At 68.8% G+C, this 57,671-nt stretch carries 42 protein-coding genes (1 of these 42 running past the window's edge); 17 read left to right on the top strand and 25 right to left on the bottom strand.

Annotated features, from left to right (window positions below):
- Positions 1-6,085 carry the 5' portion of a hypothetical protein gene (locus AC1RSK_RS05735; protein WP_492906349.1) on the bottom strand. The gene continues 3,065 nt to the left of window position 1, outside the view, so only the first 6,085 of its 9,150 coding nucleotides appear in the window; the start codon lies at positions 6,083-6,085; its stop codon lies off the left edge, out of view.
- 131 nt (positions 6,086-6,216) lie between these two features.
- The gene (ettA, locus tag AC1RSK_RS05730; RefSeq protein WP_492906347.1) at positions 6,217-7,884 is read right to left on the bottom strand and encodes an energy-dependent translational throttle protein EttA; all 1,668 of its coding nucleotides are present in this window, start codon (positions 7,882-7,884) and stop codon (positions 6,217-6,219) included.
- A gap of 184 nt (positions 7,885-8,068) precedes the next feature.
- Here ettA and AC1RSK_RS05725 point away from each other — a divergent pair, with 184 nt between their 5' ends.
- The 3 genes from AC1RSK_RS05725 (at position 8,069) to AC1RSK_RS05715 (ending at position 13,147) form a co-directional block, all read left to right on the top strand.
- Complete coding sequence (locus tag AC1RSK_RS05725) at positions 8,069-8,905, top strand: hypothetical protein (protein ID WP_492906345.1); 837 nt, start codon at positions 8,069-8,071, stop codon at positions 8,903-8,905.
- Between the two features lie 197 nt (positions 8,906-9,102).
- On the top strand, positions 9,103-11,406 hold the full coding sequence (locus AC1RSK_RS05720) for a TonB-dependent receptor (protein ID WP_492906343.1): 2,304 nt from the start codon (positions 9,103-9,105) through the stop codon (positions 11,404-11,406).
- Between the two features lie 262 nt (positions 11,407-11,668).
- Positions 11,669-13,147 carry an amidase gene (locus AC1RSK_RS05715; RefSeq protein WP_492906342.1) on the top strand — a complete coding sequence of 493 codons (1,479 nt, stop codon included), beginning with the start codon at positions 11,669-11,671 and terminating at the stop codon, positions 13,145-13,147.
- A 179-nt stretch (positions 13,148-13,326) separates the two neighbouring features.
- On the opposite strand, the gene AC1RSK_RS05710 is transcribed toward AC1RSK_RS05715, so the two are convergent.
- Both AC1RSK_RS05710 and AC1RSK_RS05705 read right to left on the bottom strand, forming a co-directional pair.
- Positions 13,327-15,006: a hypothetical protein gene (locus tag AC1RSK_RS05710; RefSeq protein WP_492906340.1), complete on the bottom strand. Its 1,680-nt coding sequence runs from the start codon at positions 15,004-15,006 to the stop codon at positions 13,327-13,329.
- Positions 15,006-16,418 (bottom strand): tetratricopeptide repeat protein, encoded by a 1,413-nt coding sequence (locus AC1RSK_RS05705; protein ID WP_492906338.1) that lies wholly within the window; start codon positions 16,416-16,418, stop codon positions 15,006-15,008. Before AC1RSK_RS05705 ends, AC1RSK_RS05710 begins: the two co-directional genes overlap by 1 nt.
- Positions 16,419-16,764: 346 nt before the next feature.
- Here AC1RSK_RS05705 and AC1RSK_RS05700 point away from each other — a divergent pair, with 346 nt between their 5' ends.
- The gene (locus AC1RSK_RS05700) at positions 16,765-18,603 is read left to right on the top strand and encodes a vWA domain-containing protein (protein ID WP_492906336.1); all 1,839 of its coding nucleotides are present in this window, start codon (positions 16,765-16,767) and stop codon (positions 18,601-18,603) included.
- On the opposite strand, the gene AC1RSK_RS05695 is transcribed toward AC1RSK_RS05700, so the two are convergent.
- Positions 18,593-19,378, bottom strand: a complete 786-nt coding sequence (locus AC1RSK_RS05695; RefSeq protein ID WP_492906335.1) for a helix-turn-helix transcriptional regulator — start codon at positions 19,376-19,378, stop codon at positions 18,593-18,595. The genes AC1RSK_RS05700 and AC1RSK_RS05695 overlap by 11 nt on opposite strands.
- Positions 19,379-19,521: 143 nt before the next feature.
- A complete protein-coding gene (locus tag AC1RSK_RS05690) occupies positions 19,522-21,954 on the bottom strand; it encodes a TonB-dependent receptor (protein WP_492906333.1) in 2,433 nt (810 codons plus the stop codon).
- 214 nt (positions 21,955-22,168) lie between these two features.
- Here AC1RSK_RS05690 and AC1RSK_RS05685 point away from each other — a divergent pair, with 214 nt between their 5' ends.
- Positions 22,169-23,965 carry a glycoside hydrolase family 15 protein gene (locus tag AC1RSK_RS05685; protein WP_492906331.1) on the top strand — a complete coding sequence of 599 codons (1,797 nt, stop codon included), beginning with the start codon at positions 22,169-22,171 and terminating at the stop codon, positions 23,963-23,965.
- Positions 23,966-24,039: 74 nt separating this feature from the next.
- Positions 24,040-24,438 (top strand): CBS domain-containing protein, encoded by a 399-nt coding sequence (locus tag AC1RSK_RS05680; RefSeq protein ID WP_492906329.1) that lies wholly within the window; start codon positions 24,040-24,042, stop codon positions 24,436-24,438.
- Between the two features lie 37 nt (positions 24,439-24,475).
- On the opposite strand, the gene AC1RSK_RS05675 is transcribed toward AC1RSK_RS05680, so the two are convergent.
- From AC1RSK_RS05675 to AC1RSK_RS05665, 3 genes are all read right to left on the bottom strand, one after another.
- Positions 24,476-25,195: a hypothetical protein gene (locus AC1RSK_RS05675; protein ID WP_492906327.1), complete on the bottom strand. Its 720-nt coding sequence runs from the start codon at positions 25,193-25,195 to the stop codon at positions 24,476-24,478.
- Positions 25,196-25,320: 125 nt separating this feature from the next.
- Complete coding sequence (locus AC1RSK_RS05670; protein WP_492906325.1) at positions 25,321-26,547, bottom strand: acyl-CoA dehydrogenase family protein; 1,227 nt, start codon at positions 26,545-26,547, stop codon at positions 25,321-25,323.
- An 18-nt stretch (positions 26,548-26,565) separates the two neighbouring features.
- Positions 26,566-27,681 (bottom strand): acyl-CoA dehydrogenase family protein, encoded by a 1,116-nt coding sequence (locus AC1RSK_RS05665; protein WP_492906324.1) that lies wholly within the window; start codon positions 27,679-27,681, stop codon positions 26,566-26,568.
- A gap of 136 nt (positions 27,682-27,817) precedes the next feature.
- Between AC1RSK_RS05665 and AC1RSK_RS05660 the strand changes: the two genes are divergently transcribed.
- A complete protein-coding gene (locus AC1RSK_RS05660; protein WP_492906322.1) occupies positions 27,818-28,387 on the top strand; it encodes a hypothetical protein in 570 nt (189 codons plus the stop codon).
- Here the strand turns inward: AC1RSK_RS05660 and AC1RSK_RS05655 are convergent.
- Positions 28,384-28,722, bottom strand: a complete 339-nt coding sequence (locus AC1RSK_RS05655) for a type II toxin-antitoxin system PemK/MazF family toxin (RefSeq protein ID WP_492906320.1) — start codon at positions 28,720-28,722, stop codon at positions 28,384-28,386. The two genes, AC1RSK_RS05660 and AC1RSK_RS05655, sit on opposite strands and share 4 nt — an antisense overlap.
- On the bottom strand, positions 28,709-28,936 hold the full coding sequence (locus AC1RSK_RS05650) for an AbrB/MazE/SpoVT family DNA-binding domain-containing protein (protein ID WP_492906318.1): 228 nt from the start codon (positions 28,934-28,936) through the stop codon (positions 28,709-28,711). The genes AC1RSK_RS05655 and AC1RSK_RS05650 overlap by 14 nt, the downstream gene beginning before the upstream one ends.
- Positions 28,937-29,046: 110 nt before the next feature.
- On the opposite strand from AC1RSK_RS05650, the gene pepN reads away from it, so the two are divergent.
- The 3 genes from pepN (at position 29,047) to alr (ending at position 35,385) form a co-directional block, all read left to right on the top strand.
- Positions 29,047-31,623, top strand: a complete 2,577-nt coding sequence (pepN, locus tag AC1RSK_RS05645; RefSeq protein ID WP_492906317.1) for an aminopeptidase N — start codon at positions 29,047-29,049, stop codon at positions 31,621-31,623.
- A 198-nt stretch (positions 31,624-31,821) separates the two neighbouring features.
- A complete protein-coding gene (locus AC1RSK_RS05640) occupies positions 31,822-34,242 on the top strand; it encodes a sensor histidine kinase (protein ID WP_492906315.1) in 2,421 nt (806 codons plus the stop codon).
- A 78-nt stretch (positions 34,243-34,320) separates the two neighbouring features.
- On the top strand, positions 34,321-35,385 hold the full coding sequence (gene alr, locus AC1RSK_RS05635) for an alanine racemase (protein ID WP_492906473.1): 1,065 nt from the start codon (positions 34,321-34,323) through the stop codon (positions 35,383-35,385).
- 253 nt (positions 35,386-35,638) lie between these two features.
- Here alr and AC1RSK_RS05630 read toward each other — a convergent pair whose 3' ends face one another.
- Positions 35,639-36,805 carry a Yip1 family protein gene (locus AC1RSK_RS05630; protein WP_492906314.1) on the bottom strand — a complete coding sequence of 389 codons (1,167 nt, stop codon included), beginning with the start codon at positions 36,803-36,805 and terminating at the stop codon, positions 35,639-35,641.
- A 249-nt stretch (positions 36,806-37,054) separates the two neighbouring features.
- On the bottom strand, positions 37,055-39,103 hold the full coding sequence (locus AC1RSK_RS05625; protein ID WP_492906312.1) for a hybrid sensor histidine kinase/response regulator: 2,049 nt from the start codon (positions 39,101-39,103) through the stop codon (positions 37,055-37,057).
- A gap of 212 nt (positions 39,104-39,315) precedes the next feature.
- On the opposite strand from AC1RSK_RS05625, the gene radA reads away from it, so the two are divergent.
- The 4 genes from radA to AC1RSK_RS05605 all read left to right on the top strand — a co-directional run bounded on the left by radA (position 39,316) and on the right by AC1RSK_RS05605 (position 44,421).
- Positions 39,316-40,683, top strand: coding sequence for a DNA repair protein RadA (gene radA / locus AC1RSK_RS05620; RefSeq protein WP_492906310.1), 1,368 nt, complete (start codon positions 39,316-39,318; stop codon positions 40,681-40,683).
- Entirely contained in the window at positions 40,668-41,267 is a 600-nt protein-coding gene (locus AC1RSK_RS05615; protein WP_492906308.1) for a CvpA family protein, read from the top strand. The genes radA and AC1RSK_RS05615 overlap by 16 nt, the downstream gene beginning before the upstream one ends.
- Positions 41,264-42,754 (top strand): amidophosphoribosyltransferase, encoded by a 1,491-nt coding sequence (purF, locus tag AC1RSK_RS05610; RefSeq protein WP_492906307.1) that lies wholly within the window; start codon positions 41,264-41,266, stop codon positions 42,752-42,754. Before AC1RSK_RS05615 ends, purF begins: the two co-directional genes overlap by 4 nt.
- 182 nt (positions 42,755-42,936) lie before the next feature.
- On the top strand, positions 42,937-44,421 hold the full coding sequence (locus AC1RSK_RS05605) for a sensor histidine kinase (RefSeq protein ID WP_492906305.1): 1,485 nt from the start codon (positions 42,937-42,939) through the stop codon (positions 44,419-44,421).
- On the opposite strand, the gene AC1RSK_RS05600 is transcribed toward AC1RSK_RS05605, so the two are convergent.
- The gene (locus AC1RSK_RS05600) at positions 44,418-44,819 is read right to left on the bottom strand and encodes a response regulator (protein ID WP_492906303.1); all 402 of its coding nucleotides are present in this window, start codon (positions 44,817-44,819) and stop codon (positions 44,418-44,420) included. The two genes, AC1RSK_RS05605 and AC1RSK_RS05600, sit on opposite strands and share 4 nt — an antisense overlap.
- A 130-nt stretch (positions 44,820-44,949) precedes the next feature.
- Here AC1RSK_RS05600 and AC1RSK_RS05595 point away from each other — a divergent pair, with 130 nt between their 5' ends.
- Positions 44,950-45,948 (top strand): bile acid:sodium symporter family protein, encoded by a 999-nt coding sequence (locus AC1RSK_RS05595; RefSeq protein WP_492906301.1) that lies wholly within the window; start codon positions 44,950-44,952, stop codon positions 45,946-45,948.
- On the top strand, positions 45,945-46,664 hold the full coding sequence (locus tag AC1RSK_RS05590) for an SDR family NAD(P)-dependent oxidoreductase (RefSeq protein ID WP_492906299.1): 720 nt from the start codon (positions 45,945-45,947) through the stop codon (positions 46,662-46,664). Before AC1RSK_RS05595 ends, AC1RSK_RS05590 begins: the two co-directional genes overlap by 4 nt.
- A 4-nt stretch (positions 46,665-46,668) precedes the next feature.
- On the opposite strand, the gene der is transcribed toward AC1RSK_RS05590, so the two are convergent.
- The 11 genes from der to AC1RSK_RS05535 all read right to left on the bottom strand — a co-directional run bounded on the left by der (position 46,669) and on the right by AC1RSK_RS05535 (position 57,178).
- Complete coding sequence (der, locus tag AC1RSK_RS05585; protein WP_492906298.1) at positions 46,669-48,216, bottom strand: ribosome biogenesis GTPase Der; 1,548 nt, start codon at positions 48,214-48,216, stop codon at positions 46,669-46,671.
- 124 nt (positions 48,217-48,340) lie between these two features.
- Positions 48,341-49,699: a PQQ-like beta-propeller repeat protein gene (locus AC1RSK_RS05580; protein WP_492906296.1), complete on the bottom strand. Its 1,359-nt coding sequence runs from the start codon at positions 49,697-49,699 to the stop codon at positions 48,341-48,343.
- A gap of 134 nt (positions 49,700-49,833) precedes the next feature.
- Positions 49,834-50,592: a tetratricopeptide repeat protein gene (locus tag AC1RSK_RS05575; RefSeq protein WP_492906294.1), complete on the bottom strand. Its 759-nt coding sequence runs from the start codon at positions 50,590-50,592 to the stop codon at positions 49,834-49,836.
- 73 nt (positions 50,593-50,665) lie between these two features.
- Complete coding sequence (gene tatC, locus AC1RSK_RS05570) at positions 50,666-51,541, bottom strand: twin-arginine translocase subunit TatC (RefSeq protein WP_492906471.1); 876 nt, start codon at positions 51,539-51,541, stop codon at positions 50,666-50,668.
- The gene (gene tatB / locus AC1RSK_RS05565; protein WP_492906292.1) at positions 51,541-52,056 is read right to left on the bottom strand and encodes a Sec-independent protein translocase protein TatB; all 516 of its coding nucleotides are present in this window, start codon (positions 52,054-52,056) and stop codon (positions 51,541-51,543) included. Before tatB ends, tatC begins: the two co-directional genes overlap by 1 nt.
- A gap of 51 nt (positions 52,057-52,107) precedes the next feature.
- Positions 52,108-52,329, bottom strand: a complete 222-nt coding sequence (gene tatA / locus AC1RSK_RS05560; protein ID WP_492906291.1) for a twin-arginine translocase TatA/TatE family subunit — start codon at positions 52,327-52,329, stop codon at positions 52,108-52,110.
- 130 nt (positions 52,330-52,459) lie between these two features.
- Positions 52,460-53,116 carry an SMC-Scp complex subunit ScpB gene (scpB, locus tag AC1RSK_RS05555; protein WP_492906289.1) on the bottom strand — a complete coding sequence of 219 codons (657 nt, stop codon included), beginning with the start codon at positions 53,114-53,116 and terminating at the stop codon, positions 52,460-52,462.
- 177 nt (positions 53,117-53,293) lie between these two features.
- A complete protein-coding gene (locus AC1RSK_RS05550; RefSeq protein ID WP_492906287.1) occupies positions 53,294-54,106 on the bottom strand; it encodes a segregation and condensation protein A in 813 nt (270 codons plus the stop codon).
- A complete protein-coding gene (nagZ, locus tag AC1RSK_RS05545; RefSeq protein ID WP_492906285.1) occupies positions 54,103-55,125 on the bottom strand; it encodes a beta-N-acetylhexosaminidase in 1,023 nt (340 codons plus the stop codon). Before nagZ ends, AC1RSK_RS05550 begins: the two co-directional genes overlap by 4 nt.
- A complete protein-coding gene (gene ftsN, locus AC1RSK_RS05540; RefSeq protein WP_492906283.1) occupies positions 55,122-55,892 on the bottom strand; it encodes a cell division protein FtsN in 771 nt (256 codons plus the stop codon). The genes nagZ and ftsN overlap by 4 nt, the downstream gene beginning before the upstream one ends.
- Before the next feature lie 104 nt (positions 55,893-55,996).
- On the bottom strand, positions 55,997-57,178 hold the full coding sequence (locus tag AC1RSK_RS05535; protein ID WP_492906281.1) for a deoxyguanosinetriphosphate triphosphohydrolase: 1,182 nt from the start codon (positions 57,176-57,178) through the stop codon (positions 55,997-55,999).
- A gap of 78 nt (positions 57,179-57,256) precedes the next feature.
- Between AC1RSK_RS05535 and erpA the strand changes: the two genes are divergently transcribed.
- Positions 57,257-57,601 carry an iron-sulfur cluster insertion protein ErpA gene (erpA, locus tag AC1RSK_RS05530; protein ID WP_492906279.1) on the top strand — a complete coding sequence of 115 codons (345 nt, stop codon included), beginning with the start codon at positions 57,257-57,259 and terminating at the stop codon, positions 57,599-57,601.
- Positions 57,602-57,671: the final 70 nt, after the last annotated feature.

The following is a 57,671-nucleotide window of genomic DNA, read 5'->3' as shown; positions in this document are numbered from 1 at the left end:
CCTCGTCTACGGCGCCGGCGTTGATCTGGTCGTTTCCGGCCCCGCCGCGCAGGGTGTTGATTCCCTGACCGACGCCGGACTCGTTGAGCGTGTCGTCGCCGTCTCCACCCTCAAGCAGGTCGTTGCCCAGGCCGCCCGTGATCGCGTCGTTGTCGGCGCCGCCGACCAGGGTGTCGTTGCCGGCCCCGCCAAACAGGGTGTCGGCGCCCGCCCCGCCTTCCAGCAGGTCGTTTCCGGGCCGATCGACATCCGGGTTGGCGCCGTTGACGACATCGCCGTACAGCGCGTCATCGCCGTCGCCGCCGCGCAGGACGTCGTCGCCGTCGTCACCGGTCAGGCTGTCGTTGCCGCCCCGGCCCTCGAGCGTATCGCCTCCGAGGCCGCCGAACATGACGTCGCTATGGAGGTGACCCCGAACGATGTCTGCCGAACGCGTGCCAACAAAGTAGAGGGACTCGACATTGACCGCCGAGCCCAGGCCGCCGATGGTCTGCACCTGACCGGCCGCCGCCGCCGCCAGGTCGAAGGTCACGCCGCCTTCCCAAAGTTCGCTGAACAGTCGGTACTCGTCCAGGCCGGCGCCGCCATCGACGGCGTCGTCCCAGCCGCCGGTGATCAGGTCGCCGCCGTCCAGGCCCTGGATAGTCTGGCGGTAACTGCTGCTGATCAGGGTGTTGGCGGCGTTGGTTCCGGTCAGGATGATCGGTGTCGCCGTGACGCCCGGCAGGCTGGTCAGGCCGATGAAGTCGGCGACCGACAGCTGCGAGGCCTGGACGCCGCGCAACCGCACATAGACGGTGCTGGACAGATGGACGATGGCGTCGGCGCCGGACTGGCTGAGCGCCATCACGGACGCATAGTCAATCTTCAGACGATCGGCGCCGATGGTGAAGTCGGTCACCACGTCAAGCTCGTCGCCGACCCAGAAGACGTCGCTGCCCGCGCCGCCCGTCATCAGGTCGCCCCCGGCCCCGCCGATCAGCAGATCGTCGCCGTCACCGCCACTCAAGGTGTCGTGCCCGTGAAAGCCATCGAGCCTGTCGTCGCCGCCAGCGCCGCTCAGAACGTCGTCGCCCTGGATACCGGAGAGCAGGTTGTTGGACCCGTCGCCGCTCAGGGTGTCGTGGCTGACCGTGCCGACGACTTCGGGCTGATAGGACGGCGGGATGCCGATAAAACTGGCATTGGTGACGGTGGCGGCCGTAACTCCGGCAAGCCGCAGCGAGACCCCGCCGTTGAGCAGGACCAACGTGTCCGCGCCATCCTGGACGATGTTCTGGTAGATGCCGCTGAAGGCCGAGACGTCGATGCGGTCCGTGCCGACGGTGAAGTCGGTCAGGGTATCGGCGCCGCCGCCCACAGTGGCGATGAACCGGTCTGCGCCGGCCCCGCCGGTGAGAATATCGGCGCCGGCCGCGCCAATCAGGGCGTCGTCGCCATCGCCGCCGATCAGCAGGTCGTCCGCCTCGCCCCCGATCAGGACGTCATGGCCGCCCAGGCCCTGCAGCTCGTCGCGACCCGCGGTCCCGAGGAGGATGTCCCGGTTGGCCGTGCCGGTCTGCACTACATAGGTCGGAGGCGGCGGCGGCGGCGGGGGCGGGGGTGGCGGCGGGGGTGGCGGCGGGGCAGGCGGCAGGGCGACGGCCAGGGGCGGGGTCTGTATCGCGCCCAGGAAGTTGGTGACCTTCAGAGTTCCGGCCGCGAGGTTCTGCAGGACCAGGCCGGAACCCTCGCCGAAATCGACGAAGGTGTCGGCGCCCTGCTGAGTGATCGCCTTCACCGTGCCGAAGAAGCGTACATCGATGATGTCTTCCTCGACGTTGAAATCGGTCACCGTATCGATGCCGTCGCCCGGGCGGACGACGAAGTAGTCACGGTCCGCGCCACCGGTCAGCAGGTCAGCGCCTGCCTCGCCCGCGAAGATGTCAATGCCGGCTCCGCCGTTCAGTTGGTCGTCGCCGGTATAGCCCGCCAGGAAGTCGTTGCCGCCGTTGCCGAAAAGCTTGTCGGCCCCCTCCAGCCCGCCGAGAATTTCGTTCGCCGCCGTCCCTTGGAGGGTATTGGCGTTGGAGTTGCCCTCGATCGTGCTGGTGTAGTTGAACGACGGCATCTGGCCGTTCTGGAGGATGATCGCCGCGCGGACGTCCGTCTGGCTGGCGTTCTTCACGAACACGAAGCTGTCGGAGGTCTGGATGCGGACGCCCGAGCCGTATTGGTTGGCATTGGCCTGGCTCAGGCCGTCGAAAAAGAGCCGATCGCCCTCTGCCAGGCTGAAGTCGTTGATGACGTCGTCGCCGCTGCCGGCGCGGAACACGAAGGTGTCGGCTCCCGCCCCGCCGTAAAGGTCGTCCATGCCGCCGCCACCGTCGACGACATCGTTGCCCGCGCCGCCCTCAAGGACGTCGTCGCCGGCTCCGGCGCGCAGCACATCGTTGCCGTCCAGACCCTGCAGCCGCTGGCCGCCGTTGTGGCCGTCGATCAGGTCGCCCGAGGCCGTTCCGATGACCGGCGGCCCAGAGGGGTCGGCCGGAACGATGATCAGCGAGGCGATGATGTTGTTGTAGTCATTCGAGGTCGTGCCGTAGATCTGAATTGGCGCATCGCTGCCGTTGAACTGGATGCTCAACCCGCCGGGGTTGCTGGACGGCCCCCACCAGAACCCGGTCGTGCCGATCAGCTTGATCTTGTCACCCTCGGCGAAATTGAAGTCCCGGATCAGGTCCGCGCCATGGCCGCGCCTGAAGACGAAGGTGTCCGCGCCCGCCCCGCCCAGCAGGTCGTCGTCGCCCTCTCCGCCTTCGAGAACGTCGTTCCCCGCCCCCGCTTCCAGGACATCGGCGCCGCCGAGCGCCTTGAGAACATCGTCGCCGCCATTGCCGCGCAGCAGGTCGCGCGCCTCGCTTCCGGTCAGGGTGTCGGCGCCCGATCCGCCTTCCTGCGTCGTCATGCCCGGAACCGAGCCGAGCTGGATCGAGCCCTGCGGCGGAAGGCCGAGACCGCCGCCGCGGTTGCGCATGATCACCATGCCGCCGTCCGGCAGCTTGACGGCGAATGTCGTGCCGATCTGGACGATCTCGTAGGAGGCGTAACCCTCCAGCCGGATGACATCGCCTTTCTCGGGTTCGAAGTCGACGATCGTGTCAGTCCCCTCCCCAGGACGGAAGACGAAGATGTCCGCGCCTTCGCCGCCGTAGAGGAAGTCGTCGCCGCCGCCTCCCGTGAGGCGGTCGTCGCCACCGAGCCCGAACAGGGTGTCGTGCCCGCCGGCGCCGTAGAGCGTGTCGGCGGCAAGGGTGCCCAGCACCGGAAGCTGAGGCGTCGGCGGAATGGCCGGCATGGTCGGCATCGCGGGCTCGGCCGTCGCCGCAGGCGGGACGTTCAGCGGGATGGCGGCGGCGTTGAACTGGAAGTTGGCGGCGGTCAGGCTGCTGGCCTGCACATTCTTCAACAGCAGGCTGTCGGTGGCCGAGAACACCACCTTGGTGTCCGCGCCGATCTGCTGCAGTGCGCTGTAGGCGCCATAGCCGACGACCAGGATGGTTTCCGCCCCGCCCAGGCCGAAGTCGGCGATGGTGTCGGCGCCGGAACCAGCCTCGAACCGGAAGGTATCGATCCCCTCCCCGCCCGTCAGGGTGTCGGCGCCCACGCCGCCGCTGAGCACATCCGCCCCGGCGTCGCCGTTCAGTACGTCGCCCCCCAGGCCGCCGAGCAGGATGTCGGCGCCGTCGCCCCCCCACACGCCGCCCGACTGGGTCCCGCCGCGACCGTCGTAAATGTCGTCGCCCAGCGCCAGCGTGACGGCGCCGTAAATCGCGCCGGTGTTGTAGATTTCTTCCCGTCCGCCGAGGAACGAGAGCAGGCCGCGCATCGTGCCGGAATTGTAGAAGCGCTCCGTCTGGAATTCGGAGTAGCCGTCCTGCTCCCGGATGGCGAAATCGCCCTCCAGGGTTCCGCTGTTGAAGAGGGCCCAGGGCGTGTAGCTGTAGACGTCGCCGTTGGTGTACCGCAGGGCGGCGCTCGAGGCCTGTGCGTTGCTGTCAGCGGCCCGGATCAGTCCCGAATTGACAAAGGCCGGTGCGCTGGTTCCGCCCAGGCCAATGCCCGTGGCGCCGTACTGGCCCGTCGCCTCGATCGAGCCGCTGTTCCAGATTCCGCCCGGCGTCCCGGTCGAGACAGCGACGGTATGGGTCCCCTGTACGGTGATCGACCCGTGATTGACCAGGACCAGACCGGCGGCGTTGATGCCGGTCGCATAATCGCCGGAGGTCACCCGGATGATGCCGTCGTTGAAGACCTTCGGATAGCTGTAGGAGTCGCTGCCGATGCCCCGGGCCGGATTGCCTGTGACCGAGGCCACGTCGATCACGCCGCCGCTCTGGTTCCAGATCACCGACTTGTTGGAGGAACTGAGCAGGATGCCGGTGGAGAAACCGAACTGGGTGGCCGGAACCTTGATGACGCCCGCGTTGATGACGTAGGCGTTGCGAATGTCGCCGACGTAGGTGGTGTCGATCGTGAACGCGGTGTCGCCGGCCGGAATGTAGGTCTCGCCGGCCGGAATAAACACGTCGTTGGTGACCGGCAGGTGGCCGTTTCGGCTCGGGCCCGTCGGGTCCAAGGGGGCGGCGTAGCCCGTCATGGAGAAGACGAAATCCGCGGCGGTCAGGGCGCCGGGCGATATGTTCTTTAGCAGGACGGAGTCGGTCGCCGACAGCACCACCAGGGTGTCGGAGCCGACCGCGCGCAGTTCCTGATAGGTCGAATAGCCGTGGATTTGCAGGCGGTCCTCGGTCCCACCGGCGGCGAAGCCCACCACCGTGTCGGTTCCGTCGCCCTTGCGGAACACAAGGGTGTCGTCGCCGGTTCCGCCGGTCAGGGTGTCCGCGCCCAGGCCGCCGATCAGCAGATCCGCGCCAGCGGCGCCGATCAACTTGTCATCGCCGTCGCGGCCTTCCAGGGTTTCGGCCCCGCCCGCGCCCGTCAGGGTGTCGGCGAAGGCCGATCCGATGACCCGCTCGAAACCGGCAATCAGGTCGCGGCCATAGCCCTGGGCGATTCCGTCGGCCAGGTTGACGACGACGGCCGCCGTGGCGGCGTTGAAAGCCACGGTGTCGACGCCCAGGCCACCGTCGAGGGCGTCGCCGCCTTGGCCGCCGTCGATGTAGTCGTCGCCGGAACCGCCGACCACGACGTCGGATCCGTCTTCGCCGAACAGCTGCTCGTTCGAGGTGCCGCCGACCAGCCGGTCGTCGCCGCGGCCACCGAAGACCTTGCCCGTCAGGACGCCGTAGACGCCTTCATAGACGTCGGAGCCGTCGCCCAGATCGATCGTGGTCGTCTCGATCGTGCCGGCGTTGCGCACGATGTCGTCGCTGGCGGTGGTCTCGATGGCGCCTTTGATCGTACCGGTGTTGGTGATCTGCACTGACCACCGGATGGCGATCTCGCCCTGGATCAGGCCACTGTTGGTGATTACGCCCGACTGGAAGACAGCGATGGACTGGCTGTCGACATTGTTGTCGGCCGCCTTGATGGTTCCGGTGTTGAGCAGTGGTCCGACGCTTTTCAGGCCGACCGCGCTCTGCGTGCCGAACACATCGATGGTTCCGGTGTTGATGACCGGGTTGAGGCTGGGGCTGCTGGAGTAGACGATGCCGACCGCCGCACTGGCCGACTGAACCTTCAGCGTCCCGTGGTTCTCGAGCAGCATGGTGCGTTTGCCGGTCGAGATACCGGTGGCGTCGGAAAGGCCGGTGACCTCGATGAGGCCGCGGTTGATGACGTCGGGACCTCCCGTATAGGGGATCATCACCCCCCAAACCCAGACGCCGTAGACCTCGCCCTTGACCCGAAGGATGCCGGTCGCCTCGTTGTAGAAGGCGATGCCGTTCGGAAAAGCCGGCCCCGGGGCGTACACCCCGTACAGGCTCTCACCCGAGATGTTGCGGGTGATATTGATCGTGCCGCGATTGGTCAGGATCGGGACCAGCGGTCCAGGGCTGTCGAGGATGATGCCGCCGTTGTTGGTCAGCGTCAGGGTCTCACCCTGCGCGACGGTTCGCGGTGATCCGATCGTCGTCGGCATGTAATCCCCCCGGTACTGAAAGCAGAGCCAGCCGACGGCGCCGCCCGAAAGCGTCACCCTAGCGGACTCACCCCGCGGCGGGTAGAGCCGTCAGCGCGTCTGTCACAGGTTTTCAGGCGGCCGAGCCTGCCCTACCGCGCGAACTTCTGGAACTTGATCCGGTGCGGGATCAGGCTGTCGACGCCGAGGCGGCGCTTCTTGTCTTCCTCGTACATTTCGAAGTTCCCTTCGAACCATTCCACATGGCTGTCGCCCTCGAACGCCAGGATGTGCGTCGCGAGCCGGTCGAGGAACCAGCGGTCGTGGCTGATGACCACGGCGCAGCCGGCGAAGCCTTCCAGGGCCTCTTCGAGGTTCTGCAGGGTCTCGATGTCGAGGTCGTTGGTCGGTTCGTCGAGCAGGATCAGGTTGCCGCCGGTGGCCAGGGTCTTGGCCAGGTGGACGCGGTTGCGCTCACCGCCGGAGAGGAGACCGACCTTCTTCTGCTGGTCGCCGCCCTTGAAGTTGAAGCTGCCGACATAGGCCCGGCTGTTCAGCTCGCGCTTGCCGACCATCATCACGTCGGTGCCGCCGCTGATCGCCTGCCAGACGGTGTGGTTGGGGTCGAGGTCGTCGCGGCTCTGGTCGACGTAGGCCAACTTGACCGTTTCGCCGACCTTGACGGTGCCGGCGTCGGGCTTTTCCTGGCCGGTGATCAGCTTGAACAGGGTCGACTTGCCGGCCCCGTTCGGCCCGATGACGCCGACGATACCGTTCGGCGGCAGGCGGAAGGTCAGGCCCTTGAACAGGATCTTCTCGCCGTACTCCTTCTCCAGGTCGGTGACCTCGAGGACGACGTTGCCCAGCCGCGGGCCGGGCGGGATCTGGATGACCGCATGGGTCTGGGCCTGACGGCTGTTTTCCTGTTCGCGGACCATCTCGTCGTAAGCCGCCAGACGGGCCTTGGACTTGGCCTGGCGGGCCTTGGCGCCGGAACGCACCCATTCCAGTTCGCGGGTCAGGGCGCGCTGGCGGGACTCAGACTCGGACTGCTCCTGCACGACCCGCTTGGTCTTCTGTTCCAGCCAGCCGGAGTAGTTGCCCTCGAAGGGGATGCCCTTGCCGCGGTCCAGTTCCAGGGTCCATTTGGTCACCTGGTCGAGGAAGTAGCGGTCGTGGGTGACCAGGATGACGCAGCCCGGGAAGGCCTCCAGGTGGTGCTGCAGCCAGGCCACGGACTCGGCGTCCAGGTGGTTGGTCGGCTCATCGAGCAGCAGCATGTCGGGCTTGGACAGCAGCAGGCGGGCCAGCGCCACGCGGCGCTTCTCACCGCCCGACAGCTGGGTCACGCCGCTGTCGTTGGGCGGACAGCGCAGGGCGTCCATGGCCATCTCGATGCGGCTGTCGATGTCCCACAGGTCGCCAGCGTCGATCTTCTCCTGGAGGGCGGTCATCTCCTCCATCAACTCGTCGGTGTAGTTCTCGCCCATCTCGGCGGCGACGGCGTTGAAGCGGTCGAAGATGGTCTTTTCTTCGCACCAGGCGATGACGTTTTCCCAGACGGTCTTGCTGTCGTCGAGGTGCGGCTCCTGCTCCAGGTAGCCACGCTTGATGCCGTCGGCGGCCTTGGCCTCGCCGTTAAATTCCTTGTCGATGCCGGCCATGATCTTCAGCAGGGTGGACTTACCCGAGCCGTTGACGCCGACCACGCCGATCTTGGCGTCCGGGTAGAAGGACAGCCAGATGTTCTCGAAAATCTTCTTGCCGCCAGGAAACGCCTTGGACAGGCCCTGCATCTGGAAAATGTATTGAGCAGCCATGGGGGCGCGCGATCTCGATCGGAGTGGGTTGGGGAGTTGGGCGCGGGATGTAGCGACCGCGAGGGGCGAAGGCAATGGCGCCGGCTTGTCCCCGGCCTCATCATGGTTACGAATTTGGAACGTGTAGGCGGGGCGGTTCCATGGAATCCATGCCGCCGACCGCCCTTCTAGGATGACGACGACGATGCACCGCCCTGCCCTCCTGGCCCTCGGCCTGATCCTGTCCGCCGGCGCGGCCATCGCCGCCACCCCGGCCGACCGCCTGGCGCCCCTGCAGGGCGACTGGCCCAGCGGCGGCAGCGCGGTGACCATCAAGGGCAGCTCGGGCCGGATCAGCCGGCTGTCGGAGGCCGACCGCAAGGCCGGCTATTCCGACGGCGACGTGCTGGTCCAGGGCCTCGCCTACCAGCGCACCGACACCCTGGGCAACGGCGACAAGCGCTCCACCTTCGCCGGAACCTGCCGCACGCCGACGCCCGGCCGCGGAGCGACCAAATGGGTGGTCAGCGACTGCAGCCTGCAGCTGACCCTGCCGAGCGACGGCGGGCCCGCGCGGCTGGTGTCTGTCAACGGCAGCGGCCTGATCGGCGGCCGGCGCGAGACGCCCGTCGCCCACGCCTCCAGCCCCGACCGCTACGAGGGCGACGGCGCGCCCGTGCAGGTCGCCACCAAACCGGCCGAGGCTCCCAAGGATCCAAACGACACCTGGTCGCGCCGCACCATGAGTCCCGAGGAGCTGGCCGCCCAGGACGCCGGCACCCGGCGGCTGAACGCCGACATCAACGCCCGCAACGCCGCCATCGAGGCCCGCAACCGCAAGGCCGACGCCGACTTCAAGGCGGCCCAGGCGGCCCGCGACGCCCAGATCGCGGCCTCCAAGGCCGCCTACGCCAAGGAAATGGCCGACTACCAGGCGCGGGTGGCGGCCCAGGAGGCGGCCAACGCCAAGGCCCAGGCCGACTGGGAAGCGGCGGTGAAGGCCTGCAAGGCTGGCGACAAGACCAAGTGCGCCAGCCGATAACGGCGGGCTGACCCGGACGGCGATTTCCCCGCCCAGGCCAGGGCCGATTTTCCCTGTCCGCTCAACGCCTTCAGAAAACCGACGCGGAACCGACAAACAGCCGTCGCGCGGCCTTCGCCAAACCGTCGCCGGCCCCCGCTAGGCCGCCCCATCGGGCGGGTCGCCAAGGCGCGCCCGCATCAAGGGGATAGACCATCATGAAACGCCAACTTGCGCTGGGCGTCAGCGCGCTCGCCCTCGCCATCGCCCCGGTCACCTTCGCTTCGGCCGCCTTCGCCGCCGACGAGGTCGTGACCACCGCCGACAGCGAACTGGACGCCGTTATCATCTATGGCCAGGGCCAGAGCCGTCAGGTCCAGACGGTCGACCAGGCCCAGATGGCCGAGGCCGTGGCCGGCGTCAGCCCGCTGAAGGTGGTCGACCTGCTGCCCGGCGTCACCTTCCAGTCGGCCGACCCCTTCGGCGCCTACGAATGGTCGACCCGCATCACCATCCGGGGCTTCAACCAGAACCAGCTCGGCTTCACCCTCGACGGCGTGCCGCTCGGCGACATGAGCTACGGCAACCACAACGGCCTGCACGTCAGCCGCGCCATCGCCAGCGAGGACATCGGCCGGGTCGAGCTGTCCCAGGGCGCCGGCTCGCTGGCCACCGCCTCCAGCTCCAACCTCGGCGGGACCCTGCAGTTCTTCTCCCGCGATCCCTCGGACGTCTTCGCGGCCCAGCTGAACGGGACCATCGGCTCCGACCAGATGCGCCGGATCTTCGGTCGTCTCGAAACCGGTGAGCTCTCGGCCCTTGGCGGCCTGCGCGGCTACGTCTCCATCGCCGACCAGCAGACCGACAAATGGAAAGGCGGCGGCGAGCAGAAGCAGCGGCAGTACGACGTCAAGCTGGTCTTGCCGATCGCCGAGGACGCCGCCCTGACCGGCTACTACAGCCACTCCGAACGCCGCGAGCAGGACTACCAGGATCTGTCCCTGGAGATGATCGACCGCCTCGGCCGCGACTGGGACAACACTCAGCCCGACTGGGACCTCGCGGTCGCCGCCGCCCAGGCCTACAACACCGGCGCGCCCCTGCCCGCCCCGTTCGCCACGGTCGACGACGCCTACTACGCCGGGGCCGGCATCCGCGACGATGACCTGTTCCGCCTCAGCTTCGACACCCCGCTGAGCGAAGGCCTGCGGCTGTCGCTGAACGGCTATATGCACACCAACGAGGGCCAGGGCCTCTGGTACACGCCCTACGTCCCCAGCCCCGGCTTCGGGACGGTCGGCTCCAACGCCGCCCCGCTGTCGATCCGCACCACCGAGTACGACATCGACCGCAAGGGCCTGTTCGCTGACCTGACCTGGGAGATCGGCGACCACACCGTCTCCGGCGGGGTCTGGTATGAGAACAACGCCTTCAACCAGGCGCGCCGCTTCTACGCCGAGACCTATGCGGCCCCCTCGCGCGACCCGCTGGACTTCCAGTCCAACCCCTTCTTCACCCAGTGGGAATACGCCTTCGACACGACCACCACGCAGTTTTACCTGCAGGACGTCTGGGCCCTCAGCGAGCAGTTCAAGGTCAACTTCGGCTTCAAGGCCCTGGAGGTCGAGAGCCACGTCAGCACGCTCTTCGTCTCCAACCCGGCCCGCACGCTCAGCGGCGACATCACCTCCAAGGACAGCTTCCTGCCCCAGGTCGGCTTCGTCTATGAGCCGATCGACGGGCTGGAGGTGTTCGGCGGCTACACCGAGAACATGGCCGCCTTCGTCGCCGCCGCCACGGCCGGCCCGTTCGCCAGCCAGACGCAGTCGGTCGTCGACTACGTGTCCGGCTCGCTGGCCCCGGAAACCTCCGAGACCTTCGAACTGGGCCTGCGCTACCACAACGACCGCTTCCAGGGCGTGGCCGCCCTCTACCATGTGACCTTCGACAATCGCCTGCTGAACGCCAGCACGGCGGCCCCGATCCTCGGGCTGCCGGCGGTGCTGTCGAACGTCGGTTCGGTGGAGACCAAGGGCATCGAGCTGGGCGGCCAGTTCGAGATCACCGACAACCTGTCGCTCTACGCCTCCTACACCTACAACGACTCCCAGTATCAGGACGACGTCCTGTCCTCGACCGGCGTGGTGGAGATGGCCACCGCCGGCAAGACGGTGGTCAACAGCCCCAAGAACCTGTTCAAGGCCGAGCTGTCCTATGAACAGGGCGGCTTCTTCAGCGCCCTGTCGCTCAGCTACACCGGCGAGCGCTACTACGCCTACGAGAACATCGGCGGCCTGGTCGACGCCACCACCGTCGCCGACCTGACCCTCGGCTACCGCTTCGAAGGGGGCTGGATGGACGGGCTGGAGGTGCAGGGCAACATCACCAACCTGCTCGACGAGGACTACATCTCGACCATCGGCTCGGGCGGTTTCGTGGCCCGCGACCCCGCCGGCACGGCCCAGACGGTGCTGACCGCGCCGCCGCGGCAATTCTTCCTGACCGTCAAGAAGGCCTTCTAACCGCCTCCCACCTTCTTGCCACTGGGCCGGGGAGCGATCCCCGGCCCATTTTCTTTGGGCCATGACGCCGGCGACGGGGTTGGCGGGGCCGGTCCGATCGGGGCAAGGTGAGCGTCCACGGATCGGGAGGCGGCCGTTTGCGCCCATCGCGCGACCTCATGCTGTCGCTGGGTTTCGCCGGCGGCGTGATGCTGCTGATCTGGCTGGCCATCGCCTGGTGGACCGGCCGCTTTCCGTTCGGCTGACGTCTGAAGGATCGCTCATGCGCCTGCTCGCCCTCGCCCTGATCGCCGCCCTGCCGCTGACCGCCGCCGCGGCCGAGCCGCCCAGCAGCCATGTCGATGATGTGAAGGGCTACATCGCCCGGGCCAGGGCGATCAACGGCAAGGTCGGCGCGATCCTGCGGGCCGATCCCACCGCCCTGGCCCAGGCCGAGGCGGCCGACCGCCGGTCTATCGCCCAGCCCACGCCACCGCCGCTGAACGGCGCGGCGATCCTGATCAAGGACAACATCGACGTCGCCGGCATGCCCAACACCGGCGGCTCCCTGGCCCTGAAGGACAATGTCCCGGCCAAGGACGCCCCCATCGTCGCCCGCCTGCGCCGGGCGGGCGTCATCATCCTCGGTAAGACCAACCTCTCCGAATGGGCCAACATCCGCTCCTCGGACTCGGTCAGCGGCTGGAGCGCCGTCGGCGGCCAGACGCGCAATCCCTATGACCCGGCCCGCAGCCCCTGCGGCTCCTCGTCGGGCTCCGGCGCGGCGGTGGCGGCGGGCCTGGCCTGGGCGGCGATCGGCACCGAGACCGACGGCTCGATCACCTGCCCGGCCTCGGTCAACGGCCTGGTCGGCCTGAAACCCACCGTCGGCCTGGTCTCGCGCACCGGCGTCATCCCGATCAGCGCCAGCCAGGACACGGCCGGCCCGATGACCACGACCGTCCGTGACGCCGCCGAACTCCTGAGCGTCATTGCCGGCTCCGACCCGGCCGATCCGGCCACGAAGGAGGCCGATGCGCACAAGCGCAACTACGGCGCCGGCCTCGACCCCGCCGCCCTCAAGGGCCAGCGGATCGGCGTCATGCGCTACGCCACCGGCTTCCATACCGAGACCGACGCGGCCTTCGAGGCGGCGCTGAAGGTGCTGGCGGCCCAGGGCGCCATCCTGGTCGATATCAAGGAGTTTCCGAACCGGTCCGAGGCCGGCAATTCGGAACTGACAATCCTGCTGACCGAGCTGAAGGTCGGCCTCGCCGACTACCTGGCGACGACCGATCCGGCCAAGGTTCCGGTGCGCACCCTCGCCGACGTCATCGCCTTCAACAAGGCGCACGCCGCGCAGGAAATGGGTATCTTCGGCCAGGACCTGTTCGAACAGGCACAGAAGACCGGCGGCCTTACTGACCCCGACTACCTTAAGGCCAAGGCCACCGCCGACCGGGTGGCGCGCGGCGGCCTCGACAAGCTCCTGGCCGACAACAGGGTCGTCGCCCTGGTCGGCCCGACCCTGGGCCCCAGCTGGCTGATCGACCCCATCCTCGGCGACCGCTACGTCGGCGGCGGGGCGGGCAACGCCGCGGCGGTGGCGGGCTATCCGCACCTGACGGTGCCGATGGGCCTGGTGCGGGGGATGCCGGTGGGTCTGAGCTTCGTGGGCCCGAAGTGGAGCGAGGCGACGCTGTTGAACCTTGGGTATGCCTACGAGCAGGCGTCGAAGGCCCGGGTGGCGCCGAAGCTGTAACCTCCCTCCCCGAATGGGGAGGGCAGACGCGCGGTTACGCGCGTCGGGTGGGGAAGTCGGTCACCGGCTTTCGAGACCATGCACTGAGGAGCTTCACCAGCGGGCAGTGGTGACCCACTGCCCCACCCGGCGCGCGACGCGCGCCTGCCCTCCCCATTCGGGGAGGGAGGACGCCGCCCTTAGTAAGCCGGCTTCGGCGCCGGCTTGCCGCCCCAGCCGCGCTTCTGTTTCGGCGGCTGTTCCGGCGGCAGCGGCATCGGGGCGCCGTCGCGCTGGAAGCCGTAGTCGTAGCCATCGCTCTCCCAGCCGCGGCGATAGCCGCCCGACCAGCCACGCTCGCGCAGCGACCCAGGCAGGTTCCGCGACGAGATGCAGTACAGCCCACGGTCATACCGGGCCCGCCAGCAGTCGCCGTCCGAATAGACCCAGTTGTCCTCCAGCTCGAGGATGGCGCCAGGCTCGGCATAGGCCGGCCGCGCCCCGCCGTAGAAGCGGCTGCGCGAAACCTTGGTGCGGCCCGAGCCGGCGTAGACGCCGATCTCGCGCGCCCCGATGGCGCTTTCCCGGATGGTCAGGCTGGCCCCGGCCGAGATGACGCCGCGCTGGGCGTCGCACAGCCGGCTGCGGGCGATGTCGACATTGGCGCCGCGCTCCAGGTGCAGGGCGGTGTTCCAGCCGCAGACCACGACGTTGCGGATGGTCATCGAACCCGTGCCCGACCGCAGGCCGCGGACCAGCAGGCCGACGTCCCCGGGCGTCTCGCCGCCACGGGCGACGATGCCGACCTGGTCGAGCCGGCTCTCGCCGTTGCCCGGAGTCAGGTCGACGCCGGCCGCCTCGCCGGCGATCTTGGTGCGGGCGATGTCGATGACGGCGCCCTCGATCAGCACGGCCGGATCCCAGCTCTTCGCCTCGATGACGCTGTCGCGCATGATGACCCGGCCACCCGACGCATAGACCGCCGAGGCGTCGCCCCAGTATTCGACGGTGGTGCGCACCAGGGCCACTTCCGCGTCCCAGGCCTCGATGCAGGGCATGCGGCCGCCCTGCTGGGTCTTCAGGGTCAGGTCGCGCAGCTCGACGCCCTTCACGCCGGACGCGATGCGGATGCAGGCGGCGCCGGCCGCCGGGGTGATCAAGGCGGTCGAGGTCTCGGCCCCGGTGGCGAAGATCGACGGCCCTTCGCCGGCGATGATCACCGGATGCTCGACGACGATGGTCTCAGTGCAGGCGGCCGAGCCGCGGATGTAAAGCACGCCGTTGTCAGCCAGGGTGCGCAGGGCGTCCGACACCGGGGTCGGCGACGAATAGCCGGCCGAACCGCCGTAGCTGTCGTCCGACGACCCCCGCGGATCGTTGTAGCTGGAGCCGCGATCGGGGGTCGAATAGCTGTCGCCCCGGTCATCGCCCCGGTCATCACCATAGCCGCCGGCTTGCGGGGGGGCGCTGCGCGCGCCACCGGCCTGCGGCGGCGCGCCGGCCAGCGGCGGAGCCCCGCCATAGCTGCCGCCGCCCGTGTCGGCGCTGCTGGCTCCGGCGATGTAGACGCCGCTGCCGCAGTCGACCACGGCGACCATCTGGTCGCGCGGATAGTCATCGTAATAGCCGTCGTCGTAGCGCGGCCGGTAGCCCGGGCGGTAGGGCTTGCGGCCCCATTTGTAGCGGCCGGGCTTCCAGCGGTCGGGCCGGTAGCGGGGCTTCAGCGGCGGATTGATCAGGCCGCCGAAGTTGGGACGGATCTGCTGATCGACCTGGGCGTCGGGCAGGGCCAGGGCCGGAACCGGCGCGGCGGTCAGGCCGATCCCCATGGCGGTGGCGACGGCCAGCAACAGCCGGCGGAAGGAAGGCGTCTTGTCCATCAGCGGTAATCCCCCCGGCGGTTCTGTTGCCGGTTTTCACGCGAAACCTGGGCCAGCACCTGCTGCAGCCGCCCCACCGACGGCTTGAACCCGGCCAGGGCGCCGTCGATCTGGTAGACAACGGCCTGTGCCTTGTCCTGATCGGCCACCCCGTCCATGCCGAGCGAGAAGAAGGTCGACATGGCGTACTTGGCCTCGGCCGAACCCTGCTTTTCAGCCTCGGAATACCAGTGGAAGGCGCGTGCGTAGTCGCGGCGCACCCCCACCCCTTCGGAATACATCACCGCCAGCACCAGCTGCGCCTTGGGCGAGCCGTTGACGGCGGCGTACTGGATGGCGCGCACCTTCTCGATGCCGCTCAGCCGGCCGGTCGGTTCGCGGCCCAGCATGGCCTGTAGGGTCTGGATGTCGCCCGGATAAAACTCGTCTTCCTTCGTGGGCTTGCCCTGGATGACGTTCAGGTAGCTCAGCGCCTCGGCGATGTGCACGAAGGGCAGCTCGCGCAGCCGGTCGAGCGCCACGTCGGTGGCCTCGTCGCGCCAGTTGCTCTCGTCGACATGCGGCACGCCCGAGGTCGGCGCGTCCGGCGGATAGAATTCGTAAGGCGGCACCCAGCGCTTGGCCTTGGCCTCGACGAAGCTGCCGTAGCCGCCGCGCTGCGGCGTCGAGCGCTCGAAGTCCTTGAGCATGACATAGGCGCCGACGTCGCCGGTCTGAACGGCGAGATAGTTGTAGAGGTAGGCGTCGACGTCGTTGCGCGGGAACAGGTTGATCACCGACGGGGTGCCCGGCTTGTAGGGCCGCCCCCGGGCGTCCATCGCCTGGCGGTTGTCGCTGGGCTCGCCGAAGATGCCGAAGCCGTCGTCATGGATGCGGGCCAGGGTGCGGAAGCCCTCGGCCCCCTGGCTGGACAGCACATAGACAACGCGATTGCGCACGGCGTCCTGCTCGTTGGAGTCCATCCGCGACAGCAGGCGGTCGAGCGTGCCGTAAGCATTCTTCCGCTCGACGGCGCGGCAATGGTCGAAGCGCGAGGTGGCGGTCGGGTCGCCGTTGCCGCCGCGACGTCCGGACGACGCCACCTGGGCGTAACCGTCGGGGTTGGTCAGGGCCATAGTGTACCAGACCGCCGACTCGACCGGATCGTCGAGGTTGCGGTCGATGGCTCGCTGGCCCTCGTAGCGGCGGCCCAGCTCCAGCTGGGCGAAGAAATCGCCCCGGAAGGCGCCGCGCCGCAGGATGCGAATCTCCTGCTGCTGGGCGTTGAACTGCGGCGAGGCGACGGTGGCCAGCTGGGGCCGCGGACAGGCGCCGCCGTCCTTCTTGCCCCACAGGCCGCCCGGCGCGGTGTCACAGCCCAGCAGCGGGCCGACGACGGCCGCCACGGCGACCCCGATCAGCACGGTACGCACTCTGCTTCCGATCACGGCAAGCCGTGACGGCATAACGGATTCACTCACATCGCCCACCCCGGTCACGGCGTTTTCGGCTTCGTACATCGCAGCCCCCATATCCCCGCCGTTAACCATAATTAACGGGCCACCATTGGTCCCGGATCACTCTCTGTCAAGTTCGCCCACCGAGGGTATGGAACTCTCCTGCCCCGTTCCTGAAGCGGCGATGAACAGCATTCTCGCGGCAGGGGAATTCCCGGGTTGCATAACAAGGGTACGCCTTCGAAGCGCTCATATTACGTCTATAAATTGCCTTGATTGGAGCGCGACCTGAGCGCCGCAATGGGATGCAAGGGGAATCAGCATGCCTGGACTCAACCGTTTTCGACCCGTCTCCGCCGTGGTGCTCTGCGCGGTGATGGCCGCCAGTTCGCCAACCGCGCCACTCTTCGCTCAGGCCAAGGCCGGCCCGGGGGCCCAGGACGGCGAGGTCAGCCGCGACGCCTGCGCAAAACTGGGCTTCGACCCAACCCGCGACGCCGACGGCGGCTACACCGGCGCCCGGGCCCTGCCGACACCACCCCCGCCGCCGCCGCCGCCCAACAGCCCGGAGGCGGGCGATGTCTCGGAGCTTGCGATCACCGGCACGCGAATCCCGCAGCCGAACATGGTCTCGATAGCGCCGATCACGGTGATCACCTCCGAGCAGGCCAAGCGTGAAAGCCGCGTCGCCCCCGGCCGGATGAAGAGCCCGCCGCCGCCCCGCGCCGGCGACATCGAGACCGAGAAGTATCCCGGCGCCGCCTCCAACCCGATCCACCAGGTCGCTGCCGACCCGGTCTCCACCTTCTCCATCGACGTCGACACCGCCTCCTACGCCAACGTCCGCCGCTTCCTGACCGATGGCCGGCTGCCGCCCAAGGACGCCGTGCGGGTCGAGGAACTGGTCAACTATTTCGACTATGACTACGCCGCCCCCGGCAGCGCCGCCGAACCGTTCAAGGCCTATACGGCGGTGACGCCCTCGCCCTGGGCGGCCGGCAAGCAGATCGTCCATATCGGCCTGCAGGGCTACGACATCCCGCTGACCAAACAGCCACCGCTGAACCTGGTCTTCCTCATCGATACCTCCGGCTCGATGAGTCCCGAAGACCGCCTGCCCTTGGCTCGGAAGACGCTGAACCTGCTGATCGACCAGCTGTCGCCGCAAGACCGGGTGTCGATGGTCGCCTACGCCGGCTCGGCCGGAGCGGTGCTTGAGCCCACCGGCGGGGCCGAGAAGCTGAAGATGCGTTGCGCCCTGGCCTCCCTGCATTCGGGCGGCTCGACGGCCGGCGGCGAGGGCCTGGCCCTGGCCTACGCCCTGGCTCAGCAGAACTTCCGCAAGGACGCGGTCAACCGGGTCATCCTGCTGACCGACGGCGACTTCAACGTCGGCGTCGCCGACCCGGCCAAGCTCAAGGACTTTGTCGCCGACAAGCGCAAGACCGGCATCTACCTGTCGGTCTACGGCTTCGGGCGCGGCAACTACAACGACGCGATGATGCAGAGCCTGGCCCAGAACGGCAACGGGACGGCCGCCTATGTCGACACCCTGGACGAGGGCCGCAAGCTGTTCCGCGACGACTTCTCCGGCAGCGTCTTCCCGATCGCCGACGACGTGAAGATCCAGGTCGAGTTCAACCCGGCGGCGGTCAGCGAATACCGCCTGATCGGCTACGAGACCCGCATGCTGGCCAAGGAGGACTTCAACAACGACCAGGTCGACGCCGGCGAAGTCGGCTCCGGCGTCAGCGTCACCGCCCTTTATGAGGTGACCCCGGTCGGCGGCCCGGCCAGCGTCGATCCCCTTCGCTATGGGAAAGGCGCCGCCGAGCAACCCGGCCCGGCCGGCGAACTGGCCTTCCTGAAGATCCGCTACAAGCTGCCCGGCGGCCGGACCTCCAAGCTGATCCAGCAGCCGATCGGCGCGGCCTCGGCCTTCCCGAGCGTCGACGCCGCCCCGGAAGCCACCCGCTGGGCCGTCTCCGTCGCCGCCTACGGCCAGACCCTGCGCGGCGATCCCTGGCTGTCGCCGGGCTTCGGCTGGGACCGTATCGAGGGCCTGGCGCAGGGCGCCCGAGGCCGCGACCCGGACGGCGAACGGGCAGAGTTCATCCGGCTGGTTCGCGCCGCCAAGGAGGGGAAGCGGCTCAACGAGTAGGGGCACGGCGACGCGGACGGGCGCCGCCGCCCGGCCCGTCCGCGCCGATGTAGCCGAGGGCCGCGGCCCGGTGGATGGCCAGGGACCGGCCCTGCGCGCCCAGCTTCCGAGCGGCGTTGGTGACGTGGAAGCGGACGGTCGGCAGGGAGATCTGGACGATCTCGGCGATGTCCCCGTCGGTCTTGCCGGCCGCCGCCCACTTCAGGCATTGGATCTCCCGGCGGGTCAGTTTGACCGGCGCCACCGCGGAGCCGAGCCGCGCCTCCGCGTAGACGCTCATCAGCTTGAGCGCCAGCAGGTGAATGTCCGCGGCCTTGGCCAGGAAGATGGCCCGCACGTCCAGGTCCGGATCGGGCGAGGCCCAGACCACCGCCCCGATCACACCATAGGGCTGGTACGCCGGCGTGATGATGGCGCTGCCGATCCCGAAGGTCTCCATCGGCCCGCCGGCGTTGATCCCCTCCAGGACCGGGCTGTATCGCCAGGTCGCCAGCCGCCCGCCGGCGAAATAGAAGGGCTCGGCGCTGGTCCGGGCCGCCTGCACAAAGGCCGACCGCAGGGCGAAACCCCGGTCTTCCCAATAGCGCAGATCCGGATCGAGCCAGCGGAACACAGTTTCGGCCAGCGGCCGGCCGTCGGCGTCGCGCATCGGGTCCGGACTGCCGATGTCGGCGGTTGCCGCCACGTAAGGTAGTCCGATCGCCGCCCCTTCCGCCGCCAGGGCCTCTGCCAGGGCGACGACCATCCGCATATCCTCGGCGGCCTGATGGCTCATCCAAGGGCTCCTGATCGGCTGGGCCGTGTCATCGGCGCCAGCTTGTCCGAGCCCGGCCCCCTCCGCAAGCGCGCGGAGCGGGATTTGGACCATCAGGGTCCCTGGGTTTCCATCCGCGCGGGGGGCCTTGCTCGCCGCCAGCCTCAATAGCGCATGGACAGGGTCACGCCGAACGTGCGCGGCATGCCCGGAAAGCGCACCACGGTGTTGGCGTTGCTGCTGACCGCCGACCAGTAGTACTCGTCCGTCAGGTTACGGCCCCAGACGGTGATCCCCCATCGCTTGTCGTCCAACGACAAGCCGACGCTGCCGGTCAGCAGGCCGTATTCGGGGATGGCGAACAACGGATTGCCTTCCAGGTCGGCCTGGCTCTCCGACTGCCAGCGGTAGTTCAGCGCCGCCTGCAGGCCGACGGTTTCGCCAATCTGGCCGTCATAGGCCAGGGTGAAGCTGGTCTGCCATTCGGGGCTGTAGAGGAACTCGGCCCCGTCGAAGTCCTGTGGCAGGCCGGCGGCGTTGATGCCGGTGTAGCCGATCACCTCGGTCTGCAGCCAAACGGCGCTGGCCATGGCCGTCAGTTCCGGTGTGATCCGCCAGGTGACATCACCATCGATGCCGTAGGCCCGCGATTCCGGGACGTTGTTGAGGCGCGACAGGGCGGTGTAGATCGGGTCGGCGAAGTAGACGCTGAGCTGCTTGTCCTCGTAGTCATAGTAGAAACCCGAGACATTGGCCTGAACCCGGCGGTCGAACAGCCCGGCCTTCACCCCGACCTCGTAGGCGAGCAGCATTTCCTGCCGGGCCGGCGCGTTCTGGGTCGAGATGTTGGCCGCGTTGATCGGCGTGGCCCCGGCCTTGGCCCCGCGGGAGACCGAGGCGAACGCCAGGATGTCGTCGGTCGGCGACCAGTTCAGCGCCAGCCGCCAGGCCACATTGGTCTCGTCCAGCTCCGAGGTGACCAAGCCGAAAGCGGCGGTGTTCGGATTGAACGTATTGCATTGGCCCTGGCTGATCGGGGCGATCAGGCCGTAGACCGGGAAGAACAGCGCCCGGTTGGTGACGTTCACATTGGGCAGCATGTTGCCGTTGAAGTCGCGCGAGCAGCCCTCGTAGGACTGTTCGTCCCGCGTCCAGCGCACGCCGGTGGTGACCTTGAGACTGTCGGTCAGGGTCCAGTCCGCGTTGGCGAAGACGCTGGCCGTGGTCGTGTCGATCTCGCCGATGTCGACGAAGGTGCGGAAGGCCTGGCTGGCCTGCAGCGGGGTATAGCCGCCGCTGTTGAACGGCGAGCCGAGCAGGCTGGCGGTGAAGAAGCGGATCAGCCCGACGTTGGCGTTGTCCTGCAGGATGGTGCGGTTGGAATCGAGGATGTCGTCGCTGGCGTAGTAGCCGCCGAACAGCCAGGTGACGCGGTCGTTGGAGCCTTCGAGCCGGAGCTCCTGACCAAAGCTCCTGATGCGGCCGTCGGCGTCCTGGATCAGGATCTCATAGGGCGCGCCCGACCAGTCGTAGGCCGACTTGCGTTGCATGTCGGCATAGCTGGTCAGGGAGACCAGCCGCAGGCCAGCCGGGAGATCAAAGGCCGCGCGCAGCTTGTAGCCCTCGAACCGGCTGTCCTCTTCCAGCGGCTTGTCGATGCCCAGGCCCGTGCCGACGTCTGTGCGACGGCGAGCGTCAGGCGCCCAGTCGGCCTGGGTGGCGTTATCGAAGGGCCGGGAGGCGACGAAGGCGGTCAGGCCGGGGGCGTTGAACGGGCTGGCGGCGGTCGCGGGGGTGAACCCGATCGCCTGCGCCGCCAGGGTGTCCGATTTGTTGGCCCAGAGGCTGTAGGAGAAGTCGATCTCGATGCTGTCGTTGGGCTGAAAGGCCAGACCTGCGCGGAGGCCGTAGCGGTCGACCCGGCCCAGGGTGTCGCCCGGCCGGCTGACGCTCTCCTGCCAGCCCTCGTCGCCCTTCTCCAGCCGGAAGGCGAAGCGCGCCTGCAACTTGTCGCCCCAGGGGCCGGAGATGGCTCCTTCGAGGTTGGTGGTCTCGTAGTTGCCGAACTCGGCGCTGAGCCTGGCCTCGAGCTCGTCGGTCGGCTTGGCGGTGACGAAGTTGATCAGGCCGGCGGTGGTATTGCGGCCGAACAGGGTGCCCTGCGGCCCCTTGAGCACCTCGACCCGTTCCAGGTCGAAGACCGGACCGGCATTCATGATCGGATAGGCGTAGGCGACCTCGTCGACATAGGTGCCGACGGTCGAGGTGGCCGACATGTTGATGGTGTTGAAGCCGATTCCGCGCAGGGTGTAGGTCGGCACCCCCTGGTAGCTGCGCGAGACGGTGAAGCTGGGGACCACGCTCGAGAGGTCTTTCACGTCGGTGACGCGCAAGGCCTCCAGCTGTTCGCCGCGAAACGCCTGGATCGCCATCGGCACGTCGTTGACAGCCTCTTCGCGACGGTTGGCCGTCACCACCAGGGTGTCGACCTCGACCACCGGGGCCGGCTCCTGGGCGACGGCGGGAGCCGCCGCCGCAAGGGCGATGAATGAAGCGCCCAGCGCCAGTAGGGCGCGGCGTGCCGGCGTGCGGACCATGGTGATCTCCCCAATCGTCTTGTTCTGTGTTGCTCGCAGGCTGGGCATCGGCCGGCGTCGCGACAAGCTGTCGAAACTGATAGGGCGACAGGGCCCGCGGGTCCGGGCAGGGGGGCGGTCGTGCGGCCTCTCAAACTTCCGTTGGCGGCGGCGCAACCGTCGGCTACCTGACTCGTTCCACTCCCTCAGACCACCTGGACGGCCCCTCCCCAGCATGACGCAGCGCATCGAGGACTACGCCCTCATCGGGGACCGCGAATCCTGCGCCCTCGTCGGCCTCAACGGGTCGGTCGACTGGCTGTGCTGGCCCAGGTTCGACAGCGACGCCTGCTTCGCCGCCCTGCTGGGCACCCGCAACAACGGCTGCTGGCGCATCTGGCCGGCCCTCGATGACTACAAGGTCAGCCGCCGCTACCGTCCCGACACCCTGATCCTCGAAACCACCTTCGAGACCACCACCGGCCGCGCCACCATCATCGACTTCATGGCCCGCCGTAACGGCCGTCCGGAACTGATCCGCATGGTGCGCGGCGACGCCGGCCAGGTCGCCTTCAAGCTCGATCTGGCCCTGCGCTTCGGCTACGGCGCGGTCACCCCCTGGATGGCCCGCACCGACGGCGGCGCCCACCGGGCCATCGCCGGGCCCGACATGGTCATCCTGCGCACCCCCGTCGGTATGACCGGCGACGGCTGGCTGCTGCAATCGGACTTCACCGTCTCGCAGGGCGAGACCACCCCCTTCACCCTGACCTGGGCCCCCAGCCACGAGCCGCTCCCGGACGCCACCAGCCCCCGCAAGGCCCTGGCCGACACCGAGGCCTTCTGGCGGCACTGGACCCACCAGGCGGCCATCGAGGGCCCCTGGTCCGAGGCGGTGATGCGCTCGCTGATCACCCTGAAGGCCCTGACCCACGCCCCGACCGGCGGCGTGGTGGCGGCGGCCACCACCTCCCTGCCGGAGAAGATCGGCGGGCCCCGCAACTGGGACTACCGCTACTGCTGGATCCGCGACGCCACCCTCACCCTGCTGGCCCTGATGAACGCCGGCTACTACGAGGAAGCCCAGGCTTGGCGCGACTGGCTGTTGCGCGCCGTGGCCGGCAGTCCGGCCGACATGCAGATCATGTATGGCGTGGCCGGCGAACGCCGCCTCAACGAGTGGGAGGCGACCTGGCTGCCCGGCTACGAGGGCAGCACCCCGGTGCGGATCGGCAACGCCGCCTCCACCCAGTTCCAGCTCGATGTCTACGGCGAGCTGGCCGACAGCCTGCACCAGGCCCGGCGCGGCGGCCTGACCGGCAACGAGGCCGCCTGGAGCGTCGAACGGGCCCTGACCGACCATGTCTGCCGCGTCTGGCGCACCCCCGACGACGGCATCTGGGAGGACCGCTCCGAGCGCAAGCACTACACCTTCAGCAAGGTCATGGCCTGGGTCACCCTCGACCGCGCCGTGCAGGCGGTCGAGCACTACGGCCTGCCGGGCGACGCCGAAGCCTACCGCGCCGTCCGCGAGGAGATCCGCGAGGACATCCTGGCCAACGGCTTCGACGCCATGCGGAACAGCTTCGTCCGTTCCTACGGCAGCCAGTCGGTCGACGCTTCCCTGCTGCTGCTGGCCGAACTGGGCTTCGTCGAAGCGTCCGACCCGCGCTACATCGGCACCGTCGAGGCCATCGAGCGCGACCTGCTGCGCCACGGCTTCGTCCACCGCTATGACACCGGCGAGATCGACGACGGCCTCAACACCACCGAGGGCGCCTTCCTGGTCTGCACCTTCTGGCTGGTCGACGCCTATGTCGCCATCGGCCGGCTGGACGACGCCGAGGCGCTGTTCGAGCGCCTGCTGTCGATCCGCAACGACCTGGGCCTGCTCGCCGAGGAGTACGATCCGGTCGCGGGGCGCCAGGTCGGCAACTTCCCGCAGGCCTTCAGCCACATCGGCCTGATCAACGCCGCCTTCAACCTGACCCGGGCCAGGGGCGAGAACGGGCACACGATCGAGCGCGGTTGACCCGTTTGGTGGAACAATTCTCCGCCCGGGCGGTTACCGTCCCGCTGGGCCCCCAAGCCGGAGAACGAATTCGTATGCTCGTCGCCGACCTGATGACCCCCGTTTCCGAACCCCTGACCCACAGCCACACGCTGCGCGAAGCCGCCGCCGCCCTGGCCCAGGCCAGGCTCGACCAGCTGCCCGTCGCCCATGAGGGCCGGCTGATCGGCACGGTGAATGAGCGCGACCTGGTCGACTACGGCCTGGCGCGCGGCCTCAACGCCGACAGCCCGGTGTTCGCGGTGATGAGCCACCACATCGACTGGTGCTATGAGGACGAGGACGTCATGGACATCATTGCCCGCCTGGCCGACGCTGATCGTCAGAGCCTCATCGTCCTGACCCGCGACCACCAGTTCGCCGGCGTCGTCGCCGCCAGCGCCCCGGCCCGCGGCGGCTGGAGCGAGGTTGAGGTGATCCAGGCGGCGGCCTGACGTGGCTCAAACACGTCGGTTCAGCGGCCGATGAGCCTCAAGTCGCCGGGGCGAGATCCGCCACGACGCCGTAGTATCTTTGGGCCGCGTCCATCAGGCTATTCAGGAACCAGGCATTGATCGTGCCTGCCACAGCCGCGCCGAGAATTGGCACAATTCGTGTCGGAACGCTTGCAACGACCTTCGCTGCAATCTTGGCCGCTATCAACTTTGTCCCGCCCTTGATCATCAGCTTCTTGCCAATAATCGCGGCCATTCCCGCGCTGAGCATCTGCGCATTCAGGGCTGCAGTCGCCTTTGCCGCCAGTTTCGCCCCGGCTGGCCCTGCGATTGTCGACGCCAGCGTCGTGCCCGCTTGAGAACCGGCCAAGGCCCCGGCGCTTCCCGACAGCTGACTACGAAGACCGCTCAGAAGATCATCATTCAAGTCCACGGCCCCGGCCCAGACCGCCAGAATTGCAGGATAGTCGTCGTCCGAGCAGGCGCCGATGGTGATTGTCCCGATCCCCATGGCTGCCCGGCTCATGATGTTCAGAAGGGCCGGAATCTCGATGGCCAAGGCGGCGAAGGCGATGGGCCCCCCGATGAGGTTGCCGCCCGCCGCGGCGACTGCGAGAGCCACGTGCTTCGTGCGCCACTCCGCAAGACTTTGTCCGGCGGCATCCCGGTTAACATCAGCGGCGGCCGCTTTGCAGCTCATGACGCCGTCCTGAACGAGTTCGCCGACCTTTTCCTTGAGGTCGTCAAGCCAAGACATGTTCTGCCCCCCTATCCCTCTGCATACTTGAAGGGAGCGGAGGCCAACCACAATCAAAAAGTGCAGCCAGACACCGCGGGGATGTCGGACTGCCTACTTGATCGCCACTGGAGAGTTCTTTGGGCCTACCGACCCGTCGGCACGTCCTTGAACGCCACGTCCTTGTCGAGGCGGATGTCACCCGGCAGGCCCAGGACCCGCTCGGCGATGATGTTCTTGAGAATCTCGTCGGTGCCGCCGGCGATGCGCAGGCCCGGCGCCCACAGCAGGGACTGCTGGAAGGCGGCCTGCAGCGGCGCTTCCGACGGGTCGCTGAGGATGCCGTACTGGTCCTCCATCTCGACCCCGTAGTTGCTCATCTCCTGCATCTGGTTGGCGGCGATGATCTTGCCGATCGAGCTTTCCGGGCCCGGCGTCTGGCCCTTGCTGAGGGCCGTCATGGTGCGGAAGCGGGTCAGCTTCAGCCCCTCGGCGGCGACATACCAGTCGGCCAGCTTCTCGCGGAAGGCGCCGTCCTTGATCGCCGCCCCGCCGGTGCCGTTGGTGGCGCGGGCCAGCTCCATGATCGTCTTGTAGTCGGGGCCCGAGGAGCCGCCGACCGCCAGCCGCTCGTTCATCAGCGTGACCAGGGCCACCTTCCAGCCGGCGCCGACTTCACCCAGCCGCTGGCTGTCCTTGACCCGCAGGTCGGTGAAGTAGACCTCGTTGAACTCGCTGCCGCCCGAGGCCTGGTGGATCGGACGCACCTCGACGGCCGGATCGCGCATGTCGATCCAGAACATGGTCATGCCCTTGTGCTTGGGCACGTCGGGGTCGGTGCGGACCAGCAGGATGCCGTAGTCGCTGTACTGGGCGCCGGTGGTCCAGACCTTCTGGCCGTTGATCACCCACTCGTCGCCGTCCTTGATGGCCCGGGTGCGGCTGGCCGCCACGTCGGAGCCACCGGCCGGTTCGCTGAACAGCTGGCACCAGATCTCCTCGCCCTTCATGGCGGGGCCGACGAAGCGGGTCTTGGTCTCGGCGTCGGCGAAGGCCATGACGGTCGGCACGCACATGCCGAGGCCGATGGTGAAGTAGCCGTAGTTGACGCCGACCTTGCCCTCTTCCTGGCCGAAGATGACCGACTGGATCGGCGTGCCGCCGCCCCCGCCCCACTCCTTGGGCCAGGTGATGCAGGCGTAGCCGGCCTCGGCCTTCTTGGCCTGCCAAGCCTTGGCGGCGGCCATGTGCTCCGGGCTGTTGGGCCGGCGGCCGTTGGCCGAGGTCGACTTGTGGGCGGCGGCGTTCTCTTCGAGCCAGGCACGGGCTTTTTCGCGGTAGGCGGCTTCTTCGGGAGAGTCGTTGAAATCCATGATCTTTTCCTCCCGCGCTTACGCGGCGTTCCTGCGTTCGAGCTGGCTGACCAGCCGTTCTTTCCAGACCTTTGGGCCGTGGGCCACCAGGGCCAGCTGGCGCGAGCGGCGGTAGAAGAGGTGGCAGTCCACTTCCCAGGTGAAGCCCATGCCGCCGTGGGTCTGGATGTTTTCCTTGGAGGCGAACCAGTAGGCCTCGCTGGCGGCGATGCGCGCCGCGCTGGCGGCGGCCGGCAGTTCGGCGGCGCTCGTGTTCAGCGCCCAGGCCCCGTAGTAGCAGTTGGAACGGGCCACCTCGTTCTTGACGTACATGTCGGCCAGCTTGTGCTTGATGGCCTGGTAGCTGCCGATGACGCGACCGAAGGCGTAGCGTTCCAGCGCGTATTCCTTGGCCATCTCCAGGCAGCGGTCTGCCCCGCCGACCTGCTCGAAGGCCAGCAGCACGGCGGCGCGGTCGAACACCTGCTCGGCGATCGACAGGCCTTCGCCGGCCGCCCCGACGGCCTTGGCCGGCGCGTCCTTGAAGGTGATCTTGGCGACCGAGCGGGTCGGGTCGAGCGACTTGAGGGTCTCGCGGGTGACGCCCTCGCCGTTCAGGTCGACGAGGAACAGGCTGGGCCGGCCGCCCTCGGCCGCCAGCACGATGGCGACGTCGGCGATGTCGCCGTCGGTCACCGGGATTTTCACGCCCGACAGCTTACCGCCCGAAACGCTGCAGCTGAGGTTGCTGGCATTGACCAGGCCGGGGCCTTCGGAGCTGGCGAAGCAGCCGATGATCTCGCCGGCGGCGATCTTAGGCAGCAGCCAGCGCTTCTGCTCGTCATTGCCGGCCAGCAGGATGGTCTCGGCCACGAAGTAGACCGTCGAGGCGAAGGGGATCGGGGCCAGTGAGCGGCCCAGTTCCTCGGCGATGGCGCAGAGCTCGACATGGCCCAGGCCCAGGCCGCCGAATTCCTCGGGGATCGCCGCGCCCAGCCAGCCCTGCTCGGCCACGCCAGCCCACAGGGCCTTGTCGTAGGAGACCGCATCGTCGTTCAGCACCACCCGCACCGCGCTGGTCGGCGAGCGGGCCTCGAGGAACTTGCGCGCCTCGCCCTTGAGGAACTTCTGGTCGTCGGAATAGTCGAAATTCACTGCATCCTCCCGGGCGCTCGTCCGTGCGCCTTCTGTCGAGCGGCAAGATACGCGCCTTTGCGGCCGGGGGAAGATTGACTTGGCGTCAACGATTTCAGGTTTTTATGGCCGGTCAGTTCAGAACGACGGCGGGATCATGGCCAAAACGGTCTTCCAGAAGAACCAGCGGGTGTGGGTCGAGGCCGTCGGGGCCTGGGCCAACGTCGAGAAGATCGTGGCCATCTGGGCCAAGGGTTTCGATGAACCGGTGCGGGTCACCTACGACGTGGGGCTCGGCCGCGAGTTCTTCGCCCATGAACTGAAACCCGAAGACCAGGTGGTCGACGCCGACGACCAGGGCGAACGCTGGCGGCTGCTGCGGGCGAAGAACAAGTGGCAGCAACCGGCCGACTGCGCCCACCATCCCTATCCCGGCACCTATCCCATCGTCGTCACCGACCCCAACGACTGGGGCGGCTGGCGCACGCCGGGCGCCGAATACGACCGCGATCCGCACCGGATCGAACGCCAAGCGAGGCTGATCGCCAGCGCCCCGCGCTACCAGGCCATCGCCAAGGAGCTGATGGCCCTGGTCGCCGAGAACCCGGAAGACGCCCCGCCGGCCGTCCTGGAACTGGCCCAGCAGGCGGCGGCGATCGAGCGGTTCATCGCCGAGGTCCCTTCGCCGGGTGACCGGGCCGACGAAGAGGGTTCGGCGGTCGCCTAGCGCCCGATCCGTTTGGCGACTTCGTCCAACGCGGCGTCGCGCAATTCCGGCGGCAGTCGGCCCAAGGCTGTCGCGTCGCGAACTTCGATCGTCGCGATCTTGGCAGGCCGAACAATGGACGGCGCTGGCAGTCCGCAGACCGTGTGATCCGTGATCTCGACATCGCCCGACCATCGCCGATGGGAGGCGCTGGTCACCATCACCACCCATAGCAATCCCTGACGGCCCGCCATGTCCCCCGCCGCGACGACAAGCGCCGGCCGGCGTTGTCGAACAGGTCGGTCGGTATAGGGAAACGGGACCTTGATCAGGTCGCCGGGTTCAAAGGTCGCCATAGGCGATCCGGTCTGCGTGGGAGTCCCATTCGTCAAAGGCGCCGAACGGATCGTCTGCGACGCCCTCAACCTCATACCGGCGAGCGCGCGTCAGAATCACTCGATCGCCGTCGATCTGATAGGCGACCTCGTCGCCATTGCTCAGACCCAGAGCAGACCGGACGGGCTGCGGAATGGTCGTCTGGGCCTTGGCGGTCAGTTTGCTGGTGATCATGCTGACAATGTAAGGAAATTCCTTACCGACGGCAATCAACCGATGCCAATTTGCCTCCAATTGGCTGCGGCGAGGTGGCCGCCCCGCGGCCGAAGCGCTACATCCCTTCCATGCGCACCGAAACGCCCCAGCCGGTCCGGCTATCCGACTACACCCCGCCCAGCCATCTGATCGACACGGTCCATCTGGACTTCGACCTGCAGCCCTCGGCGACGCGGGTGAAGGCGACGCTCAGCGTTCGGCGCAACGGCGAGGCCGATACGCTGGTGCTCGACGGCGAGGGGCTGAAGACCCTCAGCGTCAAGGTCGACGGCCAGGATCACGCCTTCGACGAGAGCCCCGAGACCCTGACCCTGACGGGCCTGCCCGAGGCCTTCACCTTGGAGACCGAGGTCGAGATCGATCCGGCCGGCAACACCGTGCTGATGGGCCTCTACATGTCCGGGGGCCGGTTCTGCACCCAGTGCGAGGCCGAGGGCTTTCGGCGGATCACCTGGTTCCTCGATCGGCCCGACGTGCTGTCGCGCTACACCGTGCGGATGGAGGCTGACAGCGGCTTCCACCACCTGCTGGCCAACGGCAACCTGATGGACAGCGGAACCCTGGGCGCGCGCCATTTCGCCGTCTGGGAGGATCCCTTCCCCAAGCCCTGCTACCTGTTCGCCATGGTCGCGGGTGAGCTCGACGTCCTCGAGGACAGCTTCACCACCATGAGCGGGCGCGACGTCGCCCTGAAGGTGTTCGTCGATCCGGGAATGGCGTCCCGCGCCGAATACGCCCTCGACAGCCTCAAGCGGGCGATGAAATGGGATGAGGAGGTGTTTGGCAGGGAGTACGACCTCGACCTCTTCATGATCGTCGCCGTGCGCGACTTCAACTTCGGGGCCATGGAGAACAAGGGGCTGAACATCTTCAACTCCTCGCTGCTGCTGGCCGACGCGGCGACCGCCACCGACATGGACTACGAGCGCATCGAGAGCGTCGTCGCCCACGAGTATTTCCACAACTGGACCGGCGACCGCATCACCTGCCGCGACTGGTTCCAGCTGTGCCTGAAGGAAGGCCTGACCGTCTTCCGAGACCAGGAATTCAGCGCCGACATGCGCGGCGCGGCCGTGCAGCGGATCAAGGACGTCAAGGCCCTGCGGGCCCGGCAGTTCCCGGAAGACGCCGGCCCGCTGGCCCATCCGGTGCGGCCCAGCAGCTACCTGAAGATCGACAACTTCTACACGGCGACCATCTACGAGAAGGGCAGCGAGGTCATTCGCATGCTCAAGGCCCTGCTCGGCGACGAGGGGTTCAAGGCCGGCATGGACCTCTACTTCGACCGCCACGACGGCGAGGCGACGACAGTCGAGGCCTTCATCCAGTGTTTCGCCGATGCCACGGGCAGGAACCTGGACGCCTTCTTCGGCTGGTACGAGCAGGCCGGCACGCCGAAGGTCACCATCAATCGCAAGTACGACGCCGCGACGGGCAAGCTGGAGCTGACCCTCAAACAGGTCACCGCCCCGACCCCCGGCCAGCCGACCAAGACCGCCCTGCCCCTGCCGGTGGCGCTGGGCCTGCTGGACGAGGACGGCCGCGTTCAGGCCGAGACCCAGATCCTGGTGCTCGACGGCGCCGAGACCACCGTCACCCTTGAGGGCATCAAGCGGACGCCGGTGCTGTCGGCCCTGCGCGGCTTCTCGGCTCCGGTGAAGCTGGAGACCGACGCCCCGGCCGACCACGACTACGTCCTGCTGGCCGCCGACAGCGACCAGTTCAACCGCTGGGAATCGGGCCAGCGGCTGGCCACGCGGCTGATGCTGACCCGCGCCAAGGGCGAGCCCGACCCGGCCGGCGAGACCAAGTTCGCCGAGGCGCTCGGCCGGGCCCTCGACGACCAGGCCGCCAACCACGCCTTCAAGGCCCTGCTGCTGTCGCTCCCCAGCGAACAGGACCTGGCCATGGAGATGCAGCCGGCCGACCCGTCCGCCATCCACGAGGCCCGGGGCGCCCTGCGCGGCAGGCTGGCCGAGGTTCTGGCCGACCGCCTGATCCACCTGCACGACGCCCTGGCCCATGCCGGCGCCTTCTCGGCCGACGCCGAGGCCGCCGGCCGGCGGGCCCTGCGCAACGCCGCCCTGGACCTGCTGACCGCCCAGCCGTCCGAGGCCGTCATCGCCCGGGCCCGCGCCCACTACGGCGCCGCCGACAACATGACCGACGCCATCGGCGGTCTCAGCGCCCTGATCGCCCTGGGCGGCGAGCCGGCCGACGCCGCCCTGTCGGCCTTCCACGCCCACTGGAAGCATGAGCCGCTGGTCATCGACAAATGGTTCGCCGCCCAGGCGCGCGATCCGTCGGAGCTGGCGCTGGGCCGGGTCATGGGGCTGACGACCCACCCCGACTTCGATCCTAAGAACCCCAACCGCCTGCGGGCCCTGGTCGGCGCCTTCGCGAGCTTCAACCCGGCGCGCTTCCACGATCCGGATGGCAGCGGCTACCGCTTCCTGGCCGACTGGATCATCGCCACCGACAAGGTGAACCCGATGACCGCCGCCCGCTTCGTCGAGGCGCTGGGCGGCTGGCGACGCTACCGCGAGGACCTAGGCGGCAAAATGCGCGAGCAACTTCAACGGATTGCGGCCGTCGAGGGCCTGTCGAAGAACGTCTTCGAACTGGCCACCAAAGCCCTGGCGTGAGTCCTCAGAGTCACGAATCGCGGCGAACTGACTCAAGGCGTTGATCAGGCCTTAACGCGAGGACTCCCGGCGCCTACCATACCCCCTCTGGGGTGAATCGGCGTTTGGGGATTTTTGGGCTTGGCACGCGGGCAAAGGGCAGGATCGGGGGACCCCGCCTTCGCGGCGACCTCGCCGCGTGGCCGCTCCCAGCCCCTGATGCGCGTCGCCATCCTGGCCGCCCTGCTGATGCTGGCCGTCTACACCGCCTTTGGCGTCCAGAAGCTGGCCAACGGCTGGACCAGCACCCCGGCCCAGGTCGGTCCCGCCGCCATCGCCGCCCTGCTGGCCGGCCGCGTCGAGGGGGCGCTGTCGACCCAGCAGGCCGGCCTCGCCGCCGGCGCCGAGGTTCTGCGCCGCGCGCCCGACACCCCCATCGAAGCCAGTGAGCTGGCCCTGCGCATCGCCGGCCCGACGGCCGGCGCCGTCGCCGTCGTCCAGGACGACGTCGTGCTGTCCTCGGCCGGCGCCCTCACCACCCCCGACTTCAAGGGCGCCGCCCGCGCCGCCGAGGCTTCCGGCGCGGCGACATGGACCGGCTCGGCCCCGGGCGACCGCAATCGCATCTATGTCGGCCGGGCCCAGGCCACGCCCGGCGGCAGGGCCTGGCTGCTCGTCGCCTCCGACCCGGCCAAGGTGGCCGGAGCCGGCCTGACCCGAACCTCCGCCCTGGCCTTCCTCGATGGCCGCGTCCTCGCCGCCGTCGGCCCCGGAGCCGCCGGGGCGCCGACCCTGAAGGACGGCTTCGGCCTGCAGGTGAAGGAGCTGCGCACCGACGTGCTGCTGCGCGGCCAGCTGTCCGACGGCAAGCCGCTGGACGTGGCGGTGCGGCCGATCGGCGACGGCGGGCTTCTGGCCGTCGCCGCCGACAGGGTCGACGGCATCATGACCGTCGACGCCGAGCGCATGGATGGCCTGGTCTCGCTGCTGGTGCCGCTGGCCGTCGGCATCGCCCTGGCCCTTCTCCTGCTGATGCAGGGCCGCCGCACCCAGGCCGCCCAACAGGCCATGGTGGCCAGTGAGGAGCGCTTCCGCCTGGCCGTCGAGGCGGCGCGCTGCGGCATTTGGGAATGGGACCTGGAGAACGACCGGGTGTTCATGTCGGAGGTCACCGGGGTGATGTTCGGCTGGGGCGGGGCCGGCGTGGTCAGCGGCCAGGAGGTGCTCGAACGCGTCGCCCCCGACCACCGCGAGCGGGTCCGCCAGGCCCTGGCCCACGCCGCCACCTACGGCGCCTTCGACGTCTCCTTCCGGGTGCCGGGCAGCGAGGGCCGCCGCTCGCTGTGGATCGACGCCCGCGGCCAGGGGGCCGGCGGCCCGGCCGCCCAGGAGCACAGCCGCATCATCGGCGTTGCCCTGGACGTCACCGAGGAGCGTATCGCCCAGGCCCGCGCCCAGGCGGCGGAGAACCGTCTGCGCGACGCCATCGAGAGCGTCTCGGAGGCCTTCGTCCTGTGGGACCGCAACGGCCGGCTGCTGCTGTGCAACCGCAACTACCGCTCGACCTTCAACCTCGAGCCGCGCCTCCTCAAGCCCGGCGCCGCCCGCGACCAGGTCAACCGCTTCGCCCAGCTGGCCATCAAGCAGGAGCATCCCTCGCCGCACGGGAACAAGGGCGAGCGCGAGGCCGAGCTGAACGACGGCCGCTGGGTGCAGATCAGCGAGCGGCGCACCGCCGAGGGCGGCCTGGTGATGACCGCCGCCGACATCACGGCGGTGAAGCTGCAGGAGGAGGCCCGCCGCCTCAACGAGGAGCAGCTGCAGAACGCCGTCGCCGGCCTCGAACGCAGCCAGGAACAGCTGGCCGAACTGGCCCGCAAGTACGAGGCCGAGAAGGTCCGGGCCGAGGGCGCCAACCGGGCCAAGAGCGAATTCCTGGCCAACATGAGCCACGAACTGCGCACGCCGCTCAACGCCATCAACGGCTTCTCCGAGATCATGGTGGCGGAGATGTACGGGCCGATGGGCGACGCCCGGTACAAGGAATACGCCACCGACATCCACAACAGCGGCCAGCACCTCTTGGCCCTGATCAACGACATCCTCGACATGTCGAAGATCGAGGCCGGCAAGATGAACCTCAAGTTCGAGCCGATGAGCCTGGAGGACGTCACCGAGGACGCCGTCCGGCTGGTGCGCAACCGGGCCGAGGCGGCGGGCCTGGAACTGGGTATCGAGTTCCCGCACCTGCCGGAGGTCGAGGGGGACTACCGGGCCATCAAGCAGGTGCTGCTCAACCTCCTCTCCAACGCCATCAAGTTCACCCCGCGCGGCGGCCGCGTCACCGTCCGGGCCGAGCCGCGCCGCGACGTGCTGGGCGAGCGCATCCGGGTCTCGGTCACCGACACCGGCATCGGCATCAGCCGCGAGGACCTGGCCCGCCTCGCCCAGCCGTTCGAGCAGGTCGAGAGCCAGCATTCCAAGACCACCCAGGGCACGGGCCTGGGCCTGGCCCTGACCAAGAGCCTGGTCGAGCTGCACGAGGGCTCGCTGGAGCTGGACTCGGCCCCAGGCGAAGGCACCACGGTCAGCTTCAGCCTGCCGATCCGCCAGGATGGCCTGACTGCGCAGGTCGCCTAGTCCCCGAGCCATGCAGCCCGGTTATGGGGCAGCCAAGCCTCGGCGCTTGACGATCCCCGGGGCGGACCCTACGGCCCGCTGATGCCCGCCGACGCCGCCCGCCTGACCATCGACCTGGACGCCATCGCGGCCAACTACCGCCTGCTGCGCGACACGGCCGGCGGAGCCGAGGCCGCGCCGGTGGTCAAGGCCGACGGCTATGGCATGGGCGCCGGCCAGACCGCCGCCAAGCTGTGGGCCGAGGGGGCCCGGACCTTCTATGTCGCCCGCCTGGCCGAGGGTGAGGCCCTGCGCCGGGCGCTGGGGAACCGCGACGCCGCCGTGTTGGTCTTCGACGGCTGCCCGGCCGGCGCGGCGGGTCGGCTGAAGGCCGCAGGGTTGACCCCCGTGCTCAACAGCGGCGAGCAGATCGCCGCTTGGGGGGATGCGGGTCCGTGCGCCCTGCACGTCGACACCGGCATGAACCGCCTGGGCCTGACCCTGGCCGAGGCGGCCGACCTCGCCGCCGCGCCGGGGGACTTGCGGGTCGAGACCGTCCTCAGCCACCTGGCCTGCGCCGCCCAGCCGCGCCACGCCCTGAACGCCCGCCAGCTGCAGCGCTTCACCGCCGTGCGCCGGCTGTTCCCCGAGGCCCGCGCCAGCCTGTCCAGCTCCGGCGGCGTCTTCCTGGGCCCCGACTACCACTTCGACCAGGTCCGCCCCGGCGTCGCCCTCTACGGCGGCGAACCGCATGACGATCAGGCGCCGCGGCTATCCACCGTCGCCCTGCTGGAAGCCCCGATCCTGCAGATCCGCGAGGTGCCCGAGGGCGACAGCATCGGCTATGGCGCCGACTTCCTCGCCGAGCGGCCGGTGAAGGCCGCCATCGTCTCGGCCGGCTATGCCGACGGCTACCTGCGCGCCTCCGCGCCGGACGGCGGGGCCTGGTTCGCCGGGGCCCGGCGGCGGTTGTTGGGCCGGGTCTCCATGGACCTGATCGCCATCGACATCACCGGCGCGGAGGCCCGCCCCGGCGACATGGTCGAGCTGATCGGGCCCAACCTGACGCTTGACGCGGCGGCCCGGGCGGCGGACGCCTCGGCCTATGAGTTCCTGGTGCGGATCGGCCGGCGGTCGCGGCGGCGGTGGGTCGGCGAGGTCTGAAGGGCTTCGGTCCGGGCGGCTTTTCGAAGCGAAACCACTATAGCAGGAATTTGGCCGGCAAACAGATTATTTATGCCGTCCTTTCAATAACATACGACCAACAGAGAAGCCGCAAACCACCGCCCCGCGACCGACATTCGACCCCTGCGCCACCACCCCGAAACCACCTTGTCGCGCGGCGGCCCCCGAGAGCGCCGGTCGGCGGCGATGGACCTGCCGCCGACCCGTTTTGAATCCCGGGTACGGCGGCGGTTCAGCGCGCCAGTCGCTCCAGGGCGCCCTTGTCGACGGAACCGACCAGGCTCTTGAGCTCGTCCATGGTCACGTCGCTGCCCTCGGCCTGGACCATGAAGCGGTCGGCGACCAGGACGCCGTATTCGCCGCGCCGGGCGTCACGATCGTACTTTTCCATGGTCATGGCCCCGTTCACGCGGCCGACCTTCTCATAGGTCCCGCCCTGTTCGCGGCTGTGCTCGACGGAGAAGGCGGCGGCCATGCCGGCCATCGGGCCGGCCGAGGAGATGTCGACGACCCGCAGTTCCGCCGTGGTGGCGCCGCGGCTGTAGTCGGCTTCGGCCGAGGCCGAGCCGAAGCCGCCGGCCGAGGCGCTCTCGGTGGCGACCTCGCCGCGCGTGAAGCCGGCGGCGCTGGCCGGCAGGGCGGCCTTGAGGACGTCGGTGGAGACCAGCTCGACCTTACCGGTGCGGGCCGCCTTCTCCATCCGTTCGGCGGCTTCCTGGGCCTTGTCGACGTCGATGGAGCCGACGCCGGGGACGACCAGCTTACCGTGCACCGCGTCACGGCCGCCGAACGACCCGACGTGGCCTATGCGGGCCAGGGGCGCGGTAACCAGGCCGATGACGATCCAGACCACCGCCGACAGCAGGATGATGACGATGACGTAGCCGAGGGTCTTGTCCGCCGGCGTCTTCATCAGCCTGGGCAGGCCCTTCCACAGCAGGAAGAGGCTGTAGAGGCCGACGATGCCGAGGACCGACAGCATGGGGATCAGCTGGAACACCCCGGCCAGCCAGGCCGCCGTGCCGGAATAGGCGGCGACCTTGAAGGCCTGGATCTGGTTCTTCTGGCCGCCAAAGCTGGGGGCCAGGGCGTCGATGATCAGGGCCAGGACATAGACCCCGGCCAGGCTGAGCAGATAGCCGACCACCGCCGACAGCGCCGTCGACAGGATCGGTGGCCGGTAATGCAGGCCCCAGAAGCCGATGCCAAACACGGCCATGCCGATGAAGCCGCAGACGGCCGGAATGGCGGCAAGCGGGATGACCCAGGATTTATAGAGGCCGCCGATGGTCGCCGGTTCGCCGTCGACTGCCTCCCAGGTGGCCGTCGGCTTGGTCAGGATGTCCCGGATACGCTGGACCATGCCGGAGGCCGGCCGCCCGTCGTCGATGATGCTCATCGCCCTCTCCCTGGCGCTGCTGTCCCCGACCCAGGGGGAGGCTAGCGCAGGATGTCGCTTTGGAGAACAGGGTTCGCGGTGGGTCGACAATCGCCCCTAAGACTACCGCTCATCCCGGCGAATGCCGGGATCCAGGTTCACCCGAGCTGATGGGTGGTTGGCCGCCGAGTCCAGCACACTTGCGGAGCAAGGCTGGGTTCCATCTGGGTCCCGGCATTCGCCGGGATGAGCGGAAGCAAAAAAGAGAGCTCAGGCCGCCGCCTTGGTCGTGAACACATCCGTCAGCGCCGCGAACAGCGTCGCCGCCGTGATCGGCTTGTCGAGGTGGCGGTCGGCGCCGGCCGCCAGGCTGGCCGAGACGTGCTCGGGCAGGGCGTTGGCGGTCAGCATGATGATCGGCAGGCGCCCCTCGTTGGCGGCCAGGCCGGAGGCCTCGCGGGCCCGCTGGTGACGGATGGCGGTCAGGCCGTCCATCACCGGCATCTGCATGTCCATCAGCACCAGGTCGAAGCTGTGGGCGGCCAGGGCGTCCAGCGCCTCCTGGCCATTCTCGACACAGGCCACGTCGGCCGAACCAGCCAGCATCAGCTCGATGACCTTGCGGTTGGTCGGATGGTCGTCGGCCACCAGGATGCGTAGTTGCGGCGGGGCGACGGCGGCGGTCTGCAGGCCCAGAGGCACACGGATGTCGTCGACCTGCGGCAGCGGCAGCTCGAACCAGAAGATGGCTCCCTGCCCCGGCCGGCCCTCGCAGTCGAGCACGCCGCCCATCAGCGAAGCCAGCTCACGCGAGATGGCCAGGCCCAGGCCCGTGCCGCCGTACTTGCGGGTGATGGTGTTGTCGGCCTGCTGGAAGCGGCCGAAGATGCGATCCCGGGTGGCCTCGTCGAAGCCCTCGCCGGTGTCGCGGACCTCGAAGCGGACGCAGGCGTCCGTGCTGCGATAGCCGGTGATGGTGACCTCGCCGGTCTCGGTGAACTTCACCGCGTTGCTGACCAGGTTGGTGAGGATCTGGCGCACCCGCACCATGTCGCCCTCGACCGCCACATCGACTTCCGGCGACAGGTCGATGCACAGGCCGACGCCCTTCTCCCGGGCCTTCAGCTCGCCAAGCGCGGCGGTGGCCCGGACCATGTCGCCCAGGTGGAAGGGCGCGGTTTCCAGGGTGATCTGGCCGCTCTCGATGCGGGCCTGGTCGAGGATGTCTGACAGCAATCGCTCCAGAGTCTCGCCTGAGGCGCTGATGATGCCGACCATGTCCTTGATCCGCGGCTCCAACGGCTCGCGACCCAGGATGTCGGCGATGGCGACGATGCCGTTCAGCGGTGTGCGGATTTCGTGGCTCATGTTGGCCAGGAAGACGCTCTTGGACAGCGCCGCCTCTTCGGCCGCCGCCAGGGCGGTGTGCAGCGCCTCGCGGGTTTCGATGCGGTCGGTGATGTCCTCGCCGACGGTGACGATGTGGCGGGCCCCCTCCTCGCCGTAGGTGGCGACCTTCTTGGTGACGAAGATGCGCTTGCCGCGAGCCGAGGTGGTGACGGTCTCCTCCTCGACGACGGCCATCTCGCCGGAGGCGATGACGGCCTGGTCCTCGGCGGCGAAGGCCTGCGCCTCCTCCGGCGGGAACAGCTCATGGACGTTGCGGCCCAGCAGGGCCCGCGCCTGGACGCCGAGCATCTCCTCGGCGGCGCGGTTGACCAGCACGTAGCGGCCGTCGCGGGCGTCCTTGACCATCAGGATGGCGGGCAGCATCTGGACGATGGCGTCGAAGAATTCCTGGCGGCTGACCGCGTCGTCGCGGGCCCGGGCCAGGGAGGCGACGACGGTTTCGGCTTCCCGGGTCTGCTGCGCCTGGTCGCGCAGGGCGGCGGTCATGTCGGGGGCGCCGTCGAGCGGCGAGAGATTGGCCGGATCGAGATCGGCGGCCAGCTGTTCCTCGCAGGCCGCCTGGGCGGTGAGGAACAGGACCCGGCCGCCCGGCTGAACCGAGATGGCGCCGCGCAGCCGCAGGCCCGGGTCGGTCCGCGAATGCAGGACGACGGCGGTGCGGTCGAGGGCAGCAAGATCGGCGAAGGCGGCGACGGGCCCGGCCGCCTCGACGATGAAGGTTTCGATCAGGGAAGCGGAGGCGAGGCGCGGGGCCAGGGCCAGTAGACGCTCCGTGGGCGCATGGATCGCCAGGTCCTCGCGGACTTCGAAACGGCAGGGAAACAGGAAGTCGAGAGTCGCGGAATCAAAGGCATAGCCGCGCGAAGCGGCCGCCTCCGCGTCCACGGAGCCTGGGTTCAGGCTATCCATTCTGGAGACCCCCAACACAGCGGGGAGTTGATACCCTGATCGCTTAAGAAACCCTTGCGCGACAAGGGGAACGGCCGGGGGCGCAGCAAACGGCCGCAATGGGGCGATCGCCCGAACCAACTTGAACAAACAGAGAACATTGCCTAACCTGCGGGTCAAGCCGCGCGGCTCCGTTCGCGCTATCATGCCCTCAGTCCCGAATCGGAATTCCCATGGCCCGCGACGGCGCCCTTTATGTCTGCCAGTCCTGCGGCGGGGTTTCGCACAAGTGGGCGGGGCAGTGCCCCGCCTGCGGCAGTTGGAACACCCTGGTCGAGGAGCTGACCAGCCGCCTGCCCGGGGCCCTGGCGCCGTCGAAGGGGGCCAAGCGGGGCGGGCTGAGCTTCGAGGGGCTGGAGAGCGACACGCCCTCGCCGCCGCGTATCATCACCGGCGTCGAGGAGTTCGACCGGGTCTGCGGCGGCGGCGTGGTGCCGGGCTCGGCCATCCTGGTTGGCGGCGATCCGGGGGTGGGCAAGTCCACCCTGCTGCTCCAGGTCGTCGCCCAGGCGGCCCTGCGCGGGGCGCGCTGCGCCTACATCTCCGGCGAGGAGGCGGTCGAGCAGGTGCGCGGCCGGGCGGGGCGGATGGGGCTGGCCCAGGCGCCGGTCAAGCTGGCGGCCGAGACCTCGCTGCGCGACATCCTCGAGGGGCTGAAGAAGGAGCCCTTCGACCTTGTGGTCATCGATTCCATCCAGACCATGTGGTCCGACGCCCATGAAGCGGGCCCGGGTTCGGTCACCCAGGTGCGCTCCTGCGCCGCCGAACTGGTGCGGTTCGCCAAGAAGAAGGGGGTCGCCGTCGTCCTGGTCGGCCACGTCACCAAGGACGGCCAGATCGCCGGGCCGCGCGTGGTCGAGCATATGGTCGACGCCGTGCTCAGCTTCGAGGGCGAGCGGGGCTATCCGTTCCGGGTGCTGCGCGGAGCCAAGAACCGCTTCGGGGCCACCGACGAGATCGGCGTCTTCGAGATGGGCGACATCGGCCTGACCGAGGTGAAGAATCCGTCGGCCCTGTTCCTGCACGACGGGGCCGAACGGGCGGCCGGGGCGGCGGTGTTCGCCGGCATCGAGGGGTCGCGGCCGGTACTGGTCGAGTTCCAGGCCCTGGTCGCCCCCAGTTCCGGCGGCAACCCGCGCCGGGCGGTGGTCGGCTGGGACAGCGGGCGGCTGGCCATGGTGCTGGCCGTGCTTGAGTCACGATGCGGCCTTGGTTTTGGCAACCGGGACGTCTATCTGAACGTCGCCGGGGGGCTGAGGATCAGCGAACCGGCGGCGGACCTCGCCGCGGCCGCGGCCTTGGCCTCCTCTGCACTGGATGAACCCCTGCCGCAGGATTGCGTGGTGTTTGGCGAAATCAGCCTGTCCGGCGACGTGAGGCCTGTCGGCCGCATGGAGTCGCGCCTGAAGGAGGCGGCCAAGCTCGGCTTCGGCCGCGCCCTGGCGCCCAACGGGGCGGGCGAGACCCTGCCGGTCACCGGCGTCTCGCGCCTGGCTGAGGCCATCGACCGCATCGGCCAGCAGAGATGGACGACGCCTTGACCCTGTTCGACGTCCTCGCCGGTCTGTTGCTGATCATCAGCGCCCTCACCGCCTTCATGCGCGGGGCCACCAAGGAACTGACGGGGATGCTGGCGTTCATCATCGCCGCCCTGATCGCCATCTTCGCCTTGCGGTTCAGCGCGCCGGTGCTGCGCGGCATGATGAACCCCGACTGGGCGGCGGTGACCGCCGCCCTGCTGATCGTCTTCGTCATCGTCTTCCTGATTCTCAAAATCGTCGCCGGCCAGATCACCAACCGGGTGCAGGGCGCCGGGGCGCTGGGCACGGTCGACCGGATGATCGGCGCGGCCTTTGGTCTCATCCGGGCCCTGGTGATCCTGGGCGCCTTCACCCTGCTGGTGCAGATGGCCGGGGGCGAGAACGGCCCGCCCAAATGGGTGTCCGAGGCCAAACTCTATCCGCTGACCGCCGCGGCCGGAAAGGTGCTCAAAGCCTTCGCACCCGACGCCTTCGCGGCCGCCGGCAAGATCGCCCCCGCCGTTAAGGATGCGGTCCGCGACGGCGCGGGGTATAGCGACGACGAACGCAAGACGATGGACGAAGCCGTGGAGAAGAGCCGATGACCCGCTCAGCTGAGGTCTGGAACCCCGCCGACCATCGCGACCCCGACGACGACCAGCTGCGGCTGGAATGCGGGGTGTTCGGCGTCTACGGCGTCGCCGAGGCCTCGGCCGTCGCCGCGCTCGGCCTGCACGCCCTGCAGCACCGCGGCCAGGAGGCCTGCGGCATCGCCACCTTCGACGGCGAACGCTTCCATACCGAACGCCACGTCGGCCGGGTCGGGGACGCCTTTACCGGCCAGGATCTGGTCGAACGGCTGCCGGGCAAGAGCGCCATCGGCCACACCCGCTACTCCACGGCCGGCGGCAGCGCCTTCCGCAACGTCCAGCCGATGTTCGCCGATCTGGAAGCCGGCGGCGTCGCCCTGGCCCACAACGGCAACCTGACCAACTTCCACACCCTGCGCGATCGGCTGGTCAGCGACGGGGCCATCTTCCAGTCGACCAGCGACAGCGAGGTCATCCTCCATCTGCTGGCCCGCAGCCGAAAGGCCCGCTTCGTCGACCGCTTCATCGACGCCATCAGCCAGATCGAAGGCGGCTACGCCCTGATCGCCCTGACCAACAAGAAGCTGATCGGGGTGCGCGACCCGCTCGGCATCCGACCGCTGGTGCTTGGGGATCTCGCCGGCAAGCCGGTGCTGGCGTCCGAGACCTGCGCCCTGGACATGATCGGCGCCCGCTTCGTGCGCGACATCCAGCACGGCGAGATGGTGATCATCGACGAGACCGGCATCGAGTCCCTGCGCCCCTTCCCGGCCCTGCGTGCCCGTCCCTGCGTGTTCGAACTGGTCTACTTCGCCCGCCCCGACAGCGTCGTCGACGGCCGCTCGGTCTATGACGTGCGCAAGAAGATGGGCGCCCGCCTCTCCATCGAAAGCGGCCCTGAGGCCGACGTCGTGGTGCCGGTGCCCGACAGCGGCGTGCCGGCCGCCATCGGCTATGCGCAGCAGAGCGGCCTGCCCTTCGAGATGGGCATCATCCGCAACCACTACGTCGGCCGCACCTTCATCCAGCCGACGCAGGGCGTGCGCGAACTGGGCGTGCGGATGAAGCACAGCCCCAACCGCGCCGTGCTGGAAGGCAAGCGGGTGGTGCTGATCGACGATTCCATCGTCCGCGGCACCACCAGCCGCAAGATCGTCCGCATGGTCCGCGAGGCCGGGGCCACCGAGGTCCACCTGCGCAGCGCCTCGCCGCCGATCAAATGGCCGGACTTCTACGGCATCGACATGCCCGAGCGCGACAAGCTGCTGGCGGCGACCAAGTCGCTGGAGGAGATGGCCAGGTTCCTGGAGGTCGACACCCTCGGCTTCCTCAGCGTTGAGGGCCTGTACGAGGCGCTCGGCGTCGGACCGCGCGACCCGGCCAACCCGCAGTTCACCGACCACTATTTCACCGGCGACTACCCCACCCGCCTGACCGACCGCGAACTGGCCCAGGCCGACGCCGACGGCGGCCGCCAGCTGAGCTTCCTGGTCAGCGCCTAGACGGAAGTCGCGGGGTCAATCCGTTAGAAGGCGAGTGAGCTGGATCACGGCCTTGGCCGGAATGAGCGGCTAGAGGTCGGGTCCGTGACGCCTGCGGCAAAAGTTCCATCGACGGAACCCGGGACGCAACTTCGGGCCATCCCGGGTATTAATTGCCTTCGAGGCGACGTGTTCGAGGCCGCATGATCGATGACCAGCAGGAAATCCGACGGCTCAACGCGCTGGAGAGCTATCGGATTCTGGACACCGGCCCGGAAGCGACCTTCGACGATCTGACCGCCCTGGCGGCCCAGGTCTGCGCGGCGCCCGTGGCCCTTATCAGCCTGGTCGGGGCCGATCGCCAGTGGTTCAAGTCGGCCCGCGGCTTCGACCAGGCGCAGACGGCGCGCGACATTTCCGTCTGCACCCACGCCATCGCCCAGGACCAGCCGCTCTACCAGATCCCCGACATGGCCGCGGACCTGCGGTTCGCCGACGGGCCGCTGGTCAACGGCCCCGAGCAGTTCCGCTTCTACGCCGGCGCCGTGCTGCGCACCAAGGGCGGCGAGGCGCTGGGGACGCTTTGCGTGCTCGACCGGATACCGCGGCCAGAGGGCCTGACGCAGGCCCAGGACGGAGCGCTGCTGGCCCTGGCGCGGCAGGTAATGACCCTGTTCGAGCTGCGCCAATCACTGGCCTGGCGGGTGCAGCGCGAGGCCCAGTTCCGGGCCCTGGCCGACAGTATGCCGCAGATCGTCTGGTCGGCGCGGCCCGACGGCCATACCGACTACTACAACGCCCGCTGGTACGAGTTCACCGGCGAGCCGCCCGGCTCGACCGACGGCGAGGGCTGGAACGCGCTGTTCCATCCCGATGACCAGGCGCGCGCCTGGGCCCGCTGGCGCCAGTCGGTGGAGACCGGCGGGGCCTATGAGATCGAATACCGCCTGCGCCACCACAGCGGCGAGTATCGCTGGACCCTGGGCCGGGCCCAGCCGGTGCGTGATGGAAGCGGGGCCATCACCCGCTGGTTCGGCACCTGCACCGATATTCACGACCACAAGCAGCTGGCCGAGCAGGAAGCCTTGCTCAGCCGCGAACTGAGCCACCGCATCAAGAACATCTTCTCGGTGATCTCCGGCCTGGTCGCCCTGTCGGCGCGGCGCTTCCCGGAGGCGGCCGGGTTCGGCAAGGACCTGCGCGAGCGGATCGTGTCGCTGGGCCGGGCCCACGACTTCGTGCGACCGCACGCCGTGGCTGGCAAGGGGACCCGGTTGACCCGGCTGTCGGAGCTGCTGGCCGAGCTGCTACGGCCCTACCTGACCGAGGATGCGGCCCGGATCTCGATCCAGGGGGACGACGCGACCATCGACGACCAGGCGGCCACGCCGCTGGCGCTGATCTTCCACGAACTGGCGACCAACGCCGCCAAGTATGGCGGCTTTTCGAAGCCGGACGGCCGGGTGACCATCACCTGCCGGCGCAACGACGCCGACCTGGTGGTCGAATGGGCCGAGACCGGCGGGCCGAGGATCAAAGGGCCGGCGACCAGCGAGGGCTTCGGCTCGACCCTGTCGAAGCTCAGCGTCGAGACCCAGCTCGGCGGCCGGCTGACGCGCGACTGGCGCCCCGCGGGACTGGTGGTGACCCTGGCGTTGCCGCTGAGCAGTTTGAACCGGAAGGGTTAGTGGAAGACCTGCAGCGCCGGTGGCGGCGGCAGCAAGTTCTCGCGGCCGCGCAGGGCGTAGTCGAGGGCCGAGACCACCGCCGCCTCATCGCTGGGCTTGGTTAGCAGGCCGACGACGCCGCGTGGCCGCTCCGAGGAGGGCAGCGGATGGGCGGTCAGATAGATGACTTTCGTCGCGCTCTCGCGGGCCAGCTCGGCGCCGAGGCCGACGCCGGTGCGGCCGTCGCGGAGGTTGACGTCGACCAGGGCCAGGTCGATCCGCCACTCGGCGGCCAGAGCCCGGGCCGAGGCGGCGTCCTGGGCGATGCCCACCACCTCGAATCCCCGCTCACAGAGAACCGCTTCCAGTTCCAGGGCAGTGAGGATTTCATCCTCGACAATCAACACACGGGCTGGCATCGCGACGCTACTTGAACTCCTTCGAGACCCGCTAACGCCCCAATTCGATTCAGGTTTCGGATTTTCTGTCATGTTTCCGACGGAACAGGCTTCAGCGGCATGGAGAACACAACGGGGCGGACGACCTTAAGTGAACCGACTGCGGATCGATCCCTTCATCGCCGGCCTGCTGGCCGTGGTGGTCCTGGCCTCGCTGCTGCCGGCCCGGGGCGTGGCGGCGGAGGTGTTGTCGCCGGTGACCAAGGGCTTTGTCGCCCTGCTGTTCTTCCTGCACGGGGCCAAGCTGTCACGGCAGGCGGTGATCGCCGGCCTGACCCATTGGCGGCTGCATCTGGCGGTGCTGGGGGTCAGCTTTGTGCTGTTCCCGCTGCTGGGGCTGGCGGCGGGCCTGATCCCGGCCTCGATCCTGCCGACGCCGCTGGCGCTGGGGGTGCTGTTCCTCTGCTGCCTGCCCTCGACGGTGCAGTCGTCGATCGCCTTCACCGCCCTGGCGCGGGGCAACGTCGCCGCCGCCGTCTGCGCCGCCACCGCCTCCAACCTGCTCGGCATGCTGGTGACGCCGGTGCTGGTCGGGCTGACCATGCATGCGCAGGGGTCCGGCCTCGGCTGGGACGCGGCGATCAAGATCGCCCTGCAGCTGCTGGCCCCCTTCATCGCCGGCCAGCTGTTGCGGGTCTGGGTCGCGCCCTTCCTTGAGCGCCACAAGGCCATCGTCGGCCTGGTCGATCGCGGCTCGATCCTGCTGGTCGTCTATGTCGCCTTCAGCCAGGCCGTGGTCGAGGGGGTGTGGACGCGGCTGTCGGTCCCCGAGCTGCTGGTCGTCACCCTGCTGTGCGCCCTGCTGCTGGCCCTGGTGCTCGGCCTCTCCACGGCGCTCGGCAAGCTGCTCGGCTTCATCGTCGAGGACCGCATCGTCCTGACCTTCTGCGGCTCCAAGAAGAGCCTGGTCACCGGGGCGCCGATGGCCGCCATCCTGTTCGCGCCGGCCGTGGCCGGGGTGATGATCGTGCCGCTGATGATCTTCCACCAGCTGCAGCTGCTGGCCTGCGCCTGGCTGGCGCGGCGATACGCAAACCGGCCGGAAGAGCCCGTGACTCTGGCGGCAAATCCGCTAGACAGCCCGCCATGACTCTTCCGCTTCAGGACAAGATCGCGCTGGTCACCGGCGCCACCCGCGGCATCGGCCAGGCGGCCGCCCTGGCCCTGGCGCAGGCCGGCGCCCACGTCATCGCCCTCGGCCGCACGCAAGGGGCGCTTGAGGCGCTGGACGACGCCATCTTCGCCAGGACCGGCCAGCACGCCACCCTGGTTCCGCTCGACCTGCGCCAGCCGGAGGACCTCGATCCCCTCGGCGCCCACCTCTACGAACGCTTCGGCCGGCTGGACATCGTCGTCCACGCCGCCGCCGTGCTGGGCGGGCTGTCGCCCACCGGCCATGTCGAGCCCAAGCGGTGGGACGAGACCATGGCGGTCAACCTGACCGCCACCTGGCGGCTGATCCGCTCGTTCGAGCCGCTGCTGCGGGCCTCTGAGATGGGTCGGGCCATCTTCGTCACCACCGGCCGCGTTCCCCGCCCCAAGGCCTTCTGGGCCCCTTACGCAGCCAGCAAGGCCGGCATGGAGGCGCTGGTGAAGTGCTGGGCCGACGAGCTGGAGCAAACAGCCGTCCGCGCCGTGCTGCTCGACCCCGGCGCCGTGCGCACCCGCATGCGGGCCGAGGCCTATCCGGGCGAGGACCCGCTGGACTTGCCTGAGCCGGCCGCCCTGGGGCCGCTGTTCGTCGAGCTGGCGTCGCAGGCCGACCTGCCGGCCATGCCCGAGACGGTGCTGTTCAAGGCCCCCTGAAGGGTTACTTCGCCCGGCCGGGCTTCTGGGTCCGCGCGCGGATCACCGGCTTGGCGGCGACCGGGTTGGCGGCTTCCTTGGCCTGGCGCTTGGCCTTGTTGGCCTTCTTGACGCGCAGCTGCTTGGCTTCCTTGGCGTTCTCGGTGACGCCGATCTTCTTGGGCTTTTCGCGCGGACCGCGCTTGGTGCCCGAGCCCATCGGCCGCTTGTCGCCTTGCGCGTCGGCATAGGGGTTGGCCCCCGACTTGATGGTGATGCGGATCGGCACCCCCGGCAGGTCGAAGCTCTCGCGGATCGAGTTGATCAGATAGCGCCGGTAGTGCTCGGGCATCTGGTTGGCGCGGCTGGAGAACAGCACGAAGGTCGGCGGCCGGGCCTTGGTCTGGGCGACGTATTTCGGCTTGATGCGTTTTCCGTTCACCGCGGGCGGTGGGTGCCTCTGCACCGCCATGGCCAGCCAGTCGTTGAGGTCGCGGGTCTTGACCTTGGTCGACCAGTTGTCGTGCGTCTTGACCACCGCCGGCATCAGCTTGTCGAGGCCAAAGCCGGTCTCGGCCGACAGGGCCACGACCGGCGCGCCGCGCACCTGCGGCAGCATGCGCTCGGCGTGTTCCTTGAAGGTCTTCAGGGTCTCGGCCTGGTCCTCGACCAGGTCCCACTTGGCCAACACGAAGACCAGGGCGCGGCCTTCCCGCTCGACCAGGTCGGCCAGCTGCAGGTCCTGCACCTCGAAGGGGTGGGTGGCGTCCATGACCAGGAGGACGACCTCGGCGTAGACGATGGTGCGGATGCTGTCGGCGACCGACAGCTGTTCCAGCTTCTCGTGGATGCGCGCCTTGCGCCGCAGCCCGGCGGTGTCGACCAGCCGGATCTTCTTGTCCTGCCACTCCCATTCGACGGAGATGGAGTCGCGGGTGATGCCGGCCTCGGGGCCGGTCAGCATGCGGTCCTCGCCGATCAGGGCGTTGACCAGGGTCGACTTGCCGGCGTTGGGACGGCCGACGATGGCCAGGCGGACAGGCTTGTCGCCTTCGTCGTCGGCTTCGTCGTCCTGGTGCTCGGGGGCGATGTTGACCAGGGCCGCATAGAGGTCGGCCATGCCCTCGCCGTGCTCGCCGGAAATCGGGATCGGCTCGCCGAAGCCCAGCGTCCAGGCCTCGGCGATGCCGGGATCGCCCTGCTTGCCCTCGGCCTTGTTGGCGCCGATCAGCACCGGCTTGTCGCGGCGGCGCAGGATCTCTGCGAACACTTCGTCCAGCGGCGTGACGCCTTCGCGGGCGTCGATCAGGAACAGGCAGACGTCGGCCTCGTCGATGGCCAGTTCAGTCTGCTTGCGCATCCGCGCTTCGAGGGTGTCGTCATCGACGTCCTCGAAACCGGCGGTGTCAACCAGGCTGAGGTTCATGTCGCCGATGCTGCCGCTGGCGAAGCGGCGGTCGCGGGTGACGCCGGGCCGATCGTCGACGATGGCGAGCTTCTTGCCCGCCAGCCGGTTGAACAGCGTGGACTTGCCGACGTTGGGTCGGCCGACGATTGCGAGTTTCAGCGCCATGGGGTCTTAAGAGGCCTTCCGGAACGACGGCAGTCAATCCGGCGGGTCGGACAGGCTCGTTCTAAATGCAAAGAGGCGGCGGCTCTTCGCAGAACCGCCGCCTGATTACAAGTTTTCAGTGGTTTTAGCGGATCGCGACCAGCTCAGCCTTGTCGGTCACCACATAGACCATGCCGCCCGCCGCGATCGGCGTGATCAGGGCCGGACCACCGAGCTTGATGGTCTTGGTGACCTCGCCGGTCTTGGGGTTGAGGGCCAGGGCGCGGCCGTCGCTGGAGACGACGATCAGCTTGTCCGAGGCCAGCACCGGGCCGAAGAACAGCTCGCGGTCCTGGGTTTTCTTGACCCCTTCGTTGAGGTCCTTGATCCAGTGCACCTGGCCGCTGTCGCGCGAGACGCAGATGACCTCGCCGGCGCGGCTGATGATGTAGACCACGTCGCCGGCCGGCCAGGGGGTGGTGATCGAGGAGACCGGCACCGACCAGCGGGGCTGGCCCGAACGCAGGTCGACGGCGGCGAAGACGCCCGAGTGGCTGGCGGCGTAGACGTCACCTTTGAACACGACGGGGCGGCCGGCCACGTCACGGATTTCCGACAGGGCGTTGGTGCGGCTGGCGCGCGACAGGGCGTTGTTCCACAGGTCGTTGCCGTTGCCGGCCCGAAGAGCAACCAGTTCGCCCGAGGCGAAGGCGGCGATGACCACATCGCCGGAGGCGGCGGGGCTGGAGGCCGACAGGATGCGGGCCGGCTCGACCAGGGCCTGGAAGTCCCAGGCCGGGTTGCCGGTGGCCGCATCGAAGGTCAGCAGCTCGTTGTCGGTGCTGATGGCGAACACCTTGCCGTTGGTTACCGTGGGGGCGCCATGGATCGGCGAGGCGACATCCTGGCGCCAGCCGACCGCGCCGGTGTTGGCGTCCAGCTGGGCGACGAAGCGGTAGCCCGAGCTGACGTAGACCTTGCCATTCGAATAGGCGACGCCGCCGCCGAAGCCGACCTTGTCGCGGCGGTTCTCGGCCTTCAGGCGCTGCTTCCAAAGCTGGGCGCCGGTCTTGGCGTCGAGGGCAACGACGTCGGCCTCGGCGTCCATGACGAACACCTTGCCGTCAGCCATCACCGGCGGGGCGGTGACGTGGACCTTGACGTTGGAACCCTTGCCGAAGCTCTTGCGCCAAGCGACGTCGAAGGCAGGGGCCGCCTCGATGTTCTCGGTCAGGGTGTCGATCGGGCCGCCCGGCTGGGGCCATTCGGCCAGGGCGGCGGCGGGCGGCAGGAAGAAGTCCTGGCCCTGCAGGGCCTCGGCCACGGCCACCTTCTCGTCGAAAGCGATGACCGAGATGCGCCGTCCGTCGGCCGCCTCGTCCTTCACTTCCTTCGCCTTGAAGGGATTGAGCCGGTCCACCGTGCCGGACACGGTCGAGCAGCCGGCGGCGGTTACCGCCAGGCCAAGGACGACGGCGGTCAGGAAGCCGCGACTTGCAATCATGGAAGAGCCTACCCGGGGCGATGAGGATGAACGCGCGGGATTGGCCTTCGCCGCCCCCGCGCTTTGGGAATCAAGCAGGGCCAAGGCGGATTTGAGGCGGGCCTCGCCGCTCGCCACGCCTTTGGCCGCGCCCATTATTGCGGCGCTCCGCCGGCTTCCGGCGGCATCTGCAGGCCAGGCGGCAGCTGCATGGCCGACGGCGGCGGCATGTCAGCCGCCTGCTTGGCGGCCTTGGCCATGGTCGCCGCGCCGCCGCTGTCGATCATCGAGACCGCCGCCTTGGCCCGCTCACGCATGCCGTCGGTGGAATCGAAGTTCTGTTGCAGAACGACAAACTCGGTGCGGGCTTCCTTGAACTTGCCGTCGCGCAGCCGCAGGAAGGCCAGCGCCTCCTTGGCCTGCATGCGGTAGGGCCGCTTCTCGCCGCTCAGGGGGGCGATGCGCTTTTCGATGTCGGCTGTCGGAGCCGTGTCGAGCAGGGCGTAGATCGAGCGGAGTGAGGCGTAGTCGGCCAGCATCGGGCTCGGCGCGGCCTTGGCGGCCTGGTCGAAGAACTTCACGCCCTCTTCCGTAGCGCCGGCCTCCAGGCGCATGGCGCCCTGGTTGAGCAGGGCCAGGGCCTTGTAGGCGCCGGGGCCCGACTTGGCGACTTCGCCGTACTGGGCGAAGGCCTTGGCCTCATCGCGCTGCTGCTGGGCTTCCATCGCCTTGCTGAGGGTGGTCGAGGCCTTGTCGGCGCGCGAGTCCTGCCAGGTGGTCCAGCCCCAGCCGCCGCCGACGACCACGAACACCACCACGACCAGGCCGGCGATCCACGGCAGGGCCCGCTTGGCCAGGTTGAGGTAGCGCTCAGTGCGGAGCTGCTCCTCGACCTCTTCGAAAACATCGACCACGAACGAAAGACTCCGATGGGAGGGAATTAGTGGAGGCGGAACCTATAGGCTCGGCCCGGCGCCTGCAACGCGCCTAGTTGATCACCGCAAGGTCGGTGCTCTCGTCTTCCTTCTTGCGCCGCCGCTCGATCAGCCAGACGCACCAGATCGAGATCTCGTAGAGCAGGCAGATGGGGATGGCGAGCATCAGCTGGCTGACCGGATCGGGGGGCGTGACAACCGCCGCCACCACGAAGACGCCGACGATGGCGTAGCGCCGGCCGGTGCGCAGCGCCTGGCTGGACACCAGCCCCGCCAGGCCGGCCAGGGTCAGCACCACCGGCAGCTGGAAGCAGAGGCCGAACGCCAGCACCAGGGCGGTGACCAGCGACAGATACTCGTCGACCTTGGGCATCAGCTCGACCGAGATGCCGGCGGTGGTGATCTGCTGGCTCAGCGAGAACCACAGCACGAAGGGCAGCATGATGTAGTAGACGAGCGCGGCGCCGATGGTGAACAGCACCGGCGAGGCGACCAGGAACGGCAGCACCGTGTAGCGCTCGCGCTTGTAGAGGCCCGGAGCGATGAAGCGGTACAGCTGCCAGGCGATCACCGGGAAGGTGACGATCAGGGCCCCGAAGCCGGCCACCTTCAGCTTGGCGAAGAACAGCTCCAGGGCGGCTGTGTAGATCAGCTTCAGCTGGCCGCCCGAGGTCGGGGTCTGGTTTATCAGCGCCAGGATCAGGTCGAACGGCCCGTGCTTGCCGCCGCTGGTCTGTTGGGCGGTGAACAGGTTGTTGGCCGTCTGGAACGGGTGGATCAGGAATTTGAAGATCGGGTCGGCGTAGAAGAAGCAGACGCCAAAGCCGATCGCCAGGGCGACCACGCAGATGATCAGCCGGCCGCGCAGCTCGACCAGATGGTCCAGCAGAGGCGCGCGCGAGGCCTCGATTTCGGCTTCGTCGTTGATCACGAGACGATCTCGCTCTTGCGGCGCCTGGGCTTGGGCGGATCGATGATGGCCGGGGCGGGCTCGGTCTTCTTCTTGGCGGCCGCGGGCTTGCGCGCGGCCGGCGCCTTGGCCGGAGCCTCAAGCTTCGGCGCGGCCTTGGCGCGCGGCTTGCGGGCCGGCTTGGGCGCGGCTTCGGCCGCGCTGTCGACCGACACGGCCGGCGAAAAGCTGACCTGGCCGGTCTTCAGCCCGGCGTCGATCTCGGCGAACACCTGGTCGACGCTCGCGTCCTGCAGCGGCGCGGTGAACTGGCCGGTGCGCATGGCCTCGACCTCCTTGCGCAGGTCGTCGAGCTCGGACTGGCGGGCCATGTCCTCGAAGCTGGCGCGGAATTCCGACGCCATGCCGCGAAGCTTGGCGATGAACTGGCCGACCCGGCGCATCAGGAGCGGCAGGTCCTTGGGTCCCACGACGATCAGGGCCACGGCGGCCACGATCAGCATTTCGGAGACGCCGATATCAGGCGAAAGCATGGGCGCGCCTTAAGGCGTTGGAGCGGGGGCGATGAAGCCCGGATCGAATCGTCAGGTGACGATGTTGTCCTTCTTGGACGTCTTGGCGCGCGGCAGCGGCGTCGCCGGCTCCTCTTCGATCTTCTCGTCAGCCTCACCCTTGAGGCCGTCGCGGAAGGCCTTGATGCCCTTGGCCGCGTCGCCCATCAGGCCCGACAGCTTGCCGCGGCCGCCGAACAGCAGCGCCACGACGCCGATGACCAGCACCCAGTGAATCCAGCTCAAACCACCCATCAGGGCCAACTCCTCGTTCACCGCCAGCCTGTCGCAGGGGCGGCCTTGATCCTTATCGGGGCCTATATAGGCGTTCTCGCGGCGACGGGCCAAATGAAAGCGCCGTAAGGGCGATTTGGCGCGCCTGGCGTCAGTTGTCGCCCTCGCCGACGTAATCCTGCACGAACTCGGGCGCATCGACGTCCAGGTCCAGCTGTTCCTCGTCCTCCAGGGCCTCGCCGGCCAGGCTGGGGTCGGGCACCGAGAAGCCGGGCGGCAGGTTCATGTCCAGCAGGCCGAGCGCCTTCATGTCGGTCATGCCCGGCAGGTCGGCCAGCGAGGCCAGGCCGTAGTGCTCCAGGAAGAGATCCGTGGTGCCGTAAGTGACCGGCCGGCCCGGCGTGCGTCGGCGCCCCCGCATGCGCACCAGACCCAGCTCCAGCAGCACGTCCAGCGTGCCCTTGCTGGCCTGCACGCCGCGCACGGCCTCGATCTCGGCCCGGGTCACCGGCTGGTGGTAGGCGATGATGGCCAGGGTCTCCTGCGCCGCCTTGGAGAGGCGGCGAGGTTCCTCGCGCTCCTCGGTCATCAGGAAGGCCAGGTCGGCGGCGGTCTGGATACGCCAGCGGCCGGCCACCTCGACCAGCTCGACCCCCCTGCCCTCGAACTGTTCGCGCAGCACCCGGATGGCGGCTGGGACGTCGGCGCCCTCGGGCAGGCGGCGGGCCAGGTCCGCCTCGCTGAGCGGTTCGGCGGCCGCGAACAGCAGGGCCTCGATGCAACGCTGGATGTGGGAGGAGTCAGTCATGGAACGTGAGCCAATACTCTCAACCCCATCCACCGACTACTCCCGCGAAGGCGGGAGTCCATGCTGAGGCAGGGGATGGAAGGCAGGAGCCCGAAATCCTGGCGCCGGCGTCCCTGACCTTGGCGGCGCTTGGATTCCCGCCTTCGCGGGAATGATCGGTGTGGAGAGTGCTCACGTCTAAGCCGCTTCAGGACGCCGAGTGCGGACCTTTAGGTAGAGGTCGGCGAAGGCCTCCAGCTGCCGCGCCTCCAGCGCCCCTTCCTTGACCAGCTCCAGGCTGGCCGAAAGGGTCGAGGCCAGGTAGCTGGCCCGGCTGGGCCCCAGATCATCCTGCGGCGTCGGGGCGATGCCCTGCAGCGAGGTCCAGTGATCCAGTTCAGGCAGCAGCTCGCGCAGGCGTCCCCGGGCGTCTTCCAGGCCGTAGGCGACCGGCGCCTCGGGCCGATAGGTGCGGAAATGCTCGCGGCGGCGCTGTTGGATGTAGGCGCTCATCAGCTGGTAGAGGTCGCCCTCGAAGCGGCCGGAGCCGACCACCTTGACCTGCTCGGGGTCGCCGCGAGTGAAGATATCGCGCTTCAGGCGGGGGCGGATGTTCAAGGCTTCGCTGGCCTTACGCATGGCGTCGAGCTTGGCCAGGCGGAAGGCCAGGTTGGCGGCGATCTCCTCGGCCGGCGGCTCGTCGCCCCGGCCCTTGTCGGGACGCGGCAGCAGCAGGCGCGACTTCAGGTAGGCCAGCCAGGCAGCCATCACCAGGTAGTCGGCGGCCAGTGAAAAGCGCAGCGACCGGGCCCGATGCACGAAGGCCAGGTACTGCTCGGCCAGCTTGGTGATCGACAGCTGCATCAGGTCGACCTTCTGGCTTCGGGCCAGGGCCAGCAGCACATGCAGCGGCCCCTCGTAGCCATCGACGTCGATGATCAGGGCGTCGCCGTCCTCGGCCGCCTCATTGGCGGCCTTGAAGTCGAGGATGGGCTGGAAGCCGTCGCTCATGCCGCGAACCGCCCCTCGAAGGCCGCGTCGAAGCGGGCCCGGGCCTCGGCCGCGTCGAACGGCTCGACCACCTTGGCCAGGCGGGCCAGGGCCGCGTCGGCGCGTTGCCTGGCCTTGCCGGCCAGCGCGCGCGTGCCCGCGACCACCGCCTGCATCTCGGCCATGTCGCCGTTGCAGTGCAGGATGACGTCGCAGCCGGCGCTCAGCGCCCGTCGGGCCCGCTGGGTGAAGTCGCCCTTCAGCGCCTTCATCGAGAGGTCGTCGGTCATCAGCAGGCCGGCAAAACCGATGTCGTCGCGGATGATGTCCCGCACCACCGTCTTCGACTGGGTGCCGGGCCGCTTTGCGTCGATGGCCGTGTAGACGACGTGGGCGCTCATCGCCATCGGCATGTCCGACAGCACCCGGAAGGGCGCGAAATCGGTCTCCGAGAGGGCGGCCAGCGAGGCCTCAACGACGGGCAGGTCCTGGTGGCTGTCGGCCATGGCCCTGCCATGACCCGGGATGTGCTTGATCACCGGCAGCACGCCGCCGGCGATCAGGCCCTCGGCGGCGGCCCGGCCGAGGGTGGCGATCTCGGCTACCGTCTCGCCGTAGGCGCGGTCGCCGATGATGTCGTGGGCGCCCTTCTGGGGCACGTCGAGGACCGGCACGCAGTCGACGTTGATGCCGAGGTCCAGCAGGTCATGGGCGATCAGCCGCGCGCCCAGCCGGGTCACCTCGCGGCGGACCAGCGGATCGTTGGTTCCCAGCGTGCCGTAGGCCCGGCCCGGCGGGTACTTGGCCCAGTGCGGGGGTCCGAGCCGCTGCACCCGGCCGCCTTCCTGGTCGATGAGGATCGGCGCATGCCAGCCGACCGCCTCCCGCAGCGCCGCGGTGAGAGCCCGCACCTGAGCGGGGCTCTCGACGTTGCGCTTGAACAGGATGAAGCCCCAGGGCCGCGCGTCACCGAAGAAGGCGACCTCGTCCTTGGACAGGGTCGTTCCGGCGCAGCCCAGGATGCAGGCGCGGTCGCTCACCGGACGAAGCAGCTCTTCCCGGCCGCCTTCAGCCGATCGCAGAAGGCCTGGGCCGAGGCCTTGTCGCCAAAACCGGTCACCGAGGTGCGATAGAGGGTCTTGCCGCCGCTCTCGACAGTCTCGACCTTCTTGCCCTTGCCGGCGGCGGCGCCGGGGGCCAGGGCGGCGGCGTCGCTCCAGCCCTTGTCGGCCAGCGAGGCCGAGGAGAAGGCGCCGATCTGCACCAGGAAGCTGCCACCGGCGGCCTTGGCGGGCGGCGGGGCCTTGGCGACCGGCGGCGGGGCGACCGGCGCGGTGGCGACCTTGGCCGGCGGCGGCGCGGGGGCGGCCTTGGGCGCCGAGGCCGGCACGGCGGGTTTGAGGGCCGGCCCGGCCTGGACCGGGGTCACCGGGGCCTTGCTCACCACCGGAACCTCGGGACGCGGCAGCGGCGCTTCGGGCGCGGGGGCGTAGGCCGGCGGCTTGTCGCCTTCCTCGCCATTGTAGATGACCAGCTGGTCGGCCGGGTTGGAGGGCTGGTCCTCTTCCTTGGCCGCGGTCTTGGCCTCGGCCACCGGCGTGCCGACCGTCTTGGGCGCGTCGCCGGCGCCGCGGAAACCGTCGCGATAGATGAACCAGGCCCCGGCGATCAGCACCACCAGCACCAGGGCGCTGATGATCAGGGTGACGGGCGCCGGCGAGCCGCCGCGCACCGGCCGGCGAGCGTCGAAGGCCAGCGGGGCGTCATGGCTGGGCGGGGTATAGGCGCCGCGGTTGTAGTCGGACATCAGGGCTCCGCTCGAATGAGCATGCGCGGGTGAGGAGCGAATCGCTCCGAACGTCCCGCCAGTCTATCGAATCACACCGGTTCCGTGACCAGCGACCTAACCGCCTAGGTCCAGGTTTCCAGCTGGAACAGACGCCGGTGCTCCTCGATGGCGTATCGGTCGGTCATGCCGGCGATGTAGTCGCACACCACCCGCGCCCGGCCGGCTTCGTCGCGGTTCTGCGACTTCACGAACCATTCGGTGGGCAGCACCTCAGGTTCGGCCATGAACAACGAAAACATCTCGGCCAGAATGCGGCGCGCCTGGCTGCGGGTGCGGTTGACCTTCCAATGGCGGTACATCCGCTCAAAGAGGAATTCGCGCAGCCGCGACAGGTCCTCCAGCATGTCCGGCGAGAAGGCGACCAGCGCCTGGTCGAGGCCGCGCACGTCGGAGGGACTGGCGACGCCGGTGATGGCGGCCCGCTTGAGCGTCTCGCCCATGACGTCGTCGACCATGGCCCCGATCATCCGGCGCACGGCCTCCAGGCGGGTGATGCGGTCGTCCAGGTCCGGCCGCTCGCTGCGCACCCCCTGCAGGATCGGGCCGATCAGCGGCACCTCCAGCAGTTCCTCCAGGCGGAACAGCTCGGCCTGCAGGCCGTCGTCGACGTCGTGGTTGTTGTAGGCGATGTCGTCGGCCAGGGCCGCGACCTGGGCCTCGGCCGAAGCCCAGCCACCCAGCTCCAGGTCCATCTTCTCGTTGAAGCGGGTGACGGCCGCCCAGCTGGGCCGGGCGATGCGGTCGGTGACTGGGCCGTTGTGCTTGATGACCCCTTCCAGGGTCTCCCAGGTCAGGTTGATGCCGAGGAAGTCGGGGTAACGATGCTCCAGCTCGGTGACGACGCGGAAGGTCTGCACATTGTGGTCGAAGCCGCCCCAGGGCTTCATGCTGTCGTCCAGGGCGTCCTCGCCGGCGTGGCCGAAAGGCGGATGGCCCAGGTCGTGGGCCAGGGCGATGGTCTCGGCGAGATCCGCGTCGAGGCCAAGGGCGCCGGCCAGGCTGCGGGCGATCTGGGCCACTTCCAGCGAGTGGGTCAGGCGGGTGCGGTAGTGGTCGCCCTCGTGGGCGACGAAGACCTGGGTCTTCTCCTTCAGCCGGCGGAAGGCGGTGGAATGGATGATGCGGTCACGATCGCGGGCGAAGGGGTTGCGGGTACGGCTCTCGGCCTCGGGAAACAGCCGCCCGCGCGACGCCTTGGGGACTTCCGAATAGGGCGAACGGAAGACGGTGTAGCTGCCGGTCATCTTAGGCCTTCGCGAGTGCGCCCCTTTCCACAGGGCGCGGGGTTGCACATATAGGGGCAGACAAGAGTTTTCCACAGCATGACAACCACCCCCGTGACCCTGCCCGTATCCTTGAGCGAATCCGCCGCCGCCCGCATCCGCGCCATCGGCGCGGCCGAAGGCCGGACGCTGATGCTTCGCGTGGCGGTCGATGGCGGCGGCTGCTCGGGCTTCCAGTACCGCTTCGACCTGGTCGACGCGGTCGAGGCCGACGACCTGCGGATCGAGCGTGACGGGGCCGTGGCCCTGGTCGACGACATCTCCCTGGGCCTGTTGAAGGGCTCGGAGATCGATTTCGTCGACGAACTGGCCGGCGCCGAGTTCCGGGTGCGCAATCCCAACGCCAAGTCCAGCTGCGGCTGCGGGGTGAGTTTCTCGCTCTGACAGTTCCTCCTCCGGGGCGCGAAGCGCCGCGGGGGAGGGGGACCGCCGCCGAAGGCGGTGGTGGAGGGGG

Source organism: Caulobacter sp. GW821-FHT11A05 (genome assembly GCF_058809015.1).
Note: the sequence above shows the minus strand (reverse complement) of the source record. Positions and strands in the feature narration are given on the sequence as shown.

Coding starts and splice junctions, on each gene's coding strand:
- ettA (WP_492906347.1), bottom strand. CDS start 7,884: ATGGCTGCTCAATACATTTTCCAGATGCAGGGCCTGTCCAAGGCGTTT.
- AC1RSK_RS05725 (WP_492906345.1), top strand. CDS start 8,069: ATGCACCGCCCTGCCCTCCTGGCCCTCGGCCTGATCCTGTCCGCCGGC.
- AC1RSK_RS05720 (WP_492906343.1), top strand. CDS start 9,103: ATGAAACGCCAACTTGCGCTGGGCGTCAGCGCGCTCGCCCTCGCCATC.
- AC1RSK_RS05715 (WP_492906342.1), top strand. CDS start 11,669: ATGCGCCTGCTCGCCCTCGCCCTGATCGCCGCCCTGCCGCTGACCGCC.
- AC1RSK_RS05710 (WP_492906340.1), bottom strand. CDS start 15,006: ATGGACAAGACGCCTTCCTTCCGCCGGCTGTTGCTGGCCGTCGCCACC.
- AC1RSK_RS05700 (WP_492906336.1), top strand. CDS start 16,765: ATGCCTGGACTCAACCGTTTTCGACCCGTCTCCGCCGTGGTGCTCTGC.
- AC1RSK_RS05695 (WP_492906335.1), bottom strand. CDS start 19,378: ATGAGCCATCAGGCCGCCGAGGATATGCGGATGGTCGTCGCCCTGGCA.
- AC1RSK_RS05690 (WP_492906333.1), bottom strand. CDS start 21,954: ATGGTCCGCACGCCGGCACGCCGCGCCCTACTGGCGCTGGGCGCTTCA.
- AC1RSK_RS05685 (WP_492906331.1), top strand. CDS start 22,169: ATGACGCAGCGCATCGAGGACTACGCCCTCATCGGGGACCGCGAATCC.
- AC1RSK_RS05680 (WP_492906329.1), top strand. CDS start 24,040: ATGCTCGTCGCCGACCTGATGACCCCCGTTTCCGAACCCCTGACCCAC.
- AC1RSK_RS05675 (WP_492906327.1), bottom strand. CDS start 25,195: ATGTCTTGGCTTGACGACCTCAAGGAAAAGGTCGGCGAACTCGTTCAG.
- AC1RSK_RS05670 (WP_492906325.1), bottom strand. CDS start 26,547: ATGGATTTCAACGACTCTCCCGAAGAAGCCGCCTACCGCGAAAAAGCC.
- AC1RSK_RS05660 (WP_492906322.1), top strand. CDS start 27,818: ATGGCCAAAACGGTCTTCCAGAAGAACCAGCGGGTGTGGGTCGAGGCC.
- AC1RSK_RS05655 (WP_492906320.1), bottom strand. CDS start 28,722: ATGGCGACCTTTGAACCCGGCGACCTGATCAAGGTCCCGTTTCCCTAT.
- AC1RSK_RS05650 (WP_492906318.1), bottom strand. CDS start 28,936: ATGATCACCAGCAAACTGACCGCCAAGGCCCAGACGACCATTCCGCAG.
- pepN (WP_492906317.1), top strand. CDS start 29,047: ATGCGCACCGAAACGCCCCAGCCGGTCCGGCTATCCGACTACACCCCG.
- AC1RSK_RS05640 (WP_492906315.1), top strand. CDS start 31,822: ATGCGCGTCGCCATCCTGGCCGCCCTGCTGATGCTGGCCGTCTACACC.
- AC1RSK_RS05630 (WP_492906314.1), bottom strand. CDS start 36,805: ATGAGCATCATCGACGACGGGCGGCCGGCCTCCGGCATGGTCCAGCGT.
- AC1RSK_RS05625 (WP_492906312.1), bottom strand. CDS start 39,103: ATGGATAGCCTGAACCCAGGCTCCGTGGACGCGGAGGCGGCCGCTTCG.
- radA (WP_492906310.1), top strand. CDS start 39,316: ATGGCCCGCGACGGCGCCCTTTATGTCTGCCAGTCCTGCGGCGGGGTT.
- AC1RSK_RS05615 (WP_492906308.1), top strand. CDS start 40,668: ATGGACGACGCCTTGACCCTGTTCGACGTCCTCGCCGGTCTGTTGCTG.
- purF (WP_492906307.1), top strand. CDS start 41,264: ATGACCCGCTCAGCTGAGGTCTGGAACCCCGCCGACCATCGCGACCCC.
- AC1RSK_RS05605 (WP_492906305.1), top strand. CDS start 42,937: ATGATCGATGACCAGCAGGAAATCCGACGGCTCAACGCGCTGGAGAGC.
- AC1RSK_RS05600 (WP_492906303.1), bottom strand. CDS start 44,819: ATGCCAGCCCGTGTGTTGATTGTCGAGGATGAAATCCTCACTGCCCTG.
- AC1RSK_RS05590 (WP_492906299.1), top strand. CDS start 45,945: ATGACTCTTCCGCTTCAGGACAAGATCGCGCTGGTCACCGGCGCCACC.
- der (WP_492906298.1), bottom strand. CDS start 48,216: ATGGCGCTGAAACTCGCAATCGTCGGCCGACCCAACGTCGGCAAGTCC.
- AC1RSK_RS05580 (WP_492906296.1), bottom strand. CDS start 49,699: ATGATTGCAAGTCGCGGCTTCCTGACCGCCGTCGTCCTTGGCCTGGCG.
- tatB (WP_492906292.1), bottom strand. CDS start 52,056: ATGCTTTCGCCTGATATCGGCGTCTCCGAAATGCTGATCGTGGCCGCC.
- tatA (WP_492906291.1), bottom strand. CDS start 52,329: ATGGGTGGTTTGAGCTGGATTCACTGGGTGCTGGTCATCGGCGTCGTG.
- scpB (WP_492906289.1), bottom strand. CDS start 53,116: ATGACTGACTCCTCCCACATCCAGCGTTGCATCGAGGCCCTGCTGTTC.
- AC1RSK_RS05550 (WP_492906287.1), bottom strand. CDS start 54,106: ATGAGCGACGGCTTCCAGCCCATCCTCGACTTCAAGGCCGCCAATGAG.
- ftsN (WP_492906283.1), bottom strand. CDS start 55,892: ATGTCCGACTACAACCGCGGCGCCTATACCCCGCCCAGCCATGACGCC.
- AC1RSK_RS05535 (WP_492906281.1), bottom strand. CDS start 57,178: ATGACCGGCAGCTACACCGTCTTCCGTTCGCCCTATTCGGAAGTCCCC.
- erpA (WP_492906279.1), top strand. CDS start 57,257: ATGACAACCACCCCCGTGACCCTGCCCGTATCCTTGAGCGAATCCGCC.